A 56,982-nucleotide genomic window follows, 5' to 3' on the forward strand; every position below is an offset into this window, starting at 1 on the left:
TATCCCGTACTATAGCCTGTATTCGGATTAACAGCGCAGGACGTTGCCTTGAGCACAACTGAACCCTCACCGTCGACCCCGTCTGAACCTCAGGGGCAGGTGGATACTCCAAAGCAGTCACCCCGTCTGGTTCGTTCCGGGCTGGTGGTCAGCGCGATGACCCTTATTTCACGGGTCCTCGGCTTGGTACGGGATATTGTGATTGCCGCTCTGATAGGGGCTGGTCAGGCGGCGGACGTATTTTTCTTTGCCAATAAAATTCCCAATTTTTTGCGCCGTCTGTTCGCCGAAGGCGCCTTCGCACAGGCGTTTGTACCGGTATTAACGGAATATCACCGCGGAAGGTCGCTGGATGAAACGCGGCTGCTGATCGCCCGGGTCGCAGGCACCCTGGGCACCATTATTACTGTGGTGACCATACTGGCGGTGATCGGCTCGCCAGTGGTGGCTGCGATGTTTGGCTTCGGCTGGTTTCTTGATTACTGGCAGGGCGGGCCGCACGCTGAAAAGTTTGAGCTTGCCAGCCTGTTGTTAAAAATTACCTTTCCTTATTTGTGGTTTATTACTTTCACCGCGTTAGCCGGTGCGATTCTGAATACCATAGGTAAGTTTGCGGTGGCGGCCTTTACCCCGGTTTTTCTCAACGTGGCTATTATTGCCGCGGCCTGGTGGCTGGCTCCGAACCTGGCACAGCCGGAGATTGGGTTAGCCATTGGCGTCTTTGCTGGTGGTCTGGTGCAGTTTTTGTTTCAACTGCCGTTCTTAAAGCGCGCCGGTTTTCTGGTCCGCCCACGCTGGGGCTGGAACGACCCTGGGGTCAAACGTATCCGGCTGTTGATGCTACCCGCAATTTTTGGGGTGTCAGTCAGTCAGATAAACTTACTCTTTGATACTCTGATTGCCTCCTTCCTGATGACCGGCTCGATCAGCTGGCTCTATTATGCCGACCGTTTACTTGAGTTCCCGCTCGGGCTGTTCGGCATCGCCATCGCCACGGTTATTTTACCGGCACTATCAGCGCGGCACGTAGACCAGTCACTGGCGCATTTTCGCGAAACTCTGGACTGGGGAGTGCGCGCGGTCAGTATGCTGGGTTTACCGGCGATGGCAGGACTCATTGTGCTGGCTCAACCGATGCTGATGGTGCTTTTTATGCGCGGTGAATTTAGCGTCGATGATTCGCGGATGGCATCCTATAGTCTGATGGCATACGGTGCAGGTTTGCTGAGCTTTATGCTGGTTAAAGTACTGGCAACCGGGTTCTTTTCGCGCCAGGACACCAAACGGCCGGTGAAGTACGGCATTATCGCGATGGCAGCGAACATGGTATTCAACGTGATTTTTGCGATTCCTTTTGGTTATGTTGGCTTGGCCATCGCCACTGCGTTGTCTGGAACCGTAAATGCCTTGTTGCTGGCGGGCGTGTTGTACCGCGAAGGAGTGCTGGCGTTACCAAGGGCCACCTTAGTGTTTTTTGCCCGAATTATCGCTGCGACACTGGCCATGGTGGCCGTGATCCTAATCTTGTCGCCGCCAATCACAAGCTGGCTGGAGCAGGGTAATCTGCTCCGCAGCCTCTGGCTTGGGGGCCTGATCGGCGCTGGTGGCCTGGTCTACGGCGCCAGCTTCCTGCTCCTCGGCGGCCGCCTGCGCCACCTGCGCACGCCTCACTAAGCATTCAATAAACGAGTTGAATTGTGGGTGAAACCTAGGCGGGGTTTGGGGTATAATCGAGCGCTTATGGAACTTATTCGCGGTTTACACACAATTACTCCGTCCCATCGCCACTGTGTTCTCACCATTGGTAATTTTGACGGCGTTCACCTCGGGCATCAGGCGGTGCTGCAGCGGGTGCGAGCCCGTGCGGCTGAATTACAGCTACCGGCGGTAGTGATGACCTTTGAGCCGCAGCCGCTTGAATTCTTTCGCCCGGAAATTGCTCCGGCACGGCTGACCACCTGGCGCGAGAAGTATCAGTTACTGAAAAGTCAGGGTATCCAGCGCATGCTGTGTACTCCGTTCAATCAAAAATTTGCCAGCCAGGCTGCAGAAACCTTTGTAAAAACCACGCTGGTCGATAAACTCGGCGTTAAGCTGGTTGTGGTGGGTGATGATTTTCGTTTTGGTAAAGACCGCGCTGGTGATTTCGCGCTGTTGCAAGCAATGGGTGAGCAGTATAACTTTGCGGTGGTTGACACCCAAAGCTATCGCCATGATACCCAACGTGTTTCCTCGACGTTAATCCGAGAAGCACTGGAGCAGGGCCATTTTGCCGATGCCGAGGAGATGCTTGGCCGACCTTTTACTCTGCGCGGCAAAGTAAGCCATGGCGCAAAGAAAGGGCGAACCATTGGTTTTCCGACCGCGAATGTTCCACTGAAGCGATTGCGTTCACCCTTGCAGGGGGTGTTTGTGGTTCAGGTCGAAGTAGCAGGCAAACGCTACAACGGGGTTGCCAATATTGGCCGGCGGCCTACGGTCAATGGCCAGGGTGTCCAGCTTGAGGCGCACCTGTTTAACTTCGCCGGCGACCTGTATGGTGAAGAGATGGTCGTCACCCCTTTGCACAAAATTCGCGACGAAGTGAAGTTTGCTTCGTTGGAAGAGCTAAAACAACAAATTCACCTGGATGTAATGCAGGCTCAGGCCTACGCAAACCGCTAGGTCAGTCATGAATTCAAGATTCAAGCGCGGGGCTTGAATCTTGAATTCGGGTAATAATTCATAAAGCGACGGAAATTAGAAAGGCATGAGCGACTATAAGCACACGTTAAACTTACCTGAAACGCCGTTTCCTATGCGCGGCAACCTGGCGCAACGCGAACCGAAAATGCTTGAGCAATGGTACGCCGCCGATCTGTATGGCGAGATCCGCAATGCGCGTGCAGGTCGCGACAAGTTTATTCTGCACGACGGCCCTCCGTACGCTAACGGTCAGATCCACATTGGCCATGCGGTCAATAAAATCCTTAAAGATGTAGTGGTGAAGTCGAAGACCTTAAGTGGTTTTGACGCCCCTTACGTTCCAGGCTGGGACTGCCATGGTTTACCGATTGAACTGGTGGTTGAGAAAAAGCATGGCAAGCCGGGCGTTAAATTAACCGATGCAGAGTTCCGTGAAAAATGCCGTGAATTTGCCCTCAGCCAGATCCAGGGGCAGCGTGAAGACTTTAAACGTCTGGGTGTTCTTGGTCAGTGGGACCAGCCCTATATGACGATGGCTTTCGAACAGGAAGCCAATACTGTTCGCGCGCTGGGTAAAGTGATCGAGCGTGGCCATCTGCAACAAGGCTTTAAGCCGGTGCACTGGTGTACCGATTGTGGTTCGGCGCTGGCGGAAGCTGAGGTTGAGTATAAAGACAAAACGTCTCCGGCGATTGACGTTAAATACCCGGCCCAGAACGAAGCTGAACTGGTGGCGGCTTTTGAACACCCGGAAGGGCACGAAGGCAGCGGCCCGGTTAGCGTGGTCATCTGGACCACGACCCCGTGGACAATTCCGGCCTCGCAGGCGATCACCTTAGCCGGTGATCTGGAGTATGCCCTGGTCCAGGTTGAAGCAGGGAATGGTGATAAACCAGTCGAACGTCTGATCATGGCGTCTGATCTGGTAACCGATGCGATGGCTCGGTATGGTATCGATAAATATCATAAGCTTGGCTTCTGCAAGGGCGCGGCGCTGGAAAAAATGACAGTGAATCACCCGCTGTTTGAGCGTGATATTCTGCTGATTCTGGGCGACCACGTTACCACCGAATCAGGAACCGGTTGTGTACATACAGCCCCCGGGCACGGTGTTGATGACTACCTGGTTGGTAAGCAGTACGGCCTTGAGGTGTATAATCCGGTTAATGACCGTGGTGTGTATAAAGATGACACCCCGATGTTTGCCGGTCAGCACGTATTTAAAGCCAACGATGTCATTACCGAAGCAATTAAAGATGCAGGCAACCTGGCGCACCACGAAGCCTATCCGCACAGCTACCCGCATTGCTGGCGGCATAAAACTCCAATTATTTTCCGTGCTACACCGCAATGGTTTATCAGCATGGAAAAAGAAAACTTGCGCCGCGATGCGCTGGAACAGATCAAAGAGGTTCGCTGGGTCCCTGAGTGGGGCGAAAACCGCATCGCCAGCATGGTAGAAGGGCGTCCTGACTGGTGTATTTCGCGTCAGCGCACCTGGGGCACGCCGCTTACTTTATTTGTTCATCGCGAAACCGACGAACTGCATCCGCGCACGCTTGAGTTGCTGGAACAGGTCGCAGGTAAAATTGAACAGGCCGGTATTCAGGCGTGGTTTGATTTGGATACCGCAGAACTCCTGGGCGATGAAGCAGAACAGTATCGCAAACTGACCGACACCATGGATGTCTGGTTTGATTCCGGGGTCACTCATTATTGTGTGCTTGATCAGCAGGAACAGCTGGCTTGGCCGGCGGATCTGTATCTGGAAGGCTCGGATCAACACCGCGGCTGGTTCCAGTCCTCGCTGATGACTGGCGTTGCGACCAAAGGGAAGGCCCCGTACCGCCATGTACTGACCCACGGGTTTACCGTTGATCAGGATGGACGCAAGATGTCCAAGTCGCTTGGCAACGTGGTTTCACCGCAGGAAGTAATGAACAAACTGGGTGGTGACATTCTGCGTTTGTGGGTTGCTTCAACGGACTATACCGCTGAAATGACAGTGTCAGACGAAATCCTTAAACGCTCAGCCGATGCCTATCGCCGTATTCGTAACACCGCGCGTTTTCTGCTTTCTAACCTGAATGGCTTCGTCCCGGCAGAGCATGCGGTAGCGACTGAAGATATGGTTGAGCTGGATCGCTGGATTGTCGGCCGGGCGCGGACACTGCAAAGTGAAATTATCGATGCCTACGACAACTATCAGTTCCTTAGTGTGACCCAAAAACTGATGCACTTCTGCTCGATTGAACTTGGTAGTTTCTATCTGGATATTATTAAAGACCGCCAGTACACGGCGAAACAAGACAGTGTTGCACAACGCTCGTGCCAGACCGCGCTGTGGCATATTGTCGAAGCGCTGGTGCGCTGGATGGCGCCTATTACCAGTTTTACCGCACAGGAAATCTGGGAACTGATGCCTGAAGTTGAGGAGCGTCAGACTTATGTGTTTACGGCGGAGTGGTATCAGGCATGGCCACAGCTGGATGTTGAGAGTCAGCTGAGTGACAGCGATTGGCAACAACTGTTGGTGGTGCGCGGTGAAGTCAACCGGGCACTTGAGCAGGCACGCCGTGACGACCGTATTGGTGGCTCGCTGCAAGCCAACGTTATGCTCTATGTCAGTGACGAGCTGGAAGCGCTGTTGGCTAAACTTAAAGACGAGCTACGTTTTGTGTTGCTGACGTCGCACGCTGACACAGCGCCGTTGAGTCAGATCCCAGATGATGCCATTGCCACCGACGTTGAGGGGCTTAAAGTGGTGGTCCTGAAATCACCGCATACCAAATGTGCTCGCTGCTGGCATCACCGTGAAGAGGTTGGCACTATCAAAGAGCATCCTGAGCTATGTCAGCGCTGTGTCACCAACGTGGATGGCGACGGTGAGCAACGGAGTTTCGCCTGATGAAAACACAACGGCCAGCGCGTTGGCAGGACAGTGGCTGGCGCCTGATGTGGGTGCCATTGCTGATTATTGTTCTTGATCAGCTTACCAAGCAGGCAATTCTGGCGACCTTGAGTCTGTATGAACGAATCAACGTGCTGCCGTTTTTTGACATTGTGCATGCACAAAATTACGGTGCCGCATTTAGCTTTTTAAGTGATGCCGGTGGCTGGCAGCGTTGGTTTTTTACCCTGCTGGCGGTGGTTATATCGGCGGTGTTGGCTTTCTGGATGCGTCGTCAGTCGCGTCAGGAATGGCGTTTAAACTGGGCATTCGCGCTGGTTATTGGTGGCGCGCTGGGTAACGTTCTGGATCGGTTGCAGCATGGGTACGTGGTAGATTTTCTAGATCTCTATATTCGTCTGGGCGACAGTAGCCATCACTGGCCTGCATTTAACGTAGCTGACAGCGCGATTGTCATTGGCGCTGCCCTGATGATTTGGGACGGCTTTCGAAATCGATAATCGCAAACGTGAATTCAATGATCAAGCGCGGGGCTTGATCATTGAATTGGTCCCCATAGAGCGGGCCGATTCAACATTCAAGCCCCGCGCTCGATGGTTGAAAACGAAGAGGTAGATATGAGTGAGTTAGCGGTCATCGGTGAGAATAGCCGGGTAGTGATGCATTTTTCGATTAAGCTGGAAGACGGCAGTGCGGCGGATAGTTCGAAAGTGCACGGAAAGCCCGCGCGCTTCCGGGTCGGCGACGGAAACCTGACCCCCAATTTTGAGAAACACCTGTTGGGGTTAAAAGCTGGTGACGAGCGCGAATTCACTTTAGAACCTGAAGAAGCCTTCGGCGTGCCGATCGATGAGAACATTTACCATCTTGATAAGTCTAAGTTCAGTGATGATGCGCCGGCGGAAGTGGGCTCTATTATTGCCTTTAACCAGCCTGACGGGCGAGAAGTCCCCGGCATAGTGCGTAACGTCGAAGGTAATACCGTGACCATCGATTTTAACCATCCACTGGCCGGTCAGCGTATTATCTTTGCGGTTGAAATTTTGAGTGTGGAGGACGCATGAACGTAATCCTGGCTAACCCGCGCGGCTTTTGTGCCGGTGTTGACCGTGCGATCACCATTGTCGAGCAGGCGTTGGCGATGTTCTCGCCGCCTATTTATGTGCGCCATGAAGTGGTCCACAACAAATATGTGGTGGATGGATTGCGGGACCGTGGAGCAGTGTTTGTTGAAGAGCTGGATCAGGTGCCAGACGATAGTATCGTTATCTTTTCTGCGCACGGGGTTTCAAAAGCTGTCCGTCAGGCGGCTCAGAACCGGGGTTTGAAAGTCTTTGATGCAACCTGCCCGCTGGTCACCAAAGTGCATATGGAAGTCACCCGCGCCAGTCGCAGAGGTCATGAGTGTGTGCTGATTGGGCACGCCGGACACCCCGAAGTAGAAGGGACCATGGGCCAGTATCTTAACGACGAAGGCGGTATTTACCTGGTTGAATCGGTCGCCGACGTTGCCGAACTTGACGTCAAGGACCCGGAAAATCTGCACTACATGAGCCAGACTACACTGTCGGTGGATGATACTGCAGATGTGATTGATGCCTTGCGCGCTCGTTTTCCATCGATTAACGGGCCACGTAAAGACGACATCTGCTATGCCACCCAGAATCGGCAGGACGCGGTTCGCGAGATGGCTGACGAAGTGGATGTGATGCTGGTGGTCGGTGCGCGCAACAGTTCCAACTCGAATCGTTTGCGCGAACTGGCTGAGAAAATGGGCACCCCGGCGTATCTGATTGATGACGAAAATAGCATGCAGCAAGACTGGTTTACCAATGTGCGCAATGTGGGTGTCACCGCAGGCGCATCTGCACCGGATATTCTGGTTCATAACGTGGTGAAACGTTTGCAGCTGTGGGGTGGTGGAGAAGTCGAGGAACGCAGCGGTCGCGAAGAGAATGTGACCTTCTCAATTCCACCCGAATTAAGGGTTACCCAGGTTTCCTGATTTCAGTATGTATTTAAAAAAGCCCGCCTGGTGTTGCGTCCACGGCGGGCTTTTTTGTGCGTGATTGCGCAACTGACAGGCAAATGGACAGCCTGGGTTCATACTCTCGGTATGGCACGCGGGGGAATGACTATGGATATGCGCAGCAAACAACGTGGATTCAGCTTACTCGAACTGATGCTGGTGGTTTCGTTGATCAGTCTTTTGGGGGCGGTGACGGTTCCGCAGATACAGCAAAGCTTTAATATCCTGATGCTGCGACGACTGCATGGAATTCTGCTCATGCAGATAAGTGAAACCCGCGAGCAGGCCATTGCGCAGCAACGCACCAGTCATATTCACTTTGAAAATGACCAATGGTGTGCCTGGTTTGAGGGTGATAACAAAAGCGACTGTGCATTGGCAAAAGGAACACTGCGCCAGGGATTTAATTTCAGAGCGAGCAAACACAACCCGCGCATCTTTAGTTTTAGCGCAGGACGCGGATTTAGCAGCGTAAACGGGGGCACGCTGAGACTTCGTGCGGGCAGGCAGGATCAGGAAATATCGATAGTAGTAAGTGCGCTGGGCCGGATACGAGGTTGCTCGTCGCCGGCCATGAGCGGAATACCCGCCTGTGTTTAAGCAGCGCAGACAGCAACGGGGAGCGAGTTTACTCGAACTCAGCCTGGTGATGCTGATTAGCGCCGTCTTTATGTTGGTCTGGGTGCCGGTGTTCAGCCGACCCCTGATCGAACTCGACCAGCGACTCACCCATGCCCGACGGGTTCAGCATTTTTATCAGTTGGCCGGATGGCTGGATGGCGAGTTGCGACGCACCGTTGATGCAGGACAAATAAACTGGCAATGGAGTGCTGCCACACAGTGCCTTCTTCTGGGGGATGAGCTTGGCCTTCGTTTACGTGACGGGCATCTGCAATGGCGGGGTGGAGACAGAAGTTGCAGCGATGGCTACTGGTCCAATTTAAATGAATCCGCTCATGCTTATATTGAGTCCTTTGTTTTTACGCTGAATACCGCGGAGCCAACTCCCCAGGCATTTGTATCAGTCGCGGGTCGGGTCGGTGATGACTTACTTAACTGGCAGGTGCGAATAGATGGTCAGCTATCGGTTTCCTACTGAGCGCGGTGTTGCACTCCTACTGTTTGTGCTCGCGCTATTGAGTTTTTCGTTGGCTGCTCTGGCGTTGAGCAGTCAGCAAATGATGGGGCAGTTTATGCACCTTCATCTGCAGCAGGCTGGGATCGCGCGTCAGCACGAGGTTGAAGCCTTATTCAATCAGTTTGCACAGCAGCTAAATGAGGGGCAGGGCGGTTCGTCGCTTGGCAGTTTTGAAACTGACAGTTATAAAAATAATGAACTGGACGGGACGGTTATGCCTGGCGAGTGTCCCCACCCTTACCCAACCACAACCCAATGTTGGTCCGTTCGGGTAACGGACCGACGGAATAACGTAGCACGTGAGCGCTTACTATTGAGGCCGGCGCAGAGCTGCAGCCAACCCTACTGGTATGCGAGTGCTTCAAGTCTGGCGCTGGACAGTACTATCCCGCCGCCGAATGAGGAGTTACCTGATGATCCTGTATTTCCCCGGACGCGCCCAGGCCTGCGCTAGAGCAGAGAACGGCACCAGCCTAATCGAGGTGCTCATTGCAAGCAGTATCGCAGGCGTCGGAACTTTGGCAGTTTTTACATTATTTTTGCATTGGTACCCACAGCTGGATGATCTGACCGATCGCTATCAGACGCTCAATCAACGTCAGTTAGATCAACCTTTGCCTTATTACACAAGGCGCGTAGAGCTATTTCAATGTGAAAAGGACGTCCCTGATCAAGCTGGCCTGATAATTGAATAGTAGTTAGATAGGATGGGGGACGTTGACACTTTCTTGACACTTCCTGAAGTTTCAACTTGTTGACTGAGCTGCTCAGTCATGCAGTTTTGAGGTTGCTAATCGAATGCAGCAGTTTGGTGCGCTGAAAAGCTTTTATCAGAATAATTCACAGCACGTTAAAGGAATAGGCACACCGCTCTTTGTCCTCGCCGTTCTGGCGATGGTCATTTTGCCAATGCACCCTTTTCTGCTGGATACTCTGTTTTCGTTCAATATCACATTGTCGATGATCGTACTGCTGGTCGCAGTTTACACCAAGCGCCCGCTCGACTTTGCTATGTTTCCAACGATTCTGCTGATTGCAACGCTGTTGCGACTGGCATTGAACATCGCCTCGACCCGGGTCGTGCTGCTCAATGGTCATGAAGGCGCGGATGCCGCCGGTAACGTGATTGAAGCCTTTGGTAGCGTGGTAATTGGTGGTAACTACACGGTTGGTTTAGTGGTCTTCGCGATCCTTATCATCATCAACTTTGTTGTTATTACTAAGGGTGCCGGGCGTATTTCCGAAGTGACCGCTCGCTTTACCCTGGATGCAATGCCCGGTAAACAGATGGCGATCGACGCCGATCTTAACTCGGGGTTAATCACCCAGGAAGACGCCAAGCAGCGCCGTCAGGATGTCACCCGCGAGGCCGATTTCTACGGTTCGATGGACGGTGCCAGTAAATTTGTTAAAGGTGATGCGGTTGCCGGTATTTTGATCCTGATGATCAACCTGATCGGCGGCTTTATCATTGGTATGGCACAGCATGGTTTAAGTTTCGGCGATGCGGTAGAAGTCTACACCCTGTTAAGTATCGGTGATGGCCTGGTGGCTCAGATACCAGCGTTGTTGCTGTCCGTGGCCACGGCGATCGTAATCACCCGGGAAAATGATTCCAAAGATATGAGCGAGCAGGTGAGCCTGCAGCTTATTTCAAACCCGCGGATCCTGATTATTTCTGCTGGCATTCTCTTTGTTATGGGCGTGGTGCCTGGAATGCCGCATATCGCGTTCTTAAGCATGGCATTAATCCTCGCTGCGATGGCCTATTTCCGTATTCGTACGGTGAAAGAAGAAGCATCTGGCGAGCTGGTCGCTCAACAGAAACAGATCAGCGACGCGACTCCACACGAACAGAAGGAAATTGGCTGGGACGACGTGCATCAGGTTGACACCATTGGTCTGGAAGTGGGTTATCGACTGATCCCTATGGTCGACAAAAGCCAGGGTGGTGAGCTTTTAGCGCGGATTAAAGGGGTGCGTAAAAAGCTCTCGCAGGAACTCGGTTTTCTGGTGCCAGCAGTGCATATTCGCGACAACCTCGATCTGGGTCCGAACCAATACCGGATTACTTTAATGGGGGTCACTTTTGGTGAAGCTGAGATCCGCCCTGAATGGGAAATGGCAATCAACCCAGGCCAGGTCTTTGGTGAAGTAAAAGGTGAGAAGACTATTGACCCGGCGTTTGGTCTGGAAGCGATTTGGATCCGACGGGAAGATCGTGAGCACGCGCAGACACTGGGCTACACCGTAGTCGATTCGGCAACCGTGATTGCAACCCATTTGAGCCAGATCCTGACCAATAACGCATCGCAGTTGCTTGGCCATGAAGAAGGGCAACAGCTGCTGGATATGCTGGGTAAACAGACACCGAAGCTGTCTGAAGCCCTGGTGCCGGATACGCTGAACCTGGCTGCGGTGGTTAAAGTGCTGCAGAACCTGTTAAGCGAGGGGGTCCCGGTACGGGATTTCCGAACCATTGCTCAGACCATGGTTGAGTACGGTGCCAAGAGTCAGGATACCGATGTATTGACCGCGGCGGTGCGCATAGCGCTACGTCGCTTGATTGTGCAGGAAGCGGCTGGTGGTATTGAAGAACTGCCTGTCATTACCCTGGCGCCTGAGCTGGAACAGATGTTGCATCAGTCCATGCAGGCCGCCGGCAACGAAGGTGCCGGTATCGAGCCGGGGATGGCAGAGAAGATTCAGCAGTCATTGCAAGAGGCGCATCAGCGTCAGGAAATGAACGGCCAGCCGTCGGTGTTATTAACATCCGGCGTGTTGCGAAACACGTTGTCGCGTTTTGTGCGCAACACCATCCCGGGCATGCATGTGTTGTCGTACCAGGAAGTCCCGGACGACAAGCAAATTCGCATCATGAGCTCGATCGGCCAGTAGTGGATTGGGGGTAGTTAAGTGAAGATTAAACGTTTTTTTGGCAAGGATATGCGTTCAGCGCTGGCAGAGGTGAAAGAAACCTTAGGGCCGGATGCTGTCATCATGTCGAACAAACGCGTCAATGGTGGCGTTGAAATTATGGCGGCCTTTGACCAGGAACCTGATCCCAAGGGCAAAAACGGCAACGCGACAAAAGGCAAAGCGATCAGAGGCGGCGAGGAAAAGAAAGAGGCGATTGCCAATTCACTCGAAGCATTGCTGGCGCGGCAGGAAGAAGGCACGAAGGCGGCTGGCGGAGAAACGAATGACGAGGCGCAGCGTGCCGAGCCGTCAGCAGCAAATGGTCAGCAGCGCACCAATGGAAGCAGTTCAGGCAAACATGCTGAGGCCTCGACAGATTTCAAAATGAGGCCGTTGGAAGACCACGATGCCACCATTAGTGCGATGAAATCGGACATGTCGGCAATCCGGCAAATGCTTGAACAGCAGGTCTCTGGCCTGATGTGGCAGGAAATTGAGCGCAACGAACCAACCCGCGCCATGCTGATCAAAAAGCTGATGCGACTTGGGTTTACGGAACAGGTTGCAGACCAGATTAGCTGTTTTATTCCTGAGGGACTGAATGATGAGCAAGCCTGGGAGCAAACGCTGGATCTGATTGAAGGACAGATAGGCACCACCAAAAATGACATTTTAAGTCAGGGTGGTGTGGTTGCCCTGGTAGGCCCTACAGGGGTCGGCAAAACAACCACCATTGCCAAGCTGGCGGCACGCTATGCGCAGATGCACAGTCCCGACGACGTGGCGCTGGTTACCACGGATACCTTCCGTATAGCAGCCAGTGAGCAGCTACAGACGTACGCGCGGATCATTGGTTGCCCGATTAAAGTAGCCAAAGATGCAGAAGAATTAAATGCGGTTTTGTTGCAGTTCCGGCAACGCAAGTTAGTGCTGATTGATACCGCCGGCATGGGCCAGCGAGACTTGCGCCTGAGTGAGCAGCTGGCGACATTGATGGACAATACGCGGCTTAAAATCCGGCCTTACCTGGTGCTGTCATCGACTGCGCAGGCCCCGGTACAAAACGAGATTGTGCGCCAGTTCAAGAAGATCCCGCTATGCGGATGTATCTTTACCAAGCTTGATGAATCACTGAGCCTGGGCGAGGTACTTAGTACAGCGATTAACAACGGCTTACCAATTAGCTACCTGACCGATGGTCAACAAGTGCCTGAGGATATTCACATTGCAGACGCGAAAACGCTGGTGCGTAAGGCTGCAGAGAATATGACCACTAACGCCGAAGCAGCGCCTTTTGTCCCCCAGGCCAACGCGTCGCAGCAGCTATAAGAGAAGAATGTGATGGATCAAGCAAGCGGTTTACGCAAAATGATGAAACAGAGCATGGTCAAAGTGATTGCTGTGACAGGTGGCAAGGGCGGTGTGGGTAAAACCAATGTGTCACTGAATATGGCGGTAGCGATGGCTGAACAGGGTCAGCGCGTGCTGGTGCTGGATGCCGACTTAGGCCTTGCGAATGTGGACGTCATGCTTGGCCTGCGGGTGCGGAAAAATATTTCTCACGTACTCGCCGGTGAATGTGACCTGGAAGATATTCTGGTCGAGGGCCCTGCTGGAATTAAAATTGTGCCGGCAACCTCGGGGTCGCGAAACATGGTGGAACTGTCTGCCGCTGAACATGCCGGGCTGATCCGCGCATTCAGCACCTTGCAGGATGACTTCGATGTATTGATTGTGGATACTGCAGCGGGTATCTCAGAGATGGTTCTCAGCTTTTCCCGCGCTGCGCAGGATGTGGTACTGGTGGTTTGTGACGAGCCGACCTCCATTACCGATGCCTATGCGCTGGTCAAGGTTCTTAGCCGCGAGCACAATGTATTCCGCTTTAAGGTGATTGCAAATATGGTTCGCACCATGCGCGAAGGGCAGGTGCTGTTTAACAAACTGACCAAGGTGACTGATCGTTTTCTTGATGTAGCGTTGGAGCTGGCGGCCATTGTGCCGTACGATGAGAATCTGCGTAAATGTGTACGCCGCCAACAGTTAATCGTCCAGGCCGCGCCGAAGTCACCGTCTTCATTAGCATTTAAAGCGCTGGCACACCGAGCCGCGCGATGGCCGGTGCAGGCTCAGGCGAGCGGCCATTTAGAATTTTTCATTGAACAACTGGTTCAGAAACCCAGCATGTACAAAGGGGTGGCCAATGAATAAAGCGACAGGCTACGCTACAACCGTCGATAACCGCACACAAATCGTTGAGCAGCATAGCAATCTGGTGAAGCGCATTGCTCACCATATGGTGGCGCGGTTACCAGCCAGCGTGCAAGTAGATGACTTGATCCAGGCCGGCATGATAGGGCTGTTGGAAGCGGCGGGTAATTTCGATCACGGCAAAGGCGCTAGTTTTGAAACCTTTGCTGGTATCCGTATACGCGGTGCCATGCTGGATGAAATTCGGCGTGGCGACTGGGCCCCGCGCTCGGTTCACCGCAACGGACGTCTGATTGCCGATGCGATCCGCGACGTAGAGTCTGAAACCGGCCGCGACGCGCGCGATGTAGATGTGGCGAAAAGGCTGGATATGGGGCTCGAAGAGTACCATTCAATTTTGAATGATGTCCGCTCTGGTCGTATGATTGGCATCGAAGATCTGGGGGTCACCGACGACGTGCTGTTGTCAGATAAACAGGACGCTTCGTTTGACGGACCTTTCAATGATATTGAGCAAGACGCATTCCAAAATGCGCTGTCCTCGACAATTCGGACTTTGCCTGAACGCGAAGCACTGGTATTGTCACTGTATTATGACGAAGAACTGAACCTAAAAGAAATTGGTGAAGTACTGAGTGTCAGTGAGTCCCGGGTCAGCCAGATCCATAGTCAGGCAATGATGCGGCTGAAGTCACGGATGCAGGATTGGACGTCGTAAGGCTGCCACGCAACCTTGCAAACGATTCAAATAAAGGTGCGGGTGTGTCATGATGACGTATCCGAAAAATAACATTAATTACAAATGCCTCAGTGGAGGGTACTTTGGATAAAGGTATGAAGATCTTGGTCGTGGACGATTTCTCCACGATGCGTCGCATTATAAAAAACCTGTTGCGTGACCTTGGGTTCACCAACATTGAAGAGGCTGACGACGGTACCACCGCGTTGCCGATGCTTCAGTCCGGTGACTTCGATTTCGTGGTGACTGACTGGAACATGCCGGGCATGCAGGGTATTGATCTGTTACGCGCGATTCGCGCCGATGACGGATTGAAAGAAATCCCGGTGCTGATGGTAACGGCAGAAGCTAAACGTGAACAAATCATTGAGGCAGCTCAAGCCGGCGTCAATGGATATATAGTAAAACCTTTTACTGCAGCGACACTGAAAGAAAAGCTGGATAAAGTTTTCGAGCGGTTGGGTTAAGCGGCGATGGGGGATACAACGCAGGCTCAAACTCCAGCAATCACACTCGAACAGGCGCAGGAGCTGGTCACTTTACTTGAAAGTGGTCAGCAAGCGCAGGCCGACCAGATGTTCATGCGCTTGAAAGACAAGTCAAGTGAAGGACTTTTCAATTCGGTTGGTAAGCTGACGCGTCAATTGCATGACTCCTTGTCAGACTTTCAACTTGATCCACGTATCGAACAGATGACTGCTGATGATCTTCCTGATGCTAAGAACCGTTTACATTACGTGATGCAGCGCACTGAAGATGCTGCAAACCGAACTATGGATGCGGTCGAAGCCAGTTTACCGTTAGCGGATAAGCTGGCCACGGAGACAGCATCGATTGAACCGGCCTGGGATAAACTGATGGGCCGTGATATCGAGCTAAGCGAATTTAAAGCTCTCTGTCATCAGGTCGATAAGTTTATTAAGCAAGCCAGAGGCGACTCTGCACATCTGCAAGGCCTGTTAACTGAAGTGCTAATGGCTCAGGATTTTCAGGACTTGACCGGGCAGGTTATCCGCCGGGTTATCGAGTTGGTGCATGAAGTAGAAGTCAGTCTGATAGAGCTGTTACGAGTGTTTGGCGATCAGGAACGCGCCAGAGCAGAGCGAAGCAACACAGACAATAAGAAAAAAGCTGATCCTATCGGAGCTGAAGGCCCGGTGATAAACCCTGATGAACGCCAGGATGTGGTGCAAGGGCAGGATGAAGTTGATGATTTGTTGTCCAGTTTAGGATTCTAGGAGCACCGAGCGCATGAGCTTTGATGTAGATGAAGATATTCTACAGGACTTTTTGATTGAAGCGGGGGAGATCCTTGAGCTGTTGTCCGAACAATTGGTGCAGCTTGAAAACGACCCTGAAAATCGCGATCTGCTGAATGCAATTTTCCGCGGATTCCATACTGTTAAAGGCGGTGCCGGATTTTTGTCGCTAACTGAGTTAGTTGACACCTGCCACGGTGCCGAGAATGTCTTTGATACCCTACGCAATGGTCAGCGCTCTGTTTCTGCAGAACTTATGGATGTTATTCTGCAGTCACTTGACACCATCAATGCCCAATTTGCTCAGGTCCAGGCACGTGAAGAACCGATCCCTGCGACGCCGGAATTACTGCAGACGTTAACTGCCCTGAGTCGTCCGGAAAGCGAAGATGAGGCACCAATAGCGGCGCCAGCAGCAGCTGAAAAAAGCACGAAAGTCGAAGGTGACGGCGGTGTTGACGAAATAACCGAAGACGAATTTGAATCGCTACTTGACGAACTGCACGGCAATAAAAAAGCCACTGCAGCGCCAGCACCGAAGCCGGCTGCGTCGGATGATGATATTACCGACGATGAATTTGAAGCACTGCTGGATGAAATCCACGGTGGTGGCAAAGCTCCGCAAAAGGCTCAGCAAGAAACGCCCAAGGCACCTGCTAAGCCAGCTGCATCCGGCAATGACAAGGCTAAAGGCGATGAAATCAGCGATGATGAATTCGAATCCTTGCTCGATGATTTGCACGGCAAAGGTAAGTTTGAAGCCAAACAGCCAGCACCGGCAGCAGAGCAAACCGCTGCTGCAAAAGCACCAGCGCCTGCCGCGAGCAGTGCTGGAAAAGCCCCGGCGAAGCCGACTGCACCAGCTGCCGAGACCACGGTGCGGGTGGATACCAAGCGCTTAGACGACATCATGAATATGGTCGGCGAGCTGGTATTGGTGCGTAACCGCCTGCTGAGTCTGGATAGTAAGCAGGATATTGACGATGAAGAGCTGAGCAAAACCATCGCCAACCTGGATGTAGTGACTGGTGATCTGCAAGGTGCAGTGATGAAGACCCGTATGCAGCCGGTGAAGAAAGTTTTCGGCCGCTTCCCGCGCGTGGTTCGTGACCTTGCACGTACATTGAAAAAAGAAATCAGCCTCGAACTTGAAGGCGAAGAAACGGATCTGGACAAAAACCTGGTTGAAGCACTGGCGGACCCCTTGGTGCATTTGGTTCGCAATGCGGTCGACCATGGTATTGAAACCCCTGATGTGCGGGAGAAAAACGGTAAGCCACGGGTAGGTAACGTTAAGCTTGCTGCCTCACAGGAAGGTGATCATATTCTGCTTACCATCACCGATGACGGTGCTGGTATGGATGCAGAAAAGCTCAAGAGCATAGCGATTAGCAAAGGCATCCTGGATGAAGACTCGGCCGCTCGAATGAGCGATGAAGAGGCTTACAATCTTATCTTTGCAGCCGGGTTCTCGACCAAGGTAGAGATCTCCGACGTCTCCGGCCGTGGTGTGGGCATGGATGTGGTGAAAACCAAAATAAACCAGCTCAACGGCTCGGTTAAGATTGACTCTGAATTAGGCCGCGGCACCATATTGCAGATTAAACTGCCATTGACCCTGGCCATTCTGCCAACCCTGATGGTACTGGTAGCGAAGCAAACCTTCGCGCTGCCACTGGCTCAGGTTAGCGAAATTATCGGCCTTGATCAGGAACTGATTAATACCGTCGATGGCCAGCGTACGATGATAGTGCGTGAGAAAGCGATTCCATTGTTCTACCTCGAGCACTGGTTAAGACGCGGAGCTGACCGCAAACAGCGGCCTACGGTAGGGCATGTGGTCGTAGTTCAGTTAGGCACCCAACAGGTAGGTTTTGTTGTCGATGGCCTGATTGGTCAGGAAGAAGTGGTGATCAAGCCGCTTGACCGCCTGCTACAAGGTACACCAGGCATGGCCGGTGCGACTATTACCAGCGATGGGGGTATTGCCTTGATTCTGGATACACCAAATCTGCTGAAACATTACGCAAGACGGTAAGGCAGCGCATGACGGTTCGTGTTTTAGTTGTAGACGACTCCAGCTTTTTTCGTCGCCGGGTCAGTGAAATTCTCAATGCAGATGACAATATTGAAGTCATAGGTACCGCCGCAGATGGCGCCGCAGCAGTGCGCGAAGCCAGGTCGTTGAAACCCGACGTGATTACCATGGATATCGAAATGCCGGTACTCGATGGTATTAGTGCTGTGCGTCAAATCATGGCCGAGTCACCGACCGCGATACTGATGTTCAGCTCGCTGACCCACGAAGGCGCCAAGGCGACCCTGGATGCACTTGAGGCTGGTGCGGTTGATTTCTTACCGAAAAAATTCGAAGACATAGCACGTAACCGTGATGATGCGGTTGCTGTGTTGCAGCAGCGGGTACGTGAGATTGCACGCAAACCAGGGATGCGCCGGTCAGCAAGCACGCCTGTACGACGGCCAGAAAAACCGGCGACGTCGTTGCGTGAGCGAAGCAGTACAGTCACTGTACCACCGGTCACTCGTCCTCAGCGTGCTGTTGTAAGCCCTGCCGCCAAGCCCTCAACAGGCAGTGCAGATGAGGGCTTGCCTGGAAATCAGCTGCAAGCAAACTCACGATACAAATTGTTTGCCATTGGCACCTCGACCGGGGGGCCTGTGGCGCTGCAAAAAATTCTGACCAGCATTCCAGCGAACTTCCCGTATCCGATAGTGCTCGTTCAGCATATGCCCGCCTCGTTTACTAAAGCCTTCGCGCAACGTTTAGACGGTCTGTGCAAGATTACCGTGAAAGAGGCTGAGGACGGCGATGTGTTGCGTCCTGGCACCGCGTACCTGGCGCCCGGCGGCATGCAAATGCTGGCCGATGGTCGCGCCGGTCAGGCGCGGCTGCGTATTCGTGCTGATGACAGCGAGCGGATCACCTATCGACCCAGCGTGGACTTGACCTTTGCCTCGTTGAGCAAGGTGTTCGGTGGTGACGTATTTGGCGTGATCCTGACCGGGATGGGCGCTGATGGACGCGAGGGATGCCGGATGCTGAAAGACCAAGGTGCGACTATCTGGGCACAGGATCAGGAATCCTGTGTCGTCTATGGTATGCCGCAAGCAGTGACCGCGGCCGGTATTGCTACACAAAGTTATTCACTGGACCAGATGGCCGGTAAGATTCTGCGTGAAGTCGGATATGCATAGGAGCGTCACTTGATAGTATGGGCAATAGCAAACCAGAAAGGCGGTGTGGGTAAAACCACCACCACGGTCAGTTTAGGCGGCATGCTGGCAGAAAAAGGTAAGCGAGTGCTACTTATCGACACCGACCCGCATGCGTCACTAACCTATTATTTCGATATAGACGGCGAGGATGGCAGTGCCACCCTCTATGACCTGTTCATGCACGGTAAAGAAGTGGATAAAGAACAGGTCACCAAGGTTATACAGTCGACCCGGTTTGAAAATTTATCGGTCATGCCAGCGAGTATGGCACTGGCTACTTTAGACCGTAAGCTGGGCCCGCAAAGCGGAATGGGTTTGTTATTGCGCCGCGTGCGTAAATTACTTGAAGATGATTTCGACTTTATTTTAATCGACGTCCCGCCGGTACTGGGCGTCCTTATGATCAACGCACTGGCGGCTGCAAACCGGGTTATTGTACCAGTGCAGACCGAGTTCCTGGCGCTGAAAGGCCTTGACCGAATGATGGGTACGCTGGACATGGTGCAGGATTCAAAGGGCCTGACCCACGATATCACCATAGTACCGACCATGTATGACCGACGTACCAAGGCGTCTTTGGAAGCCTATCAGGAACTGCGACGCAAGCATGGCAAGTTAGTGTGGAATGGCATGATCCCGATCGACACCAAGTTCCGTGACGCTAGTACCGCACAGACCCCGATTTCGATGTATGCAAAAGGCAGTCGGGGGGCGTTTGCGTATAAAGGGTTGTTGCAGGTCTTGCTAAGTCAGGAGGTCTCCGCATGAGCCGCGACCAAAAGTTAGCAATGCATGAATACCTTGACGCTTTGCTGTTTGATGAAAAAACGCCTGCCAGTCAGCCCGAGTCGGCCCCAGTAGCAGAGAAGAACACAGCTGAGCTCGAACGGCTGCTGGCTCAGGCCACCTTGCGTGACCAAGAACAAGAGCAGGTCCAGGCGAAAGCCCAAGCTGAACAGGCCGCAGCTGCGAAAAAGCAGGCCGAACAGCAGCGACTGCTTGAACTGGAACGTCAGCAAGAGGCCGAAATGGCAGCGCAGCTTGAGAAGCAGGCTGAGCAAACGCAGGGCGAAGCATTAATAGATGTGCCGCCGCCCCCGGTTAGCAACATGGAAAACTATAAACAGGGCGATTTTCAGGCGCTGTTTTTTAGTGTCGCCGGGCTCAAGCTGGCAGTACCACTGAAAAGTCTGGGTGGTATTCACCAGTGGAAAGAAGCGAATACAATTTTTGGCAAGCCGGACTGGTACCTTGGTATCATGACCAACCGCGACGAAAAGCTCAATGTAGTCGATACCGCGCGTTGGGTCATGCCAGAGAAATACACAGCAGAGTTGGCAGAATCAATTAATTATCAGTACCTTATTATGCTTGGCGAAAGCCAGTGGGGGCTAGCATGTGAAACCCTGGTGACGACAGAGTCGTTGTCACCAGAAGACGTTCAGTGGCGCAAAGGCGAAGGCTCTAAGCGCCCCTGGCTGGCGGGCGTGGTGCGCGAAAAAATGTGCGCCATTCTCGACGTCGATGCTATGGTAGACATGCTGGAAAAAGGTTTAAACAGTCAGGACTAAGCGCCTGACTCAATGGAGTAACGGTGAGCACTATGAGCGACAAATACGATAATCGCAGTCTTAAGAACCAGACCGCCAAAGAAGGCGACGACCAGATCCTGCAATGGGTGACCTTCCGTTTAGAAGAGGAAACCTACGGCATTAATGTAATGCAGGTCCAGGAAGTGCTTCGCTACAGCGAAATTGCGCCAGTTCCTGGAGCACCTGACTACGTGCTGGGAATCATTAATCTGCGTGGTAACGTGGTAACCGTCATCGACACCCGCACCCGTTTCGGCCTGCCAACTCACGAAGTGACCGAAAATAGCCGTGTGGTTATTATCGAAGCAGAGCAACAGGTTATTGGCATCCTTGTCGATAGCGTTGCCGAAGTAGTGTACCTGCGCACCTCAGAGATCGACAGTGCGCCAAATGTCGGCACCGAAGAAAGCGCTAAGTTTATTCAGGGCGTAAGTAATCGCGATGGCGAACTATTAATTCTGGTCGACCTCAATAAGCTACTTACTGACGAAGAGTGGGATGAGATCTCGCGTATTTAATCGCGATCCCGTAAGCACAGGACATCATGCACTTGTTATTTGCTAATTGGTTGAGTATGAGCATTGCGCTGGCCGCGTTGGCCGGCGTTATTGTTGTCGTAATAGCGCTGGTTAGACAGCGCCATGATATGGTGCGGACCGCCCAGGCGATTACCGATGCTGCCCAGGTATCGGCGAAAGCCGTTGCCGAAACAGCCGCCGAGAAAGCGGCCAAAGCCGCAGCCAGAAAAGAAACACAAACCGCTACAGAGCCCGTCATTGCAACCCAGCAAAAACTGGATGAGCAGTTTAGTGCGCTGGAGAAAACTCAGCAGGCATTAGAACAAAGCTTCGCTGAGTTACGCCAACAACAGGAAGCACTGCAAGCGCAACAAAAGTCGCTGCAGGATATGCAAAACTCACTGGAAGAACGCCAGGCTGACGTCGAAGAACAAACCCCCGAAAGCCGTTTCTACCAACGCGCCGCGAAATTGGTCGAAAAAGGCGCCAGTGTCGAAGACCTGATGAAAGACTGCGAAATCCCCCGCAACGAAGCCGAACTACTCATCTCCCTCCACCGCCGGGACTAACCCCGCACGCGGGTCCGCACGGCACAGTGACATTTGGCTGTGCGGGGGAGAAGGTGAGTGTTTCCCGGGACGCCGTAAACCCATCCCTGGGGGCTTGACGGCCGCATCCCTGCGGCCGACACCCGGCAAAGCACATCTCCTTCTCCCCCGCGCCAAATGTCACTGTGCCTTAGCGCCTAGCGGGTTTTCCCTGCAATCCTCGAATATAAAGTGCTCTAGGGTTACCTGGATGCGAGTATGAATGGGCGTGGCCAGGTTGGCGCGGAGTATCAGACGATGTGCTTTGCTGGGCGTCTCGCGCAGGGATGCGCGAGCCGAGCCCCCAGGGACGGGTTTACGGCGTCCCAGCAAACACATGTCTGATGCTCCGCAAAGCCAACTTGGCCAGGCCCATTCCTCCCCCGCACAGCCAAATGTCCCGGAGCCCTTAAGCATGAGCCCGGCGGGTCAGGCTTTGAGGTCGAGCCAGGTGGCGAAGGCGATGAGTTCGGCGATGATGACGTAGAGTTCACGCGGGATTTCGTCGCCGACGTCGAGGCGGGAGAGGAAGTTGGCGAGTTCGGGATCTTCGTGGACAAGGACGTTGTGCTCTTTGGCGAGGCGGATGATCTCGTCGGCGAGTTCGTTGAAGCCTTTGGCGATGACGGTTGGGGCGGCGCTGGGGTCATGGTTGGCAGGTCCTTTGTTGCCAGAGTAGTAGAGGCCTATGGCGCGCTTTTCTGGTTTATCTGCCATCTTAGCCTCCCACTTTTACGAGTTCGTGGGGTTGAGGGGCGAGGGTTTGTGGTACCCGGCCGACGTGGACTTCGCTGTCGAGATGCTGAATGCCGGCTGCCTTGAGTTTGCTGTCGAGGCGTTTGAGGTGTTGCTGTACGGTCTCTCGTTGTGCTTCGCTTTGGGTGTATAGGCGGAGCTGGGCACTTGGTGCCTGTTCGTCGTTTTGTTGCTGCTGGTAACGGCCTTTGGCGAGAATAGGGCCGGCATTGCTGGTTTCAAAGCGCATGCTGAACAGCCAGTAGGTTTGCTGTTGCTGGTTGTGTTGGCGCGAGCGTTTACGCAGCAGGAGTTCGAGATGTCTGGGGTGTTGCTGTAACTGGTAGGGTAGCACCAGGTAGTAGTCGGGTTGTTGGTTTGCGCTGCTGTCGGCAAGCAGAACCTGACTGAGGCGTATGTCATTGAGGCTGCCCTGCAGTTGATTGCTTAAGCCACTATTGGTTAGCAGGTTTAGGAGCGGGCTTTGGACTGGGGTAGCGCCTGCTTGGGCGGAATTCGCAGGAGTGGGTTGTTGCCCGAATAGCTGGCTCAGCAACTGGCGTACGGGGCCGTCGGGCAGACGTTGTAACAATGTCAGGAGTAACATGGGTGAAAGGCTTTGCAGCCAACTGGCGGAGCTGGCGACGGGGGCGCTACTTAACGCCTGCGCCGGGTTGGTTGAGAACCATTGGCTAACCAGTGTTTTTATCGCCTCGGGCGTTAATGACTGTGGGTTAGTTGCGAGCTGACTGGCAAATACCTGAACCAGGCGCATGGCGGCGCTGTCGCCACTGGTGGTTGAGGCTACTGCGCTGTTCTGGATAGTTGGCAGCAGGTTGTGTACCTGCTGATGCTGAGCAAATAACTGACGCAGGGTCGGTGGCAAGGTGATGCGGGTTTGATTGGCAGCCGCAGCGTCGCTACGCGCGGTGCCCGGCATCGCGGTTAAGGCACTGAGTCTGGCTGCCTGTTTTGCCGCGGTGACGTTCTCGGCGCTGTTACCCTGGGCATTGCGCAGCAGGTGTTGCAGCAGGCTTTGCTTTAGGTTGCTAAGGGATGTGTCCATGGTTTGCTCCTTTCATTGCATAGTGCCGCGATCAACGACCCCTGTAAAGTCGCGAAATTGTCTGTAGTTATGGTAAAATGCCGGCCATTTAGCGATGGCAAATGGGACAACAGCCGTATGGCGCAAAGTGCTGCGTTACTCGAAGCTCGACAAGTTACCTCGGTACGCGGTGAGCGGACTCTGTTCGAGGATTTGAACCTTGCCGTGCATCCCGGGCATTTGTATCAGATTGAAGGGCCCAATGGCGCAGGCAAATCGAGTCTGCTGCGGATCATTGCCGGCCTTTTGCAGCCTCTGTCAGGGGACATCCTGTACAAAGGTGAGCTACGTCAACATGTGCGTCGCGAGTTTCTGCAAGACTTGCTGTTTATCGGCCATAAAGCGGCGGTTAAGCCGGAGCTGACCGCGCTGGAAAATCTTCAGTTTTTTGCTGCCACGCAGGGCCAGCCCTGCGCAGAACCCCCCTTTGAGTTGCTTGCTCAACTGGGCCTGGTCGGGCTGGAAGATGTCCCGGCGGCAAATTTATCCGCCGGTCAGCAACGTCGTATTGCACTGGCGCGGCTGTGGGTGTCCAGTGCGGCGCTGTGGATTCTGGATGAACCTTTTACGTCTCTGGATGTGGCGGGGATCGCCTTATTGCACCAGCGTTTTGATGCGCATCTGCAAGCAGGTGGAGCGATTATTCTGACTTCACATCAGCCACTGGACTGGGCCGGGCGTTCGTTGGTTCGTTTGCAACTGGAGTACAGTTGGTGATGGCACGAGTTTCAAATACAACGCTATTGCTGCAGCTTATTCGTCGCGACCTGAGGGTGGCGCTGCGCCAGCGCAGTGAGTTTTTGAATCCCATTATATTTTTGCTGGTGGTGATAACTTTATTTCCGTTGGCGGTTGGCCCAGCTGCTGATACGTTAGCGCGCATTGCACCGGGGGTTATTTGGGTCAGCGCATTGCTGTCTGCGATGCTCGGTCTGGAACGCATGTTTCGCGATGATTTTCGTGATGGCGCCCTGGAGCACATGTTGTTACTACCCTGTCCGGTTGAGTTGGCCGTGTTGGGTAAAGTCATCGTGCACTGGCTGCTGACAGCACTGCCGCTGCTGCTCATTTCGCCGCTGCTGGCGTTGTTGCTAAGTCTGCCAATGCAGGCATTGCCGATATTGATAGTGACCCTGTTGCTGGGCACGCCCGTATTAAGTGCTGTCGGAGCCATTGGCGTGGCACTCACGGTGAGCCTGAATCGCGGTGGTGCTTTGTTGAGTTTATTACTGTTGCCGCTGTTAATTCCGCTGCTGATTTTTGCAACGGCAGCTCTGGAAGCGGCGACATACAACCTGTCAGCCGCTGGCCCTTTAGCAATGATGGCGGCGTTTCTGGTGCTGGCGTTGGGTTTATCGCCGCTGGCAGTGAAAGCGGCCTTACAAGTGAGTGTGAATTAATATGTGGCGTTGGTTACACCCCTATGCAAAACCTGAGGCGACCTATCGTCTGAACAAAAAACTGCTGCCGTGGTTTGCCTGGCCGGGCGTTGTTCTGCTCGCGGTGGGGCTGGTCTGGGGGCTGGTATTCGCGCCTGCTGACTATCAGCAGGGCGACAGTTACCGGATTATTTTTATTCACGTGCCGAGCGCGATGTGGGCCATGGGCTTTTATGTTGGTATGGCGGTGGCGGCTTTAATTGCTGTGGTATGGCAGATCCGCACCGCCGAATGGGCACTGATGGCGATTGCCCCGGTGGGCGCGGTGCTGACCTTTATATCCTTGTTCACTGGCGCTATCTGGGGCCACCCGATGTGGGGGACCTGGTGGATTTGGGATGCGCGACTGACCTCACAGCTGATTCTGCTGTTTTTGTATCTCGGAGTGATGGCGTTGTACGTGGCATTCGAAGATCAGCGCACCGGCGCCAAGGCGGCCGGTATTCTTGCGATGGTTGGGGTGATTAATATTCCCATCATTCATTACTCCGTATACTGGTGGAATACGCTGCATCAGGGGTCGACGATTACCCAGATGGTGACCCGGCTGGAAGCGCCTACTATGCCAGCGGAGATGCTGTGGCCGCTGTTGGTAAACCTGTTTGGTTTCCTCGGTGTCTGTGCGGCACTGGTTATCATGCGCCTGAATAATGAGATTTTGCGCCGCGAAGTACGTCGGCCATGGGCTATCGCTATTCTCAAAGGAGGTCAGTAAATGGGACACTTTGACAGCTTCGCCGAGTTTATGGCTATGGGCGGTTACGCCGCGTATGTGTGGAGTGCCTTCGCTGCAACTTTTTTCTGTCTCGGCATACTAACCTGGCACACCCTCTATGTACGTAAAGCATTGCGTCGCGAAGCACTGAAACAACTGGCACGCATTGAACGAATTGAGAAAGCCCGGGCGGCAAAAGCTGCCCGCGCTACCCGTAACGATTAAATTTAGCCACTGAAGATGTAGCATTATGAACCCAAGACGTAAACGCCGCCTGACTATGGTCAGTATCATTCTGGTGACACTGGCCGCAGCAACCGGGCTGGTGCTCTATGCACTGTCACAGAATATCGATTTATTTTATACCCCGACCGAACTGGTGGAAGGCAAAGGTGCGGCTCAGGTCAAACCTGAGGTTGGCCAGCGGCTGCGCGTTGGAGGACTGGTGGTGCCGGGCAGTGTAGAACGGATTGATGACGGTTTGACCATTGCCTTTGACCTGATTGACGAAGGGCCGGCACAGATTACGGTGGAATACACCGGTATTCTGCCGGACCTGTTTCGCGAGGGGCAGGGGATTGTTGCGCAGGGCGAGTTGATTTCAGCAACCCGGATCCGTGCCAGCGAGGTGTTAGCCAAGCACGATGAGGAGTATATGCCGCCGGAGCTTGCTAAAGCACTGAAAGGTATTGAGCATGTGCCGCCAGCAAATCGACAGCAGGAAGAGAGCGACAATGGCTCAGGGGGATACCAATGATCGCTGAAATTGGACACTTTTCACTGGTCATTGCCTGTGCGTTCTCGCTCTTGCTGACTGTGGTGCCTTTGCTCGGGGTTGCCCGCCGTCACGGCGGGCAAATGGCGATGGCGCGGCCACTTACCTATGGCATGTTTTTCTTTACTCTGATTTCGTTTATCGCCCTGTGCTGGGGCTTTCTGGTCAGCGATTTCAGTATTCTTAATGTGGCACAAAACTCCAATACCCAGCTACCTGCGATTTACAAACTAACCGCAGTGTGGGGCTCTCATGAAGGGTCGTTCCTGCTGTGGATGTTGATTCAGGCTGGGTGGGCGGCTGCACTGGCATTGTTCTCCAAGCGTTTGCCGCTGGTTTTTGCCGCCCGGGTACTGGCGGTAATGGGGATGATAGGGGTCGGCTTCTATTTCTTTATGCTGCTGACCTCGAATCCGTTTGACCGCACCATTCCACTGATCCCGGTGGATGGCCACGACCTTAATCCGTTGTTGCAGGATCCCGGCATGATCATTCATCCGCCGTTACTGTACATGGGTTATGTCGGATTCTCCGTGGCCTTCGCTTTTGCTATCGCCGCTCTGTTAGGCGGGCGACTGGATGCGTCCTGGGCGCGCTGGTCGCGGCCGTGGACCATTGCGGCCTGGATATTTCTGACCGTGGGTATCGCCCTGGGTAGTTGGTGGGCGTATTACGAACTCGGCTGGGGTGGCTGGTGGTTCTGGGACCCGGTAGAAAACGCCTCCTTCATGCCGTGGCTGGCGGGTACTGCATTGATGCATTCGCTGGCGGTTTCGGAAAAACGCGGTAGCTTTAAATCCTGGACCGTGTTGCTGGCGATTGCTGCGTTCAGTTTAAGTTTACTCGGCACCTTCCTGGTTCGCTCCGGAGTTCTGGTGTCGGTGCATGCCTTTGCCACTGATCCGGCCCGTGGGACCTTTTTGCTCGGGTTCCTTGGTGTGGTCATTGGCGGCTCGTTGCTGCTGTATGCGTTACGCGCCTCGAAGGTGGTCAGCTACTCGCGCTACGAATTATTTTCCCGCGAGGTGATGCTACTGGGGAACAATGTGCTGCTCGTGGTAGCGACTATGGTGGTCCTGCTCGGAACCTTATTACCTTTGGTGCATCAGGAACTTGGTTTGGGTTCAATATCAATCGGCGAACCCTTCTTTGACCAGGTCTTTCTGTGGCTGACGATACCCTTCGCACTTATGGTCGGCCTTGGGCCGCTGGTGCGCTGGCGGCGACAAAAGTGGGCTGATATTCAAAAATCGGTGTTGCTGGCATTTGCGCTCGCGGTACTGTTGGGATGGGCACTGCCGGCTATCTTTGCAGAACGGGTCAGCGGACTGGCGGTATTAGGTCTGTTGCTGGCATTGTGGATTGTGTTTGCCTCTGTCGCTGAAATCAAAATGCGCCTCGCGCAGCGGGATAACATTCTTAGCAGCCTGGTTAAACTGGGTCCGAGTCACTGGGGTATGGTGCTTGGCCATTTGGGCTTCGCGGTGACGCTGATCGGTATAACCATGGTGCAAAACTATGAAGTGGAGCGCGACGTGCGTCTGTCCCCGGGGCAAAGTTATAGCGAACATGGCTATACCTTCCACTTCGAAGAGTTACGAGCCATCGAAGGGCCGAATTATCACAGCGATAAAGCGGTTATCCACATTACCCGTAATGAACGTGACGTTGAAACCCTGTTTACCGAGAAACGCTTTTACAATGTGCGCCGCCAGGTAATGACACAAACCGGGCTCCAGGTTGGCTTTTTCCGCGACCTCTACATTGCCCTCGGCGACGAGCTTGGCGATGGTAGCTATGCGTTTCGTATTCACTATAAACCCTTTGTACGTTGGATCTGGGCGGGTGCTTTAATTATGGCGCTCGGTGGTGCCTTGTCGATTTCTGATAAGCGCTATCGACTAAAAAGGCAGTCGGCACGGGTTATGGGACAAACATCGAAAGGGACGTCGGTATGAACCAGAAACTTAAAACGCTGATTTTTCTATTACCGCTGCTGGCGTTTATTGGCCTGGCGGGCTTCTTGTACAGTGGTCTGTTTTCGGATCCGAGCAAGCTGGAGTCGGTATTAGTCGGGCGCGAAGTGCCGCCATTTGAATTGCCGGATTTGTATAATCCGGACCAGACTCATGACCAGAGTATTCTGGGGGGTGAGCCCATGCTGCTAAACGTGTGGGCGACCTGGTGCCCGACCTGCTATGCCGAACATACATTTTTGAATACGTTGCGCGAAGAGGGCGTCTATATTATCGGTCTGAATTATAAAGACGACTCCCGTGCCGCCGCGGTTAACTGGTTACAGGAACTGGATGATCCTTATCAAATCAATCTGTTTGACCAAACCGGCATGCTGGCGTTGGATCTTGGCGTCTATGGTGCGCCGGAAACCTATGTGATTGACGCCGATGGCATTATTTTACACCGTCATGTGGGTGATATGAACCAGCGGGTCTGGCAGCAAACGGTGGCGCCAATCTTTTACCGGGCGCGTTTACAGGCGGGTCTAAGCGTGCCTGACGCGTACCGTCATTTAGCTCGCGACAGTGAGCAGGGAGGCGGTGATGAATAAAGTACTACCATGGTTGAGCCTGCTTGCGTTACTAAGTTGGACCTTGATCGCGGTACCCGTGGCAAGCGCCAGTGGTGAAACCTATACCTTCGAAACCGACGCCCAGGAGCGTCAGTATCGCCAGCTCATCAACGAACTACGCTGCCCTAAATGTCAGAATCAGACCATTGCCGATTCCGATGCGCCGCTGGCTCAGGACCTTCGCGAACGGGTTTATCAGATGACCATGGAAGGGCAGAGCCGCGGCGAGATTATCGAGTTTATGCGCGTGCGCTACGGTGATTTTGTGCATTATAAGCCGCCGCTTAATGCCAGTACGCTGGTGCTTTGGCTTGGTCCGGCGACGGTGTTGATTATCGGGGTGCTGACCATTGTGGTGATGGCGAAGCGGCAAAAGAAAGCACTGAACCTGTCGGTGCAGGAACAGCAGCGGTTGGATGCCTTGCTGAAAGAAGAGCAAAGCGACGAGCAATCTGAGGAGCAACGCCGATGATGTGGTATGCAGTATTAGCGGCGCTATTAGTAGTCGCCGTTTTGATCCTGGTGTGGGTGCGACGTCAGCAGAGCGCCGCCTATAGTATTCAGGCGTCAAATCGAACCCTATACGAAGCCCGTCGACGTGAACTCGAGGGCGAGCGTAATGAAGGGACTCTGAGCGAGAGCGATTATGATCATGCGTTGCTCGAGTTGCAGAAGAGCTTTATTGCTGAAAACGACGATGACGAGAAGCCAGTACGGGAAGAAGCCGCCAATATGTGGTTGCCAGCAGGTTTGCTGGTGGCGCTGGTGCTGGTGTTGTATTTCGTGGTTGGCGACAGCTGGAAACTTCAGCGCCAGGCGGACGACGCTATGCTGGCGTTACCCGAACTAAGCGAGCGTATTCTCGGTAATGGCAGTGAACAGCCGAGTATGGAAGAAGTGGAAACCTTCGCCTTGGGACTGCGTCAACGGCTTGACCAACAGCCGGACGCAGGAGCCTGGCTGTTATATGGGCGGGTGATGATGCAGATGCGGGAAATTGAGCAGGCTATCGAAGCCTATGAGCGCTCGTTACGGCTGGATCCCAATCGCACTGCAACTCTTATTACCCATGCGCAAGCCCTGATTATGATGGGCAGTGACAATGACCTGGCGCGTGCGGCTGGCAATATCCGTCAGGTACTTGATGCGGACGCGATGAATGCAGAAGCGCTGGGTTTATTAGGTGTGGTCGCCTTTGAGCGCGGTGATTACGCCCAGGCCAAGCAGGCTTGGGAGATTACCCTGCAGTTGCTGGATAGTAATGATCCACGCTATGCCGCCATTGAGACCTCACTGGCTCAGGTAGAAACACGACTATCCGGCGATTTGGTATATCTGACCGTTACCGTTGATATTAGTGAAACCTTGCGCAATGAAATGCCACCCCAGGCCAATCTGTTTGTGTTTGTTCGCGACCCGGACGGTAGCAGGGCCCCGGCAGCGGTTATTCGGCAGCCAGTTAGTGACTTTCCGGTCACTTTGACATTAACTGAAAATGACGCCATGGTAGACGGCCACACACTGGCAACCATCGAAAGTTGGCTGGTTAGTGCGCGTCTGACGACAGCGGAAACCATCGAAATTGGCCCTGGCGTTATGGAAGCACGCCCACGTTTATTGGAAACTGAGTCAGGTCAGCAAGTTAACCTGACGATTACTGAGATGCATTAATGAAACACAAGACGTTCTGGTCTTTTTGGCTGGTACCTGCACTGGTTCTGACCCTGTCTGCCTGCTCCAGCACTCCCGCTGAGGACGCTGCTGATAGCGCAATAACTGCCGACAGCGCTGAAGAGGATACCCCGCAACCAGAGGATGCTGGTGAACCCGAGTTTGACTTCAGCGATGATCGCGACCCCTGGGAAGAGTTCAACCGTAGGATGTGGAGTTTCAATCGCAATATTCTTGATCCATTTTTTGTGACTCCAGCGGCAACAGGTTGGTCTTATATTCCTAAGCCGGTGCGCAGCGGTCTGTATAACATGACTGAAAACCTGACAGAACCTGCCTCAGTGGTGAATAACGTACTGCAGGGTAAAGGCAAGTCATCGGCAGTCAGTGTAGGACGTTTCGTTCTTAATAGCACCATTGGCCTGCTTGGTTTCTTTGATGTTGCCACCCCGATGGGACTTGTGCAGGATAAAGAAAGCTTTGGCGAAACCCTGGCCGTTTGGGGTAGCCCGGATGGGCCCTATATTATGTTACCCGGCATAGGGCCTACCGTGGTGGTTGACCGTGGTGGTGACTTTGTCGATGACCTGTACTCGCCAACCAACTATTTTAACTTCTACGTCAGCCTGGCACGTTATGCTATTCGCGGCCTCGAGCAGCGCCTGGAAGTCAGAGAGCTGGAACCCATGCTGGAAAGCTCACTGGATGAATACGCGTTTGTACGTGACGTTTATTTTTCCTACTGGCGGGACAAAGTCTATGATGGCGAGCCGCCGCGTGAAGACCGCTGGGATCAGGACCTGGACGACTGGGATAACTGGGACGACTATAGCTGGGTAGAGGATTCTGCCAGCGATGCCAGCTGGTCAGATCGGGAAGATGAGCAGGCCTGGCAGACAATTAAGCGCGCAAACTGAGAACAGGTGCAAATAGTTGTATTGACGAATAGGCAATGCTGAATAATCATTAACCCTAAAGTATGAGCAAAGCGGAGGCGTAGATGCTCAATACACGGGTACTTTTGATTGAAGATGATCTGGTTTTTCAGCAGCTCGTCGAGCGTTTTCTTGAACAGCGCGGATATCAGGTCACCTGTGCAGATGACGGTGAGCAGGGCTGGAACTTAGTACAACAAGGCGAGTTCGATATTGTGCTGTGCGATCTGAATCTGCCGGGGCTTAGTGGGCTTGAGGTTCTTGAGCGCCTGTTACATAGCTATGCTCAGTTGCCAGTGATTGTAATATCAGCATCGGAACGGATGTCGGACATCCGCGAGGCTGTGCGCCTGGGCGCCTGGGATTATCTGGTTAAGCCGGTTGAACACTTGGAAACTCTCGATGTAGCGATTCAGAACTGCCTGCATCGTAACTCGCTGGAAGCGAGCTGGGAGCATGAGCGCTGGGAACTTGATGACCATATCGATGTGCTCTTTGACAGCGATAAAATGTCGCAGCAATTGTCTGACGATCTGACACCGCACGAACCTTTGCAAATCGGACCGTTCGAAATTACTCATCATTTGGATGATCAGGATAGCGATGCATTCTGGGTCGATTACCATCGTTTACCCGATAACAAAGCAATTGCGGTGATGGCCAACGCGCAGGCACTGGCAGGTCAAAGTCTGTTATCGTTACTGGTACTTAAAACGATCTTTAACCCCATAGTCCGTGCCGCGACGACCAATCACCCAGAGATGCTGGCCAACCCCCATAAAATTCTAGAGCGGCTCAATGCTGAGCTGTGTCATTCGAAAATGAAATCTGCTTTCGACATGGTTCTGCTTTGGCTTGATGGCGACAGTGGGGCCATTCACTGGGGCCATGCCGGTGACAGTCTGCGCATCAGCATGGATAGTAAGCCAGACTTGGCATTAGGGATCTGGGCTCACGCGAGTTTTAAAGCCCATCATGGGCAGGTTGCCGATGAGGGCAAGCTAAGCATCGGCAATGACCGCACCATGCTATCGATTATGCGCCCGGCGGCGGTGTCGGCGGCTTAGTATCCTCCTCCTCTCCAGTCGCTGCGGCTTGCTGCTGAAACTGCTCTGCTGCATCCTTCAGGTAAGGGCGTGCCAGGTTCAGTGTTAACGGGTGTAGCAACAGCGGATAGAACAAGCCGGCGGCGAGTAAGGCGACAATGCGCAGCCCCCAGCCTTCTAATGTGACCAGCTGCCAGAATAGTGCAGCCAGTACCAGTAGCTTCAGAAAGTTCGTCAGATAGCGTCGAGGTAGTGGCATAGTGTGTGCCGCTAACTGAATAATCTGCGCACGCTCGGTAGCCCGAAACGGCGCCAGCTCTGGGATTTTGCGGGCACTCCAGTACAATTTCATAATGACCTTGGGGTTGGCTAAGTTTGGCCTGATCATATCATTTTCGTCGCTGACAATGGTAAACTCTGACGCAGTGTATTATGACATTAAGGACAACGACGCATGACGAAGACGTCAACCAATAAAGGCCAGAAAGTCAGTAAGGTCATCATCCCGGTAGCCGGACTCGGCACTCGCATGCTACCCGCGACCAAAGCGATCCCAAAAGAAATGTTACCGCTGGTTGATAAGCCTCTTATTCAGTACATTGTTAACGAATGCGCGGCGGCTGGTTTGACCGAAATTATCCTGGTCACCCATTCCAGTAAAAACTCAATTGAAAACCACTTTGATACCAGCTTTGAGCTGGAAGCGACTCTGGAAAGCCGGGTCAAGCGCCAGTTACTCGATGAAGTCCAGAGCATTTGCCCGCCGGGCGTGACCATTATGCATGTCCGTCAGGGTGTAGCAAAAGGCCTTGGTCATGCGATTCTGACTGCTCGTCCTCTGGTTGGGGATGAACCCTTTGCGGTGGTCCTGCCGGACGTGCTGTTAGATGAGTCGACGGCTGATCTTAGTAAAGACAACATGGCCGAAATGGTACAGAGCTTTGCTAAGCAGGGTGTAAGTCAGGTGATGGTGGAAAAAGTTCCGGCAGAACTGGTCAGCAACTATGGGGTTGCTGATATTGGTGGCGCGACGCTGCAGGCGGGTGAACAGGCGCCGATCAGTCAATTGGTAGAAAAGCCGCCGGTTGAGTCTGCGCCGTCGGATCTGGCTGTAGTCGGGCGGTATGTATTCACCCGCGAGCTATGGCCGTTATTGGCCGTGACGCCAGTCGGGGCGGGTGACGAAATTCAGTTAACGGATGCGATTGCGATGCTGTTAAACAAGCAGCAGGTCAATGCATATTACATGAAGGGCAAAAGCCATGACTGTGGTAACAAGTTAGGCTACGCCATGGCATTTGTTGAATATGCCAAGCGCCATTCTGAACTCGGTGCCGAGTTTAATGCATGGTTGCAAGGGTAACCCTCAGACCTCAATCTGAGACCAGGTAAACGTAAGAAGGGCAGGTTATTAACCTGCCCTTCTTACGTTCTGAGGCCGGGAAACTAGTCTACGACAGTGACCCGGCCAGCACTTCAGGGGATAGATTCGAACTGCGGCTTTCGAGGAGTTTATCTGCTAACAGCTTGGCGCAGGGGCCGGTTTTCTCGCCTTTTGGCAGAACCAGATAAAGCAATCCACTGCGATGTGAACTGCCGTCGATAGTGAGTCGGGTTAACTCGCCACGAGTGACCGATTCCTCAGACATGTAGGTTGGCAACCAGCAAAAGCCCAAACCACTTTTAATCAAACGTAACGCCTCGTCAAAATGACTGACTGTCCAGCGCTGTTCCGCTTTTAGCCACCCTGAGGTTTCACTTGGTTTGCTGGCGGTGTCGCGAATGACAACCTGCAAATGATTGAGCAAATCGGACTGTTTAATTGGCTGAGGTAATTTGGCCAGTTCGTGTTGTGGGTGACATACCAGCTCCATGCGAAACTCAGCAAAGGGTTCGCCGAGTACACCTTTGGGAAGGTGGTGGGTAATCACCACATCCGCGCTCTGCTCGACAATTTGTTCCAGCGTACCGGTCAGCACTGTATCATCAATGATCAGGCGGCTGCCGCGGCTTTCACGGTTAAAGTCAGCGAAAATAGGGAGTAATGGTGAGCGGTTACAGACCATTTCGACGGCCAGGCGAACCTCGGGTTCCCAGCCAAAATGAAGATTGTCGGCAAGCTGTTCCAGCTCAGTGACGGTTTGGGTAAGCTGGCGCGAACGGCGCAGCATCACTTCCCCAATATCGGTAAGGTAGGCCTTTCGACCCCGCACTTCGAGTAGTTGAACTCCAAGTACCTGCTGTAGTTTAGCCACCGCATGATTTAATGATGACTGGCTTTTATTCAGCTGTTCCGCTGCATGAGCATAGCCGCCAAAATCGACAACGGCTTGCAATATGCGCCACTGCTCTACTGTGGTTTTGGGTCTGTAAATGCTCACTATAAAATCCTTACACATCCTGAATCGGAGGCTTTAACACAGCCCACAGAGATGGAATTTAGATTCTGCGAGCTGTAATGACCGCACGCAATGGTGCGGGGTAACCTTCAATAGTCTTAGAACGGTCATTTGGATCAAGAAAATCGCAAAGAGATTGGTTTTCCATCCACTCCGTTGGCCGTTGTTCCTCGGTTGTTGTGGTGTTTAAATCGACCACTTCGATGTCCTTAAAGCCGCTCCGACGCAACCATAAACAAAGGGCGTCAGTGCTTGGCAGAAACCAGACATTGCGCATTTGTGCGTAGCGGTTTTCAGGCATCAGGACGGTGTATTTATCACCTTCTACAACCAGGGTTTCCAGTACTAGCTGACCTCCCGGGCGTAGTTGTTGCCAACATTGCTTAAGGAAATCGACAGGAGAGCGACGATGGTACAAGACGCCCATAGTAAAAACTGTATCAAAAACTTGTAATGTTGGCAGCTCATCCACCCCTAAAGGTAGCAGTTCCACGTCATTTGCGAGATTAATTGGCGCATATTTTTGGATTGCTTTGAATTGCATCAGAAAAAGTTGACTCGGATCGATCCCGATTGCCATTTTCGCACCCGCCTGTTTCATGCGCCACAGGTGGTATCCGCTGCCGCAACCGATATCCAGCACGTAGCGTCCCGCTAAATCGTCAAGGTGAGGAAGTACTCGCTGCCACTTGAGGTCAGAGCGCCATTCGGTATCTATATTTAATCCGAATAAATCGAAAGGACCTTTGCGCCAGGGTTTAAATTGCTTCAGTAATGCTTCCAGTTTGGCGCGTTGTCCGCTGCTCAGATCGTCGGGTTCGCCAAAACGCACGACAGCGTCGAGGGAAACACTGGACGCTGTGGCATCAGGCAGGGTATTCAGGGTTTTAAGCCATTTAGCGAAGTCACCATGCAATTGCTCTGTTTGCCAACGATGAACCTCAGCCGGTAGCGTACGCAACCATGGAGCCAGAGGACTGGTCGCGAGACGTGCGTAAAACGGGCCGTAATCAATCATGAGTGTCCTTGGTTGAGTCAGGCTTGATAGCAAAGATCGAGCAGAAATTGTAGCAACGATACCATGCCTGAGCGTGACTAAAGCCCACGCGCTGCAAACGGTCGAGATGTTCAGACAGGCTATTCAACTGCATAACATTCTCGATAGCGGCGCGTTTTTGGCTTATTTCAAGTTCACTGTAACCATTGTCGCGTTTGAACTCATGATGGAGGTCAATCAGCAGATCGTTGCAACGGCTGTCTTCGTCGCGCACTTTTTCGGACAGTATTAACACGCCGCCTGGGGTCAGTGCCTGATATAGACGGCTGAGTAATGCTTCGCGTAGCGCAGGTTCAATAAACTGGAGGGTGAAGTTCAGTACCACCACCGAGCAAGGCTGATAGTCCTGATTAAGGATATCGCCCAGCCGTATTTCGACGGGGGTCTCACCACGAAACGCATTAACGTGCTTGCGACAGCGCTCGACCATGGCCGTGGAGCTGTCGATGCCAACAATCAAACTATTTGCGGCAGGATTGTTTTGCTTCATCGCCAGCGTCGCAGCACCAAGTGAGCAGCCTAAGTCGTAGAGCAGGGTGTCTGGCTGGGCAAAGCGTGCCGTAAGTCGGCCGATACCATGAACGATGGTCGCATAGCCGGGAACTGACCGGTTGATCATATCGGGAAATACGTCCGCTACGCGTTCGTCAAAGCTGAAATCCTGGATCTCAGCATGGGGCTGGGCATAGATAGCGTCGTGATTTGTTACTTTTTTGTTTGCAGTATCAGTCATAGTGGTGAGAAAATAAGCCTCATTGAATGAGCTGAATTGTAACTGATGCGGCGCTTGGCAACCAGTTGAGAAGAACGTTAATGAGAAAACAAGTGCGTCGGGGATTGATTTGGCTAATGCTAGCGCTGCTCCTTCAGACGGGGGCGGCCCATGCTGCACCCACTGAAACCACCATACGAATTGCGGTCGAAGCAGGCAAACCTCCTTATACCCAGTTACTCAGGGATATTACCCTGGTTGGCGCAGAGCAGTCTGCCCTTGAGGTAGAACTTTACGTGTTGCCGGGTGCGGACTTCCGTCACGCGTTGACAGCCCCTGGTGATACTCAGATCGACTGGTTCGCCGGGGTACGGCAAAGCGAGATTGAGCAACATGGATTCGTCGCTGGACCGGTATTGCTGGAAGAAGCGATTTATATTTTCAGTCGTCGCAGCATGCCCCATGTTGCTGATCTCGGTCATGCGTCCGGGTATGTATTGGGGGTTGTTGCTAACAGTAGTGCTGCGCGCTGGGTCAGCGCGCATCATACAGAACAGACCACACGCCGTTTTGCCGATGCAGAGTCGATGCTGGCGGCAGCACTGGCGGGCGAACTGCACGTCTTCCTGGCCAGCCATTTTGACCTGAGTGAACAGGGGCAGTTAAGCGAGCTACTGACGCAGTTTCCGCTCGATCGTCGAGTTCAGCTTTTTAGTGAACCGCGCTATTTAGCCGCGCGCCATGCTGATACGCGTCTCGCTATGATCCAGTCGGCCTTGGAATTCTCCAGTACCGAGCAATTACGCTTGCTCCACGTTCGGGCTAATAGTGGCCTGACGGGGTTAGTCTCGGTGCAACTGGATGAACTGATTTGGCTCGATCAGCGGGAGAGCATCCGGGTAGGTGTGCCGGATGACTCTACGCCCGTACTTTATTTTAATCGGCATGGGGAAGCTGTGGGTCTGGATGCTGACTTTCTTGGCCTGATTGAGTCGCGAACACCACTCAGTTTTAACTACGTGGGCTGTGGTACCTGGGAACAGTGCATTGAGGCGCTGGCCCGCCGTGAGATTGATGTGCTGAGTTTTCTAAGCGATACCGCGGAACGTCGTGACTTCGCCGTATTTACCTCCGTTTATTGGCAGACCCCCTGGGCCCTGGCCTCCAGCGACGCCAACCCGGTCGATGCCAATGACCTCGATGAACTGCAGGGTAAGACCCTGGCCTTAACCCGGGGGTATGTGAACAATGCCGAGATAGCGCAAACCGAGGGGATTAAGGTGGTCTTAGTTGATGCGCCGGGCCAGGGGTTGCAGGCAGTGCTTGAGGGGAAAGCTGATGCCTATATGGACAGCCTGCCGCTACTGGTTGAGCGAATGCGGGAACAGCATACCGGAACCTTGCATTTGTCTATTCTGCGCGACTACCCCGGAGATCAGGTCAACTTTGCGGTGCGCAACGACTGGCCAGTGCTGCGCGATGTGATGCAACGGGCGGTTGATACTCTGACTTATGATGATCGCGCAGCGATTACCGAGCGCTGGTTTGATGTGCAGTATGAGGAAGGGCTGAGCTTTGAGCGTATGCGCCGCTGGTTGATTTGGGGAGCGTTGATTTTTGTTGCCGTGGTCGCTGCCTTTTGGTTCTGGAACAGTCAGCTCCGTCGTGAAGTGCGACGTCGCATGCGCGCCGAGCGACGAATGCGTTATCTCGCCCGCCACGACGAACTGACTGGGTTACCGAATCGCCATTTATTGCGTGACAGCCTGCAGCAGACGCTCGCCAGTCATGAGCGCTACCGACGACAGTTTGCCTTGTTATTTCTTGATTTGGATGGCTTTAAGGCAATCAATGACGAACTTGGTCACGACATAGGTGACGAATTACTAAAACAAGTGGCGTCGCGTTTGCGTAAAAATTTACGCAAACAGGATATTTTGTGTCGTTTTGGTGGCGACGAATTTGTTGTGGTGCTGACTGAGCAACAGTCGGCGCAACAAAGCACGCAGGTGGCTGAAAAACTGGTCAAGCTGATAGTCGAACCTTACCAGTTAAAAGACAGTCGCGGCCATGGGGGAACAGCTGAGGTGAGCGTGAGTATAGGCGTTGCTATGTATCCGCAGCATGGAGACGATGCAGCCACGTTAATGCGCCGCGCAGATAAAGCGATGTATGAGGTAAAAAGCCAGGGTAAAAATGGGGTGATGCTGGTGACAGGGAATGGCGATGCGCGGCCCGCGAAGGATGACATTTAGGCGCAGTCCGATATACTATGCGCCTACTTTGAAACCCTTATCGCAGCTTGCGATACATCGCCATATAAAAGACAGGAACTATCAGCATGCGCAGCCATTATTGTGGACAAGTCAATGAAACCCTGAGCGGACAAAATGTCACTTTAGCCGGATGGGTTAACCGCCGTCGTGATCTCGGTGGTGTTATCTTCATTGATATGCGTGATCGTGAAGGCATTGTGCAGGTGGTATTTGACCCGCAGCAGGCAGCTGCGATTGAGCATGCCGACAGTCTGCGCCAGGAATTCTGCATCCAGATCCAGGGTAACGTGAAAGAGCGCCCTGCCAGCCAGGTCAACGACAGCATGAAAACCGGCAAGGTCGAAGTAATTGCCACTGAACTGACCATTTTAAGCCGGTCCGAGCCGCTGCCCATCGACTTTAACAGTGAAGTCAGCGAAGAGCAGCGTCTGCGCTATCGCTACATCGACTTACGTCGCCCGTTGATGAACGAACGTCTGCAGTTTCGTGCCCGTGTAGCCAGCTCAGTGCGTCGCTTCCTCGATGACAATCAGTTTTTAGACATTGAAACGCCCATGCTGACCCGGGCGACCCCAGAAGGCGCGCGCGACTATCTGGTGCCGAGCCGCACTCACAAGGGCAAATTCTTTGCCTTGCCACAGTCGCCGCAGCTGTTTAAGCAGTTGCTGATGATGTCCGGTTTTGATCGTTACTATCAGATCGTTAAGTGCTTCCGTGACGAAGACTTACGCGCCGACCGTCAGCCAGAATTCACCCAAATCGATATCGAAACCTCGTTCATGAGCGCAGAACAGGTGCGTGAGGTGACCGAACAACTGGTGCGTAAGCTGTTCAACGACATGCTTGAGGTAGAGCTTGGTGACTTCCCGAGCATGCCATACAGCGAAGCCATGCGCCGCTTTGGTTCAGATAAACCTGACCTGCGTAACCCATTAGAACTGGTTGATGTGGCAGACATATTAAAAGATGTCGAGTTCAAAGTATTTGCCGGGCCGGCAAGCGACCCGAAAGGGCGTGTCGCGGTGATTAAGGTTCCAGGCGCTGCGACTAAGTTAAGCCGCAAAAACATTGATGAATATGGCAAGTTTGTTGAAATCTACGGTGCTAAAGGCCTTGCCTGGCTGAAAGTGAACGACGTGGCAGCTGGCCGTGAAGGGCTGCAGTCACCGATCCTGAAATTTCTACCGGATGATGCGGTTGAAGCACTGCTGACGCGGGTCGATGCGCAAAACGACGATATTCTGTTTTTCGGTGCCGACAATGGCGTTGTAGTGTCTGAAGCGTTAGGTGCATTGCGTCTTAAGCTGGGTGAAGACTTAGGCCTGGTTGAAGATGGCTGGCGCCCGCTATGGGTGGTCGACTTCCCCATGTTTGAAGCCACTGACGAGGGCTTGTTTGCGCTGCATCACCCGTTCACTGCCCCAGTCGGGGTGAGTGCCGAAGAGCTTGAAGCAAACCCGGAAGGCACCCTGTCCAATGCCTATGACATGGTGCTGAACGGTGTCGAGGTCGGCGGTGGTTCAGTGCGTATTCATGAGCAACACATGCAGGCTGCGGTGTTCCGTATTCTTGGCATCAGCGATGAAGAAGCACGTGAAAAATTTGGCTTCTTATTAGACGCACTGAAATATGGCACGCCACCCCACGCGGGGCTCGCTTTCGGTTTAGACCGTCTGGTGATGCTAATGGTCGGCGCCACGTCTATTCGCGACGTCATTGCCTTCCCCAAAACCACCACCGCAGCGTGCCCGTTGACCGATGCCCCAGGCTTCGCCAACCCGGATGCGCTTGCTGAGCTGGGTGTGCAACTGAAGAAAGATTAGGGCTGAGGCCGAGGCTGAGCCGCTGGCTTTTGTGGGGGGAGGCATATACCTTGATGGGGACGCCGTGAATACGTCCCTGTAGGCTGAGTTTTGTCAACTAACCGAACGAGGACGTTGCGAGGCCGAGCACGCAGCTGGCGGGTGGCGGATGATATGGTGCTTTGCCGGGGCGTCGGCTGCAGGGATGCAGCCGTCGAGCCTACAGGGACGTATTTACGGCGTCCCTGGCAAAGTACCTGTCAACCGCCATCCAAAGCCAGCCGAAGCCGAAACTCTTAACGTAACAACGAGGAGGTACGCATGGCGGGTCACTCGAAATGGGCCAATATTAAACATCGCAAGGCGGCGCAGGATGCTAAGCGTGGCAAGATTTTTACCAAACTCATCCGTGAGTTGACGGTGGCCGCCCGTGAGGGCGGTGCTGATCCTGAGACCAATCCTCGCTTGCGCGCCGCTATCGACAAATCACTGTCGAACAATATGAAGCGCGACACCATTGATAACGCGGTCAAACGCGGTGCCGGTGAACTCGACGGCGATGCAGTTGAAGAACTCACGTACGAGGGCTACAGCCCAGGTGGTGCCGCTATTATGGTGTTCTGCATGACCGACAACCGCAACCGTACAGTGTCTGATGTGCGCCATGCGTTTACCAAGCTGGGCGGTAATTTAGGGACTGATGGGTCAGTTGCGTATTTGTTCAGTAAGCGTGGCGTGATCAGTTTTGCGCCCGGCTCTTCGGAAGAGAAGGTTATGGAAGCGGCTCTGGAAGGCGGCGCCGACGACGTGCAAACCTATGATGACGGTTCACTTGATGTGTTTTGTGAACCCGAGCTGTTTGGTGCAGTAAAAGATGCCTTAGATGCGGCTGGCCTTACCGCCGACAATGCGGAAGTGACGCAGGTGCCTTCGACCAAAGCGGAACTGAACGACGAGGATGGCGTGCGTTGCGCGAAACTGATTGATGCGCTGGAAGATCTCGACGATGTGCAGGATGTTTACCACAACGCTGAATTACCTGAGAGCGCCTGGGACTAATGGCGATTGTACTGGGGATTGACCCGGGTTCACGCTTAACAGGCTATGGTTTAGTCCAGCAGCAGGGGCGTACGTTGACGTATCTGGGGAGTGGCTGCATCCGGGTGGTGCGGGCAGGGTCCGCAGACGAAGAACGAACGCTGGCAGAACGGTTACGCATCATTCATGATGGGGTTAGCGAATTGATTACGCAGTTTCAGCCGGATGAATTTGCTATCGAGCAAGTGTTTATGGCGCGCAATCCCGACTCCGCACTTAAGCTTGGGCAGGCGCGAGGCGCTGCAATCGTCGCTGCGGCACGGCATGATCTGGTCGTGGCCGAGTATTCAGCACGACAGATAAAACAATCGGTGGTGGGTAGTGGCGCCGCAGATAAAACCCAGGTCCAGCATATGGTGATGCAAATGCTGAAATTGCCGAAACGACCACAAGCCGATGCGGCGGACGCGCTGGCGGTGGCGATTTGCCATTGCCATACCCGGCAAAGCCTGGTTTCAATGGCGGGGGCGGCGCGGAAAACGGTTCGAGGCAGGTTGCGTTAAGTGTCGTTTCGCTGCCAAGCGGCGTTGCCAATAATTCGTACATACATTATGACCGAGAGAACAGGATAAATTATGATAGGCCGTATTCAGGGCACTATTGTCTACAAGCAGGCTCCCGACCTACTGGTCGATGTGCAAGGAGTGGGCTACGAAATTCAGTTGCCGATGACCTGTTTCTTTGAGTTACCAGCGGTCGGCAGCGAGGTCAGTTTGTGGACCCATTTTGTGGTGCGCGAGGATGCACAGCTGTTGTATGGTTTTAACAGCATGAACGAGCGGGCGTTGTTCCGGCAACTGATAAAAGCGCAGGGTGTGGGGCCGAAAATGGCACTGGCGATTATGTCCGGAATGTCAGCCAATCAGTTCGTGGCCAGCGTACAGCAGGGTGATGTCTCGACATTGGTAAAAATTCCCGGTGTCGGCAAAAAGACCGCTGAGCGTTTGGTGGTGGAAATGCGTGACCGGCTAAAAGACTTCGCTGGCACCAGTCCGCTGGAAAACGGCGGGCAGAGCCCGGAACCGGCAATGATGGTGGCGATGGATAATCCACTGGACGATGCGTTAAGCGCCTTGCTGGCGCTCGGCTATAAGCCTGCTCATGCAGAAAAAGCTGTGAAAAAAGTGGCCACCGCCGATATGGATTCAGAAGCCATCATCCGCCAGGCGCTAAAATCGATGGTATAACCATACCTCCCATGATTAAGCGCACATTCAATGATCGAGCGCGGGGCTTGATCATTGAATTGGTCTCTTGCAAGTGATGCCAATTCAACATTCAAGCCCCGCGCTTGAATGTTGAATGGCAGCGCAACAGGACATTCAGATGATTGAAGCAGATCGCATGATACAGGCGTCGGCAACCAACGAAGATGAGTTGATTGACCGCGCTATCCGACCCAAGATGCTGGCGGACTATACTGGCCAGAAGCATGTGGTCGAGCAGATGAGTATCTATATCGAGGCGGCTCGCAAACGCTCAGATGCGTTGGATCATGTGTTGATTTTTGGTCCGCCGGGCCTCGGTAAGACGACGCTGGCCAATATCATTGCCAACGAAATGGATGTTGCGATTAAGCAGACGTCCGGGCCGGTGCTGGAAAAGGCGGGCGATTTAGCGGCTCTGTTGACCAACCTTGAAGAGAACGATGTTCTTTTCATTGATGAAATCCACCGTTTAAGCCCTGTGGTGGAAGAAATTCTTTATCCGGCGATGGAAGATTATCAGCTCGATATAATGATTGGTGAAGGCCCCGCGGCCCGCTCAATTAAGCTTGATCTGCCGCCGTTTACGTTGGTTGGCGCAACTACCCGTGCCGGTGCATTAACCTCGCCGCTGCGTGACCGCTTTGGCATTGTGCAGCGACTGGAGTTTTATTCGGTAGAGGAACTGACCACCATTGTGCGCCGCTCCGCAGACTTTCTCAATTTGAATATGGATCAGCAGGGGGCCCATGAGGTAGCAGCACGGTCACGGGGTACGCCGCGAATTGCCAATCGCTTGCTACGCCGGGTGCGCGATTACGCTGAAGTACGTGCGGACGGTATTATCAACGTTGAGGTGGCGTCGGCAGCGCTGGATATGGTCGATGTCGACAAAGCTGGCTTTGACTACATGGACCGCAAGCTGATTCTGGCTATTATTGAGAAATTTATGGGTGGACCGGTCGGGCTGGATAACCTCGCTGCCGCTATAGGTGAAGAGAAAGACACCATAGAAGATGTGCTGGAACCGTTTTTGATTCAGCAGGGTTTTGTGCAGCGCACACCGCGCGGACGCATTGCAACCAATCATGCGTACCGCCACTTCGGCCTGACAAAATCATAAAATTCAATAAAGGCGAGCGCGGGGCTTGAACGTTGAATTTGCCCTCTGCGGTTAGCCGGATTCAATGTTCAAGCCCCGCGCTGGAATGTTGAATGGAGGAATGGTAAACAAAAAAAAGCCCGCTCAATGAGCGGGCAAAAACAACAACAAGGAGGAATAAATCCAGGGAACTACGTAAGAGATGCGACAACAATCTCTTAAAAACAGGTGTTTTGGCTTGTTTCCAGTGTTAACCCCCAAAACATGTGCGTATTATAACCGTGGGCAGACCAGTTTCAAACGAGAATTAACCCACCTTCGGATTACTTAAATTAATCTGTTAGTGGCTTGTTGAGATTGTTTATTAACCAATTAAACGTCGATAATTTTGTTAATTCATTGTTTTTTAAGAATTAGTTTATAACTGACTAAAAATAAAACGATAAATAAAAGTCTGGAAAGCACAAAGCGTTAACAATCGATGGCAGAAAACCGTATGAAAGCCGTATTTACGTAGTTTTTACGCCGTTACCGAGCTTTGAAGGTGCCTTTAAATTGGTCTCCTGGCCAGGTTATAGTAAATTAACGCAAATTAACGTTAGGGGGCTCGGTGTGAGCGAATTTAGCTGGCCTGTTCGGGTTTATTATGAAGACACAGATGCGGGCGGCATTGTGTACTACGCCAATTATCTGAAGTTTTGCGAGCGGGCGCGTACTGAATGGCTGCGTGAGCTGGGTGTTGAACAGGATGGTTGGCTGGGCGAAGGGACTGCCTTTGTGGTGCGCCACGTGGATATGGACTTGAAGGCGCCGGCGCGGTTTAACGATTTGCTCAGTGTGCGTACCCTGGTGACGGATGTAAAACGAGCCAGCGTGCGTTTTGAACAGCAAATTTTTAATCAGCATGAGCAACTATTATGTAGCGCTCACGTCAAAGCGGCGTGTGTGAATATTCATCTTATGAAGCCGGTGGCTATTCCGGCAGCGATAGCAGAGGTAATTAAGCGTGGAACATGAATTGTCAATTTGGGATCTGCTGTTAGAGGCAAGCTTACTAGTACAGGCAGTGATGGTGCTGCTGGTGCTGATGTCAGTTGTTTCTTGGGCAATTATTTTCCAGCGCCGCAAACTGATTAACAGTACCGCGACGGAAACGGTTAAGTTTGAAGACCGTTTCTGGTCGGGGGTGGATCTGGCCCGTTTGTATAAAGAGCTTTCTGCTAAGGGTGCTAATCTGCTTGGTCTGGAACGGATTTTCCACGGTGGGTTTCGTGAATTCGCGCGCTTGCGCGGGAACCCTAATGCTGACGCGCTAACAGTTCTGGCTGGGGCCCAACGTTCCATGCGAGTGGCCCACTCGCGGGAAATCGAGAAACTGGAAACTCACCTGACCTGGCTTGCTACCATAGGTTCTATTAGCCCCTATGTTGGCTTGTTCGGTACCGTGTGGGGGATCATGAACGCCTTTACCTCGCTCGGAAGTGTGCAGCAGGCAACCCTGGCAATGGTTGCACCGGACATTGCAGAAGCCCTGATTGCCACGGCGCTTGGTCTGTTTGCCGCGATTCCTGCGGTGGTCGCTTACAACCGGTTTAGTTACCGGGTTGAACTGCTCGACTCAGCCTACATCAACTTTATGGAAGAATTTTCCGGCATTCTCCAGCGTCAGACCCTGAATAATAGTAATGGTGGGGCTGGTAGTACGGCGGCAACGGCAACCTCAGCAAGTTCGGCGACAGCCAGTCAAGACGGAGCCTGATATGCAGCAAGTCTTTCCTAGCCGGCGCAAGCGCCGTGCGGTAGCGGAAATTAACGTGGTACCCTACATCGATGTTATGTTGGTGTTGTTAATCATTTTTATGATCACGGCGCCGTTACTGAGCCAGGGGGTTGACGTAGATTTGCCGCAGGCAGAAGCGCAGGCGATTGATTCAGACGATATGCAGCCACTGGTGGCGTCGGTCGACGCTGAAGGCCGCTATTACCTGAACATCGGTGATAGTTCCGAGGAACCTATGTCGGCGGTTGACCTGGCAACGCTGGTCGCTGCTCACTTGCAGCTGGAACCGGAAACACCAGTCGTGGTGCGCGGTGATGGCGCAGTTCCATATGCGGACGTGGTTCAGTTAATGGTAGTGCTGCAACGCGCGGGTGCCGGTTCAGTGGGTTTAATGACGCGATCTCCGGAGAAATAAGTGGCGAAACAGGCAGAAGCGGTGAAAACAGGCATGAAGACCGCATTGGTTAAGGCGCTCGCTGTGCATGTTGGGTTGCTTTTGATCTTTGTGGTCGGTGCTAACTTTGAGTTTTGGCAAAGTGATCGTCAGCCACAAATGGCAACACCGGAAGTAGAGATTGTTCAGGCAACAGCGGTGGACCAGGCTCAGGTTGATGCCCAGGCCCAGCGCATTCGCGAGCAACGTGAAGCGGCACAACGCGCTGAAGAACAGCGAGTGGCGGAAATAGAGCGCCGCGCGCAGGAAGCCGAACGACGCCGCCAGCAGGAAGAAGCGCAGGCGCAGCGCGCTCGCGAGCAGGCACAACGTGAACGGGCAGAAGCGGAGGCTGAAGCTCAGCGTTTGCGTGAACAGGCGGAAGCCGAAGAGCGCCGTGCTGAAGAAGCAGCAGAGCGACGAGCGCAAGAGGAAGCGGCTGCAGAAGAACGTCGTCGTGCTGAAGAAGCCGAGCGTCAGCGTCAGGAAGAAGAACGTCAGCGGCGGGAAGCGGAAGAGCAACAGCGGGCGGAACGTGAACGGCAACTGCAGGAAGAACTGGCAGAAGAGCGGGCCCGACGCGAATCGGCCCGTCAGCAACGGGTGTTGAGTGAAGTTGAGCGTTACCAGGCGTTGATACGTGAGACTATTCAACGCAATTTGCTGGTTGATTCGTCGATGCGGGGACAGTCCTGTGTGTTGGTTATTAGTCTTGCACGCAGCGGTTTTGTGACCAATGTGCAGATCGATGAAGGCGACCGCGCGGTATGTGAAGCGGGCCGGGCTGCGGCCTTACGAGCTGGTACCCTGCCAGTTTCAGAAGACGCCGAAGTGTATCAAGAAATGAGTGAAATCCGCCTGCGGATTGAGCCTGAATTTAACTAAGAGGTGTGAAAGCACAAATGAAACACATACGCGTATACACCTTTTTGGTGTTGACCACCTTGCTGACCGGCCTCGGGCTGCAAAGCCCGTCTGCTCATGCAGCCTTAGAGATTGTAATTACAGAAGGTATCGACAGCGCACGCCCGGTGGCGGTGGTTCCGTTTGAGTGGCGTGGCAATGGTGAAGCCCCCTATGATTTTACCGAGGTAATAGCGGCAGATTTGCGCCGCAGCGGCCGATTTAATCCGATTGCGGTTGATGATATGCCGGGCCAGCCGACCAGTGATGGAGATGTGGATTACTCCGCCTGGGCACGTTCTGGGGTTGAAGCGATTCTGGTCGGCCATGTTGAGTCGCAGGGTATTGGTCGCTACCGGGTAAGTTACGAGCTTATTGATGTATTGCGTGGACAAATTACCGGTGGCGGGTCGCAAAGCCTGCAAAATGGCGAATTAGTCCATAGTCAGGATCATATTATCGAATCACGCTCGTCGGTGGTGAATGACGGCCAGTTCCGCCAGTACGCGCATCGTATCTCTGATGTGGTGTATGAAGCACTGACTGGCGAGCGTGGAGCCTTTATGACGCGCATCGCCTATGTCATCGTGGAACCTGATTCGGATTTGCCTTATCAACTGGTAGTGGCAGATTACGACGGTCATAATGAGCGCACTTTGCTGCGTTCACCGCAGCCGCTGATGTCGCCGTCATGGTCGCCGGATGGCAGCAAGCTTGCCTATGTTAGTTTCGAGAATCGCCGTTCAGAAATTTATATTCAGGATATTTATAGCACCGAGCGCCGCCAGGTCACGTCGTTCCCGGCGATTAACGGAAATCCTGTTTTTTCGCCAGATGGCAAGCGTCTTGCAATGGTCTTGTCGAAAGACGGTCAGCCTGATATTTATGTACTTGATTTGGAAACAGATCGCCTGACCAGAGTGACCGAGCACTGGCGAATTGATACCGAACCAAGCTGGGTACCTGATGGCTCGGGGCTGGTTTTCACCTCTGAGCGGGGTGGACGGGCACAGGTATATCACGTCGATGTACGTAGCCGTAACGTGCGCCGCCTGACCTTTGAGGGTGAATCAAACCTGGGCGCGTCGGTGACACCGGATGGTCGCCATTTAATTATGGTAAACCGTACTAACGGTCGTTATCATATTGCAAAGCAGGATTTTCCGTCTGGGCGGAATTTTCAGGTTCTAACGGAAACGCAGTTGGACGAGTCGCCGAGTTTGGCGCCGAACGGAAGTATGATTATATATAGTACAAAGTATCGTAATCGACAGGTACTTGCGTTAGTGTCAACTGATGGCCGTTTCCGAGCTCGAATTCCTTCGCGAGAAGGGGAAGTAAAGGCACCGGCCTGGTCGCCATTTATATAAACAGGCTATTTCGATGGCAATGTTTGCGTCGGTTCGTTGACGGTCAAGCTGAGCCTATGGTTAAAAACTTAAGGATATAACAATGCAAATCAATAAACTCGTTAAAGCCCTTGTTTTTGCGCTACCGGTTCTCGCTTTGGCCGCTTGTAGCTCAACTGAAGATACTACTGCAGACAGCGAAGCAGAGCGTCGTGCAACTCAGGAACGTACTCAGCAAGAAGAGCAACGTGGAGTTGAGACAGGTTCTGCAGACCGTCAAATGACTCCTGAAGAAGAGCGTCGTGAGCGTATGGACGAGCTGCGTCAGGAAAACACCATCCACTTTGAGTTCGATGACTCAAACATTTCCAGCGAATATGCTGAAGTGCTGGATGCTCACGCTGAGTACCTGCTTAACAACCCGAACGTAAACGTCGTGGTTGAAGGCCATACTGATGAGCGTGGGACACCTGAGTACAACATCGCGTTGGGCGAGCGTCGTGCGAATGCAGTGGTAAACCACCTGCAAAACCAGGGTGTTCTGTCGTCGCAGTTGTCGACTGTGTCTTATGGTGAAGAGAAGCCTGTGGTTCGTCGTAGCAACGAAGAAGCATGGGCTCAGAACCGTCGCGCTGTATTAGTATACTAATCGCGTTGATGTGATCTGATGACACCTGCCGACAATTTGGTCGGCAGGTGTTAAGCGGAAAAGGCAGGGAATTATGAGAATGACCAGTTTGTTGCTGGCGTTAACCGTCAGCGGCGTTGCTTTAGCGCAAAGTCCGGCACCGGTGATTAGTGTTGCCAATGCGCAGGATTCGCTGGAAGGGCGGGTTGACCGCATGGAGCGGATGCTGGAGGCTCGCGGCGAGCAGCAAGCTCGCATGGGGCAGCAGCTAAGCAACCTGCAGCGGGAAGTGAGTGAGCTCAGAGGCATTACCGAAGAGCATTCACATCAGCTGGAGCAAGTTCTGGAGCGGCAACGCGATCTCTATCAGGAAATTGAACGCCGGGTTAGCGAAGTTCGCAATGGTGCCGGCGCTTCGGCCTCTGGGACTAGCAGCAGTGTGGCAGTGCCTACACGCGACGACATGGCGGCGGTGAACTACTCAGATGATCTGAGTGAGAATGAAGCCTATGACCGTGCTATCGCGATGGTGCTCGAAGAGCGACGTTACGATGATGCCATTCCAGAATTCCGTGCCTTTATCGAAAATTACCCAAATTCCAGTTATTTGGGGAATGCCCATTATTGGCTGGGACAATTGCTTTACTCACGCAATGAGTACAGCGATGCGCAACAGCATTTCAGTGAGGTGGTTGATAACTATCCGAATTCAAATAAGCGCGCGGATTGCATGTTGAAACTGGGCATTATTGCGCAGAATCAGGATGATAATTCGACCGCGGAACGACGCTATCAGCAGGTCGTTAATGAGTACCCGGATAGTACCGAAGCCGGTATGGCTCGTTCGCGCCTCAATAATCTGTAAGTCAGCGTTCAAGTTAGCAGTTTGTTAAGATAAGCGTCGAAAATAACCGATTCGACGCAATTTTGAGCGAAAGGCATTTTTTTTACTATTTTTGGTTGCATGCCGGCAGGATTTGAGTAATATATGCCGCCGTTGCACAGGAACAATGTGGGTCGTTAGCTCAGTTGGTAGAGCAGTTGACTTTTAATCAATTGGTCGCTGGTTCGAATCCAGCACGACCCACCAATTCCTCTAAATTCGCAACACCCCCGAGTGGGTCGTTAGCTCAGTTGGTAGAGCAGTTGACTTTTAATCAATTGGTCGCTGGTTCGAATCCAGCACGACCCACCATTTATACCGAAACCCGGCCTCGCGCCGGGTTTTTTGTATCCAGCTTGAATTGAACGGGTGATGCCCCCATCTGTCAAAAGATGACCAGTGAGTAAACTTTGCGTATACTCTGCGCGTATTGGTAAAGCTACACAGCATAGCTAGATGAAGGCAGTATGATTGAAATAGACACAGTGGATAACCTGGATTACGTATTCCCAGCGAAGCCCAAACCTCTGAGCGAAGAACAGAAAGCGCAACATCACGAGCGCATTAAGACGTTATTAAAGAAGAATAACGCGGTGCTGGTGGCACACTACTATACCGATCCCGAAATTCAGGCACTGGCAGAAGAAACCGGTGGTTGCGTGTCGGATTCGTTAGAAATGGCGCGCTTTGGTGCTGAACATAGCGCCGATACCCTGATTGTGGCCGGGGTTAAGTTCATGGGGGAGACCGCAAAAATACTGACCCCTGAGAAAACGGTACTGATGCCGACGCTGGAAGCAACCTGTTCGCTGGATTTAGGCTGCCCGGCAGATAAGTTCAGTGAGTTCTGTGACTCGCATCCGGAGCGCACGGTGGTTGTGTATGCCAATACCTCAGCGGCGGTAAAAGCGCGAGCTGATTATGTCGTTACTTCAAGCATGGCGCTTGAGCTGGTGGAGCATCTGGACGCACAGGGCAAGAAAATACTGTGGGGACCTGATCGTCACCTTGGTGGCTATATCGCCAAGCAAACCGGCGCTGATATGATTATGTGGCAAGGCGCTTGTGTGGTGCATGACGAGTTTAAGTCGCGTGCCCTTCAGCAGCTGAAAGAGGAATACCCGAACGCGGCGGTGCTGGTTCATCCTGAATCACCGGACAACGTGGTTGCACTTGCTGATGCGGTGGGGTCGACCTCGCAACTTATCAAAGCCAGCCAAACCATGGCCAATGACACTTTTATTGTGGCGACTGATAAGGGCATTTTTTATAAGATGCAACAACTGGCACCCGGCAAGACATTTATTGAAGCGCCGACGGGTGGTAATGGTGCAACCTGCCGCAGCTGCGCGCATTGTCCGTGGATGGCGATGAACGGGCTGGCCGCGATTGAGAATGCACTGACTACTGGCGGTAAAGCACATGAGATACAGGTTGACCCGGAACTGGGTAAGCAAGCGATGATCCCGCTCAACCGAATGCTCGATTTTGCTAAAACCCTGCGTTAAGCAGGTAGCTACTGAAAAAGGGGCCGTGGGCCCCTTTTTATTAAGTGGTCTGATAATATTGCTTAACGGGCTGACAACTCGACACGGCCTGACCTTGGATGTCTGGATTGAGGACTGATAGATGAAACAATGGGCACTATTAATGGGGGCGGGTGATCTGGCAAGCCGCTTAACGCCGTTGCTGAAAACGCAAGGGTATGAAGTTGTCGGCGCACGGCGCACGGCGAAGTCCGCTGCAGACTTTGAGTTGGTGCAGGCGGATGCCAGTAAAGTAGATGACTGGCTTAAGGTTCTGGCGCATAAACCTGCGGTGATAGTGATAACGCTGACACCGTCGGATTACAGTGATCAAGGTTACCTGACGGGCTACGTAAAACCGACTGAGGCGCTGACCCTGGCGTTATCGGAGTGTGACCCTGACTACCGGCCATTTATTGTCTTTGTGTCCAGTACCAGTGTATACGGGCATCGTGAGGGCGAATGGGTTGATGAAACCAGCGATACCAATCCGGTTGGCTTCGCGGGTAAGCGAATACTCGAGGCTGAACAGCATATATGCCAATCCGGATATCCGCATACCATTGTGCGTTTTTCCGGAATCTACGGACCGGGACGGGAAGGCATGATCGCTCGTTTAATCAGTGGTGAAGTAACCCTGACACCGGCCTGGACAAATCGGGTCCATGTGCGTGATTGCGTCGGCACTATCGCTCATTTGATTGCCCGCTATGACCAGGGTTTGGAAGTAGACGAAATCTATCTTAGCAGTGACAACCTACCAATCCGTCAGGCGGAGTTTGCGACTGGTTTGGCAACGTACCTGGGGCTGGACCCAACCACCCTTCCAGAAACTGACCAGATTGGGCCCAGGGGCAGTAAGCGTTGTAATAATAGGCGACTGCAGGAAACGGGGTATCGCTTCATTTTCCCAACTTGGAAGGAAGGCTATGAAGGACTTTAAATGGCCGCGACGATTTGTATTTCCGGTGCTGATGTCAATTTATATGTCGTTTTTAATGACTGGATTAATCACCTGGATCAATACCGGCGTGGAGGGTGACTTCTTTGCCCGCTGGTGGCGTGCGTTTTATCTTGCCTGGCCGATTGCCTTCTTGCTGGTCTTTTTCGGTGCAGCGCGGATTCGGGCACTTAGCGAACGAATTGTCGGCGGTCCTAGAATCTGACCAGTTAAGTTGACTTAACCGGCAAACTAGGGAATGGTAAAGTAGCTAATAAAGCAGTTATTTATAAAGGACTTATCAAACATGAAAAAAGTGGTTTTGGCTGCCAGTGCAGTCTTGTTAGCGTTTTCTGTTGCTGCCTGTAGCGGTAATAGCAGCCCGGAAGACCAGATGCTGCAGGAAATGGAAAGCTTCGTCGCCGACGTTGAGGCGCTGACAGAACGCGAATCCGTGTGCTTGTCGGAAATGGAAGCGGTGTTCACTGACGGTAGCGAAAAGTTCATGGCGTTAGCGCAGGAACTGGAGTTAAGTGACTCGGACGAATTATCTGAAGAGCAACAGGCGCGTTTAGAAGCGTTTGAGCAGCGGATGATGGAAGCGGGAATCGAATTGCAGCAAAAAGCGGACTATAACTGCTAAGCAAATTATCCTGCAATGCTCAGTAAATCATCGAAAAGGGCCGTTATGGCCCTTTTTACTTGATTACACGAGAGAAATTCCCTACCATACGCGGCTCTGGAGAGGTGGCCGAGCGGCTGAAGGCGCACGCCTGGAAAGTGTGTATACGGCAACGTATCGAGGGTTCGAATCCCTCTCTCTCCGCCAAATAGCAAAAAACCGCCCTTGTGGCGGTTTTTTTATAGCTGTAAGAGCAGTATGGTTCGGTTCTTAGTCAGCGTCCTCGCCGATATAGCGGTCAAAGAAAGCCAGCATCCGTTCCCAGCGCTCGACGTTATTGTCCGGGTTGAGGAAGCCGTGCCCTTCAGTGCGTTTCACCATCCATTCGACCGGATGATCACGCGCTTCTAATGCGGCTTTCAAATTATCCGCCTGAATCTGAGGAACCCGGAAGTCTTCCGCGCCGTGGATTAGAAATACCGGGGCTTTTAATTTGTCCAGATTACGAATCGGAGACTGAGCGTCACGTTCTTCGCCCTCAGGGGGGAGCACCTGAGCGAGATAACGAAGACCGGACTCACGCTCGGGAATATCACCTTCTTCAAGCATCAGGTCGAGGTCAAACACACCAACAAAGCCGACCGTACATTTATATAAATCAGGCTCGCGAATAGCACTCTGCAGCGCCGCATAGCCACCGTAGGAGCCCCCATAAGCACACACCCGTTGCTGGTCGACAATGCCTTCGTCGACCAGATGTTGAACTCCGTCCGTCATGTCATCGATCATGCTGGTGCCCCAGTTGCGATAACCAGCCTGTTCGAAGTCATCACCAAAGCCGCCTGAACCACGGAAATTTGGCTGTAACACTGCATAACCATGTGAGGCAAAGACCTTGGCGTCACGGTCGAAGGTCGTCAAACTATCGCGAACACCATGAGGACCACCGTGAGGAAGCATGATGAGTGGCAGGTTCTCCTCGTCAATGCCTGGTGGTACGGTGAGCAGCGCATGAATCTCCAGTCCGTCCCGTGCCTCATAAACGATACTGCGGGTTTGTGGGATCAGTGCATCGCTGAGCCAGGGAGCCGCGGCGGAAAGGTGAGCGAGATGATTGTCTTCACGATTGTACAGGTAAAAGGTGTCGTTCTGGTTTGCTGACCCTACGCGAATGACCAGGGTTTGATTGTCTGAGGTCGCTGAGGTGACAAGAAGTGTCTGGTTCGGAAATGCATTTTGTAACCCCATCGCAGTCTGCACAAAGGCCTCATCCCCGGAGCCGGAAAAAAATACGGTTTCCAGAGAGTTAAGCTCATAGGCGGCACCAATCACATCATGCGGCTTGCCGTCTTTCAGACCCATCAGCGGCATCAGATCGGTATCCGGGTGAGAGGCAAGGATCTCTTCCTCACCGGTTTGCAGATCCATTAACGAAATTGCCGTGGTGTTGGTTTGTGTCCGGCTCAGCCCGACAACCTTATTAGGGTCATTCGAAAAGGCAAGGGGAACAAAGCCAAAATCCAGATCATCCTGAGAACGCAGGCGCTCCCATTCATCATCTTCAGAAGCGCGGACCATGGTCAGACGTTTGCTGTTGTCGTCGGGATCGACGCCCACCACCACTCGTGGTACGCCCTGGTCGTCGCTAATGATCTGAACGCCACCTTCGCGCGAATAACGAAGCGGGATTCGGCCTGCGGGAATTTTCCGCCCCGAGTTAAGTAAAACGCGGGATACCTGTAGGAAAGGTTCAGCCCGGCGCAGTGAGAATTCATAGATCATGATGCCGTTAGGGTCGTCGGGTAACCAGTCAAACACTTCCGCCATTACATAATTCTGATCCGGCGAATTCGGCCCGGTCAATGCCTGGCGACGAGACCCGTCGGCGTTTATAGCGAATATTTCACCAGTCATGATCGGTGCTTCGAATGCACCGACTTCACGTACCAGACTGATCACAAGACGTTCGTTATTGGCCCAATTGAATGAGCCAATCGAATCCTCCCGATGTCCGGCTATGGATGACATAACCTCACGGGTTTCCATGTTGAGCACGACCAACCTGACGTTGCCATCGTCGCCTCGGGTGGAAGCTGCGAGGTAATCACCCTGGGGTGATATTTTGATGTTAATAAACTGCGCATGACGGGCGTAATCCTGCAATGACGGTGCAGAGCTCGGATCGGATGCGTAGGCTAAACTTTGCATCAGGAAGAGAAAACAACTGGTAAGCAGCGCAAGCCATCCCATCCCTGTTTTATGTGTTGAGGACATATAAACTCCTTTTTTGTTATAAAGTTGTTGCGGATATAGTAAAGCAAGCTAAAGAAAACGTCACCATCAATTTTGATATAGCGCAAGGATCTGTGTTGTCGTATTGTACTGCGCTGAAAATCTTGATCCCGGTCATACTGCGCGGTGCTGCAAAGCTCTAGGCTACTTCCATCGTGTATTAATTGAGAGGGAACAGGCATGAGTCTATGGCAGGAATTTTTCAGAGATCCGGTAATCTTCTTTTCGTTCACTGGTCTCGCGATAGTGATTGGTATGTGCGTTTTCTATGCCATTTATTTCTACGTGAAAATGGTAAAAGCCGAAAAACGCTCCCAGTAAACCAATTCAACGTTCAAGCGCGGGGCTTGATCATTGAATTGGTCTTACCATTCAACATTCAAGCCCCGCGCTTGAATGTTGAATATGGTTAAAGGTCGAGGTAGTCCATGATGCCGTTGGCGGCTTTGCGGCCCTGAGCGATGGCGGTAACCACCAGGTCAGCACCCAGCACCATGTCGCCGCCAGCGAATATTTTGGGATTGGAGGTTTGCATGGCGAACTCGCTGTTTTCCTGGGCATTGACCAGATCCCAGTCATTCAGCGCGACGTCCTCTTGCTTGAGCCATTGCGGTGGGTTGGCCTGGTAACCAAAGGCCAGTACCACCGCATCGCAGGCGAGTTCAAATTCAGAGCCTTCAACCGCTTGCGGGCGTCGGCGACCAGCATCATCCGCTGGTCCTAGTTGTGTTTTAACGCAGCGCACGGCGGTCACCTGGCCCTCGTCGTTGGCGACAATTTCCAGCGGCTGTACGTTGTACTGAAACTCGACCCCTTCTTCTTTGGCGTGCTCGACTTCTTTGCGTGAGCCGGGCATGTTAAGGGCGTCGCGTCGATAGGCACAAATAACATGCTCAGCCTGCTGCCGTATGGCGGTGCGCACACAGTCCATGGCGGTATCGCCGCCACCTAACACCACCACCCGCTGCTGCTGAAAATCAATTGCCGGGTAGTCAGGCATCTGGTAGTTGGCGATGCGGGCAGTATTGCCAATCAGGTAGCTCAGGGCAGGGTAGACCCCCTGGCTGTCGAGCCCGGGTAAGCCACCATCGACCCCTTTATAGGTACCAAGGCCAAGAAAGACGGCGTCGTAATTGTTC

60 protein-coding genes and 3 tRNA genes (1 of these 63 cut by a window edge) are annotated in these 56,982 nt (G+C 53.0%); 55 read left to right on the forward strand and 8 right to left on the reverse strand.

Annotation, left to right across the window (positions count from 1 at the left end; translation table 11 throughout):
• Positions 1–156: 156 nt before the first annotated feature.
• The 22 genes from murJ (at position 157) to CWE14_RS12810 (ending at position 21,807) form a co-directional block, all read left to right on the forward strand.
• Positions 157–1,674, forward strand: coding sequence for a murein biosynthesis integral membrane protein MurJ (murJ, locus tag CWE14_RS12705; RefSeq protein ID WP_126799898.1), 1,518 nt, complete (start codon positions 157–159; stop codon positions 1,672–1,674).
• A 66-nt stretch (positions 1,675–1,740) separates the two neighbouring features.
• Positions 1,741–2,664, forward strand: coding sequence for a bifunctional riboflavin kinase/FAD synthetase (gene ribF, locus CWE14_RS12710; RefSeq protein ID WP_126799721.1), 924 nt, complete (start codon positions 1,741–1,743; stop codon positions 2,662–2,664).
• An 85-nt stretch (positions 2,665–2,749) separates the two neighbouring features.
• Positions 2,750–5,593 carry an isoleucine--tRNA ligase gene (ileS, locus tag CWE14_RS12715; RefSeq protein WP_126799722.1) on the forward strand — a complete coding sequence of 948 codons (2,844 nt, stop codon included), beginning with the start codon at positions 2,750–2,752 and terminating at the stop codon, positions 5,591–5,593.
• Complete coding sequence (gene lspA / locus CWE14_RS12720; protein ID WP_126799723.1) at positions 5,593–6,096, forward strand: signal peptidase II; 504 nt, start codon at positions 5,593–5,595, stop codon at positions 6,094–6,096. Before ileS ends, lspA begins: the two co-directional genes overlap by 1 nt.
• Before the next feature lie 117 nt (positions 6,097–6,213).
• Positions 6,214–6,660 (forward strand): FKBP-type peptidyl-prolyl cis-trans isomerase, encoded by a 447-nt coding sequence (gene fkpB, locus CWE14_RS12725; RefSeq protein WP_126799724.1) that lies wholly within the window; start codon positions 6,214–6,216, stop codon positions 6,658–6,660.
• Positions 6,657–7,601 (forward strand): 4-hydroxy-3-methylbut-2-enyl diphosphate reductase, encoded by a 945-nt coding sequence (gene ispH / locus CWE14_RS12730; RefSeq protein ID WP_126799725.1) that lies wholly within the window; start codon positions 6,657–6,659, stop codon positions 7,599–7,601. Before fkpB ends, ispH begins: the two co-directional genes overlap by 4 nt.
• A 138-nt stretch (positions 7,602–7,739) precedes the next feature.
• Positions 7,740–8,225 (forward strand): GspH/FimT family pseudopilin, encoded by a 486-nt coding sequence (locus tag CWE14_RS12735; RefSeq protein WP_157981827.1) that lies wholly within the window; start codon positions 7,740–7,742, stop codon positions 8,223–8,225.
• Positions 8,218–8,724: a hypothetical protein gene (locus CWE14_RS12740; RefSeq protein ID WP_126799727.1), complete on the forward strand. Its 507-nt coding sequence runs from the start codon at positions 8,218–8,220 to the stop codon at positions 8,722–8,724. The genes CWE14_RS12735 and CWE14_RS12740 overlap by 8 nt, the downstream gene beginning before the upstream one ends.
• Complete coding sequence (locus CWE14_RS12745) at positions 8,699–9,217, forward strand: hypothetical protein (RefSeq protein WP_126799728.1); 519 nt, start codon at positions 8,699–8,701, stop codon at positions 9,215–9,217. The genes CWE14_RS12740 and CWE14_RS12745 overlap by 26 nt, the downstream gene beginning before the upstream one ends.
• On the forward strand, positions 9,177–9,458 hold the full coding sequence (locus CWE14_RS12750; RefSeq protein ID WP_126799729.1) for a type IV pilus modification PilV family protein: 282 nt from the start codon (positions 9,177–9,179) through the stop codon (positions 9,456–9,458). The genes CWE14_RS12745 and CWE14_RS12750 overlap by 41 nt, the downstream gene beginning before the upstream one ends.
• A gap of 103 nt (positions 9,459–9,561) precedes the next feature.
• Positions 9,562–11,661: a flagellar biosynthesis protein FlhA gene (flhA, locus tag CWE14_RS12755; RefSeq protein WP_126799730.1), complete on the forward strand. Its 2,100-nt coding sequence runs from the start codon at positions 9,562–9,564 to the stop codon at positions 11,659–11,661.
• A gap of 18 nt (positions 11,662–11,679) precedes the next feature.
• On the forward strand, positions 11,680–13,011 hold the full coding sequence (gene flhF / locus CWE14_RS12760; protein WP_126799731.1) for a flagellar biosynthesis GTPase FlhF: 1,332 nt from the start codon (positions 11,680–11,682) through the stop codon (positions 13,009–13,011).
• Between the two features lie 12 nt (positions 13,012–13,023).
• Positions 13,024–13,893 (forward strand): MinD/ParA family protein, encoded by an 870-nt coding sequence (locus CWE14_RS12765; protein WP_126789184.1) that lies wholly within the window; start codon positions 13,024–13,026, stop codon positions 13,891–13,893.
• On the forward strand, positions 13,886–14,611 hold the full coding sequence (locus tag CWE14_RS12770; protein WP_126799732.1) for an RNA polymerase sigma factor FliA: 726 nt from the start codon (positions 13,886–13,888) through the stop codon (positions 14,609–14,611). The genes CWE14_RS12765 and CWE14_RS12770 overlap by 8 nt, the downstream gene beginning before the upstream one ends.
• A gap of 104 nt (positions 14,612–14,715) precedes the next feature.
• Positions 14,716–15,099, forward strand: a complete 384-nt coding sequence (gene cheY / locus CWE14_RS12775) for a chemotaxis response regulator CheY (protein WP_126789186.1) — start codon at positions 14,716–14,718, stop codon at positions 15,097–15,099.
• A 6-nt stretch (positions 15,100–15,105) separates the two neighbouring features.
• Entirely contained in the window at positions 15,106–15,870 is a 765-nt protein-coding gene (locus tag CWE14_RS12780; RefSeq protein WP_126789187.1) for a protein phosphatase CheZ, read from the forward strand.
• Positions 15,871–15,883: 13 nt separating this feature from the next.
• On the forward strand, positions 15,884–17,929 hold the full coding sequence (locus CWE14_RS12785) for a chemotaxis protein CheA (protein WP_126799733.1): 2,046 nt from the start codon (positions 15,884–15,886) through the stop codon (positions 17,927–17,929).
• Positions 17,930–17,937: 8 nt separating this feature from the next.
• Entirely contained in the window at positions 17,938–19,107 is a 1,170-nt protein-coding gene (locus CWE14_RS12790) for a protein-glutamate methylesterase/protein-glutamine glutaminase (RefSeq protein WP_126799734.1), read from the forward strand.
• Between the two features lie 9 nt (positions 19,108–19,116).
• Complete coding sequence (locus tag CWE14_RS12795) at positions 19,117–19,896, forward strand: ParA family protein (RefSeq protein ID WP_126799735.1); 780 nt, start codon at positions 19,117–19,119, stop codon at positions 19,894–19,896.
• Entirely contained in the window at positions 19,893–20,699 is an 807-nt protein-coding gene (locus CWE14_RS12800) for a chemotaxis protein CheW (protein ID WP_241972407.1), read from the forward strand. The genes CWE14_RS12795 and CWE14_RS12800 overlap by 4 nt, the downstream gene beginning before the upstream one ends.
• 32 nt (positions 20,700–20,731) lie before the next feature.
• Entirely contained in the window at positions 20,732–21,238 is a 507-nt protein-coding gene (locus CWE14_RS12805; protein WP_126789191.1) for a chemotaxis protein CheW, read from the forward strand.
• Between the two features lie 26 nt (positions 21,239–21,264).
• Positions 21,265–21,807: a DUF2802 domain-containing protein gene (locus CWE14_RS12810; protein ID WP_241972408.1), complete on the forward strand. Its 543-nt coding sequence runs from the start codon at positions 21,265–21,267 to the stop codon at positions 21,805–21,807.
• Between the two features lie 447 nt (positions 21,808–22,254).
• Here the strand turns inward: CWE14_RS12810 and CWE14_RS12815 are convergent, their stop codons facing one another.
• Complete coding sequence (locus tag CWE14_RS12815) at positions 22,255–22,542, reverse strand: EscU/YscU/HrcU family type III secretion system export apparatus switch protein (protein WP_126799736.1); 288 nt, start codon at positions 22,540–22,542, stop codon at positions 22,255–22,257.
• Position 22,543: 1 nt separating this feature from the next.
• Positions 22,544–23,626, reverse strand: coding sequence for a hypothetical protein (locus CWE14_RS12820; protein WP_126799738.1), 1,083 nt, complete (start codon positions 23,624–23,626; stop codon positions 22,544–22,546).
• A 117-nt stretch (positions 23,627–23,743) separates the two neighbouring features.
• Here CWE14_RS12820 and ccmA point away from each other — a divergent pair, with 117 nt between their 5' ends.
• From ccmA to CWE14_RS12875, 11 genes are all read left to right on the forward strand, one after another.
• On the forward strand, positions 23,744–24,382 hold the full coding sequence (ccmA, locus tag CWE14_RS12825; RefSeq protein WP_126799901.1) for a cytochrome c biogenesis heme-transporting ATPase CcmA: 639 nt from the start codon (positions 23,744–23,746) through the stop codon (positions 24,380–24,382).
• Complete coding sequence (gene ccmB, locus CWE14_RS12830; protein WP_126799739.1) at positions 24,382–25,065, forward strand: heme exporter protein CcmB; 684 nt, start codon at positions 24,382–24,384, stop codon at positions 25,063–25,065. The genes ccmA and ccmB overlap by 1 nt, the downstream gene beginning before the upstream one ends.
• A gap of 1 nt (position 25,066) precedes the next feature.
• Positions 25,067–25,819, forward strand: a complete 753-nt coding sequence (locus CWE14_RS12835) for a heme ABC transporter permease (RefSeq protein WP_126789195.1) — start codon at positions 25,067–25,069, stop codon at positions 25,817–25,819.
• Positions 25,820–26,044, forward strand: a complete 225-nt coding sequence (gene ccmD, locus CWE14_RS12840; RefSeq protein WP_126799740.1) for a heme exporter protein CcmD — start codon at positions 25,820–25,822, stop codon at positions 26,042–26,044.
• Between the two features lie 25 nt (positions 26,045–26,069).
• Positions 26,070–26,576 (forward strand): cytochrome c maturation protein CcmE, encoded by a 507-nt coding sequence (ccmE, locus tag CWE14_RS12845; protein WP_126799742.1) that lies wholly within the window; start codon positions 26,070–26,072, stop codon positions 26,574–26,576.
• Complete coding sequence (locus CWE14_RS12850; RefSeq protein ID WP_126799743.1) at positions 26,573–28,552, forward strand: heme lyase CcmF/NrfE family subunit; 1,980 nt, start codon at positions 26,573–26,575, stop codon at positions 28,550–28,552. The genes ccmE and CWE14_RS12850 overlap by 4 nt, the downstream gene beginning before the upstream one ends.
• Positions 28,549–29,163, forward strand: coding sequence for a DsbE family thiol:disulfide interchange protein (locus CWE14_RS12855; protein WP_126799745.1), 615 nt, complete (start codon positions 28,549–28,551; stop codon positions 29,161–29,163). The genes CWE14_RS12850 and CWE14_RS12855 overlap by 4 nt, the downstream gene beginning before the upstream one ends.
• Entirely contained in the window at positions 29,156–29,656 is a 501-nt protein-coding gene (locus tag CWE14_RS12860) for a cytochrome c-type biogenesis protein (RefSeq protein ID WP_126799747.1), read from the forward strand. The genes CWE14_RS12855 and CWE14_RS12860 overlap by 8 nt, the downstream gene beginning before the upstream one ends.
• The gene (gene ccmI / locus CWE14_RS12865; RefSeq protein WP_126799748.1) at positions 29,653–30,855 is read left to right on the forward strand and encodes a c-type cytochrome biogenesis protein CcmI; all 1,203 of its coding nucleotides are present in this window, start codon (positions 29,653–29,655) and stop codon (positions 30,853–30,855) included. Before CWE14_RS12860 ends, ccmI begins: the two co-directional genes overlap by 4 nt.
• A complete protein-coding gene (locus CWE14_RS12870; protein WP_126799749.1) occupies positions 30,855–31,772 on the forward strand; it encodes an MlaA family lipoprotein in 918 nt (305 codons plus the stop codon). Before ccmI ends, CWE14_RS12870 begins: the two co-directional genes overlap by 1 nt.
• Positions 31,773–31,855: 83 nt before the next feature.
• Positions 31,856–32,857: a response regulator gene (locus tag CWE14_RS12875; RefSeq protein ID WP_126799751.1), complete on the forward strand. Its 1,002-nt coding sequence runs from the start codon at positions 31,856–31,858 to the stop codon at positions 32,855–32,857.
• On the opposite strand, the gene CWE14_RS12880 is transcribed toward CWE14_RS12875, so the two are convergent.
• Positions 32,826–33,188, reverse strand: a complete 363-nt coding sequence (locus tag CWE14_RS12880; RefSeq protein ID WP_126799752.1) for a DUF6170 family protein — start codon at positions 33,186–33,188, stop codon at positions 32,826–32,828. The genes CWE14_RS12875 and CWE14_RS12880 overlap by 32 nt on opposite strands.
• A gap of 102 nt (positions 33,189–33,290) precedes the next feature.
• On the opposite strand from CWE14_RS12880, the gene galU reads away from it, so the two are divergent.
• Positions 33,291–34,199: a UTP--glucose-1-phosphate uridylyltransferase GalU gene (gene galU / locus CWE14_RS12885; RefSeq protein ID WP_126799753.1), complete on the forward strand. Its 909-nt coding sequence runs from the start codon at positions 33,291–33,293 to the stop codon at positions 34,197–34,199.
• Between the two features lie 88 nt (positions 34,200–34,287).
• On the opposite strand, the gene CWE14_RS12890 is transcribed toward galU, so the two are convergent.
• The 3 genes from CWE14_RS12890 to cmoA form a co-directional block, all read right to left on the reverse strand.
• Complete coding sequence (locus CWE14_RS12890) at positions 34,288–35,211, reverse strand: LysR family transcriptional regulator (protein ID WP_420837105.1); 924 nt, start codon at positions 35,209–35,211, stop codon at positions 34,288–34,290.
• Positions 35,212–35,275: 64 nt separating this feature from the next.
• Entirely contained in the window at positions 35,276–36,253 is a 978-nt protein-coding gene (gene cmoB / locus CWE14_RS12895) for a tRNA 5-methoxyuridine(34)/uridine 5-oxyacetic acid(34) synthase CmoB (protein ID WP_126799757.1), read from the reverse strand.
• On the reverse strand, positions 36,246–37,025 hold the full coding sequence (gene cmoA / locus CWE14_RS12900) for a carboxy-S-adenosyl-L-methionine synthase CmoA (RefSeq protein WP_126799758.1): 780 nt from the start codon (positions 37,023–37,025) through the stop codon (positions 36,246–36,248). Before cmoA ends, cmoB begins: the two co-directional genes overlap by 8 nt.
• An 80-nt stretch (positions 37,026–37,105) precedes the next feature.
• Between cmoA and CWE14_RS12905 the strand changes: the two genes are divergently transcribed.
• From CWE14_RS12905 to CWE14_RS13000, 20 genes are all read left to right on the forward strand, one after another.
• A complete protein-coding gene (locus CWE14_RS12905) occupies positions 37,106–39,259 on the forward strand; it encodes a diguanylate cyclase domain-containing protein (protein ID WP_126799759.1) in 2,154 nt (717 codons plus the stop codon).
• Between the two features lie 86 nt (positions 39,260–39,345).
• Positions 39,346–41,103 (forward strand): aspartate--tRNA ligase, encoded by a 1,758-nt coding sequence (aspS, locus tag CWE14_RS12910; RefSeq protein ID WP_126799761.1) that lies wholly within the window; start codon positions 39,346–39,348, stop codon positions 41,101–41,103.
• Between the two features lie 300 nt (positions 41,104–41,403).
• Entirely contained in the window at positions 41,404–42,141 is a 738-nt protein-coding gene (locus CWE14_RS12915) for a YebC/PmpR family DNA-binding transcriptional regulator (RefSeq protein ID WP_126799762.1), read from the forward strand.
• Positions 42,141–42,683, forward strand: a complete 543-nt coding sequence (gene ruvC, locus CWE14_RS12920) for a crossover junction endodeoxyribonuclease RuvC (RefSeq protein ID WP_126799763.1) — start codon at positions 42,141–42,143, stop codon at positions 42,681–42,683. Before CWE14_RS12915 ends, ruvC begins: the two co-directional genes overlap by 1 nt.
• Positions 42,684–42,755: 72 nt before the next feature.
• A complete protein-coding gene (gene ruvA, locus CWE14_RS12925) occupies positions 42,756–43,367 on the forward strand; it encodes a Holliday junction branch migration protein RuvA (protein ID WP_126799765.1) in 612 nt (203 codons plus the stop codon).
• Between the two features lie 139 nt (positions 43,368–43,506).
• Positions 43,507–44,508, forward strand: a complete 1,002-nt coding sequence (gene ruvB / locus CWE14_RS12930; RefSeq protein WP_126789214.1) for a Holliday junction branch migration DNA helicase RuvB — start codon at positions 43,507–43,509, stop codon at positions 44,506–44,508.
• Between the two features lie 591 nt (positions 44,509–45,099).
• The gene (ybgC, locus tag CWE14_RS12935; protein ID WP_126789215.1) at positions 45,100–45,504 is read left to right on the forward strand and encodes a tol-pal system-associated acyl-CoA thioesterase; all 405 of its coding nucleotides are present in this window, start codon (positions 45,100–45,102) and stop codon (positions 45,502–45,504) included.
• Entirely contained in the window at positions 45,494–46,246 is a 753-nt protein-coding gene (gene tolQ, locus CWE14_RS12940; RefSeq protein WP_126789216.1) for a protein TolQ, read from the forward strand. The genes ybgC and tolQ overlap by 11 nt, the downstream gene beginning before the upstream one ends.
• Position 46,247: 1 nt before the next feature.
• A complete protein-coding gene (tolR, locus tag CWE14_RS12945; RefSeq protein WP_126799767.1) occupies positions 46,248–46,682 on the forward strand; it encodes a protein TolR in 435 nt (144 codons plus the stop codon).
• Positions 46,683–47,585: a cell envelope integrity protein TolA gene (tolA, locus tag CWE14_RS12950; protein WP_241972409.1), complete on the forward strand. Its 903-nt coding sequence runs from the start codon at positions 46,683–46,685 to the stop codon at positions 47,583–47,585.
• A 17-nt stretch (positions 47,586–47,602) separates the two neighbouring features.
• Positions 47,603–48,973, forward strand: a complete 1,371-nt coding sequence (gene tolB, locus CWE14_RS12955) for a Tol-Pal system beta propeller repeat protein TolB (RefSeq protein WP_126799768.1) — start codon at positions 47,603–47,605, stop codon at positions 48,971–48,973.
• Between the two features lie 82 nt (positions 48,974–49,055).
• Entirely contained in the window at positions 49,056–49,601 is a 546-nt protein-coding gene (pal, locus tag CWE14_RS12960) for a peptidoglycan-associated lipoprotein Pal (protein ID WP_126799770.1), read from the forward strand.
• A 79-nt stretch (positions 49,602–49,680) separates the two neighbouring features.
• Positions 49,681–50,445, forward strand: coding sequence for a tol-pal system protein YbgF (ybgF, locus tag CWE14_RS12965; RefSeq protein WP_241972410.1), 765 nt, complete (start codon positions 49,681–49,683; stop codon positions 50,443–50,445).
• A gap of 149 nt (positions 50,446–50,594) precedes the next feature.
• A tRNA-Lys gene (locus CWE14_RS12970) sits at positions 50,595–50,670 on the forward strand.
• Positions 50,671–50,699: 29 nt separating this feature from the next.
• Positions 50,700–50,775 (forward strand) — tRNA-Lys (locus CWE14_RS12975).
• 155 nt (positions 50,776–50,930) lie between these two features.
• Positions 50,931–51,971: a quinolinate synthase NadA gene (gene nadA, locus CWE14_RS12980; protein WP_126799772.1), complete on the forward strand. Its 1,041-nt coding sequence runs from the start codon at positions 50,931–50,933 to the stop codon at positions 51,969–51,971.
• A gap of 121 nt (positions 51,972–52,092) precedes the next feature.
• The gene (locus tag CWE14_RS12985) at positions 52,093–52,932 is read left to right on the forward strand and encodes an NAD-dependent epimerase/dehydratase family protein (protein ID WP_126799773.1); all 840 of its coding nucleotides are present in this window, start codon (positions 52,093–52,095) and stop codon (positions 52,930–52,932) included.
• On the forward strand, positions 52,919–53,155 hold the full coding sequence (locus CWE14_RS12990; protein WP_126799774.1) for a DUF2798 domain-containing protein: 237 nt from the start codon (positions 52,919–52,921) through the stop codon (positions 53,153–53,155). The genes CWE14_RS12985 and CWE14_RS12990 overlap by 14 nt, the downstream gene beginning before the upstream one ends.
• A gap of 81 nt (positions 53,156–53,236) precedes the next feature.
• Positions 53,237–53,572: a peptidylprolyl isomerase gene (locus CWE14_RS12995; RefSeq protein ID WP_126799775.1), complete on the forward strand. Its 336-nt coding sequence runs from the start codon at positions 53,237–53,239 to the stop codon at positions 53,570–53,572.
• 98 nt (positions 53,573–53,670) lie between these two features.
• Positions 53,671–53,758, forward strand: a tRNA-Ser gene (locus CWE14_RS13000).
• Between the two features lie 63 nt (positions 53,759–53,821).
• Here CWE14_RS13000 and CWE14_RS13005 read toward each other — a convergent pair.
• Positions 53,822–55,825 carry an alpha/beta hydrolase family protein gene (locus tag CWE14_RS13005; RefSeq protein WP_241972411.1) on the reverse strand — a complete coding sequence of 668 codons (2,004 nt, stop codon included), beginning with the start codon at positions 55,823–55,825 and terminating at the stop codon, positions 53,822–53,824.
• A gap of 198 nt (positions 55,826–56,023) precedes the next feature.
• On the opposite strand from CWE14_RS13005, the gene CWE14_RS13010 reads away from it, so the two are divergent.
• Complete coding sequence (locus tag CWE14_RS13010) at positions 56,024–56,164, forward strand: DUF3149 domain-containing protein (protein ID WP_126799776.1); 141 nt, start codon at positions 56,024–56,026, stop codon at positions 56,162–56,164.
• A gap of 88 nt (positions 56,165–56,252) precedes the next feature.
• On the opposite strand, the gene CWE14_RS13015 is transcribed toward CWE14_RS13010, so the two are convergent.
• Positions 56,253–56,982, reverse strand: partial view of an FAD-dependent oxidoreductase gene (locus tag CWE14_RS13015; protein WP_126799777.1) — the 3' portion only. The gene runs 686 nt beyond the window's last position; the window shows 730 of its 1,416 coding nt (coding positions 687–1,416); the start codon falls outside the window, past its right edge; it ends in the stop codon at positions 56,253–56,255.

This window comes from Aliidiomarina soli (assembly GCF_003986975.1).
Classification (GTDB): Bacteria; Pseudomonadota; Gammaproteobacteria; order Enterobacterales; family Alteromonadaceae; genus Aliidiomarina; species Aliidiomarina soli.

Coding starts and splice junctions, on each gene's coding strand:
- murJ (WP_126799898.1), top strand. CDS start 157: ATGACCCTTATTTCACGGGTCCTCGGCTTGGTACGGGATATTGTGATT.
- ribF (WP_126799721.1), top strand. CDS start 1,741: ATGGAACTTATTCGCGGTTTACACACAATTACTCCGTCCCATCGCCAC.
- ileS (WP_126799722.1), top strand. CDS start 2,750: ATGAGCGACTATAAGCACACGTTAAACTTACCTGAAACGCCGTTTCCT.
- lspA (WP_126799723.1), top strand. CDS start 5,593: ATGAAAACACAACGGCCAGCGCGTTGGCAGGACAGTGGCTGGCGCCTG.
- fkpB (WP_126799724.1), top strand. CDS start 6,214: ATGAGTGAGTTAGCGGTCATCGGTGAGAATAGCCGGGTAGTGATGCAT.
- ispH (WP_126799725.1), top strand. CDS start 6,657: ATGAACGTAATCCTGGCTAACCCGCGCGGCTTTTGTGCCGGTGTTGAC.
- CWE14_RS12735 (WP_157981827.1), top strand. CDS start 7,740: ATGCGCAGCAAACAACGTGGATTCAGCTTACTCGAACTGATGCTGGTG.
- CWE14_RS12745 (WP_126799728.1), top strand. CDS start 8,699: ATGGTCAGCTATCGGTTTCCTACTGAGCGCGGTGTTGCACTCCTACTG.
- CWE14_RS12750 (WP_126799729.1), top strand. CDS start 9,177: ATGATCCTGTATTTCCCCGGACGCGCCCAGGCCTGCGCTAGAGCAGAG.
- flhA (WP_126799730.1), top strand. CDS start 9,562: ATGCAGCAGTTTGGTGCGCTGAAAAGCTTTTATCAGAATAATTCACAG.
- CWE14_RS12765 (WP_126789184.1), top strand. CDS start 13,024: ATGGATCAAGCAAGCGGTTTACGCAAAATGATGAAACAGAGCATGGTC.
- CWE14_RS12770 (WP_126799732.1), top strand. CDS start 13,886: ATGAATAAAGCGACAGGCTACGCTACAACCGTCGATAACCGCACACAA.
- CWE14_RS12780 (WP_126789187.1), top strand. CDS start 15,106: ATGGGGGATACAACGCAGGCTCAAACTCCAGCAATCACACTCGAACAG.
- CWE14_RS12785 (WP_126799733.1), top strand. CDS start 15,884: ATGAGCTTTGATGTAGATGAAGATATTCTACAGGACTTTTTGATTGAA.
- CWE14_RS12790 (WP_126799734.1), top strand. CDS start 17,938: ATGACGGTTCGTGTTTTAGTTGTAGACGACTCCAGCTTTTTTCGTCGC.
- CWE14_RS12800 (WP_241972407.1), top strand. CDS start 19,893: ATGAGCCGCGACCAAAAGTTAGCAATGCATGAATACCTTGACGCTTTG.
- CWE14_RS12805 (WP_126789191.1), top strand. CDS start 20,732: ATGAGCGACAAATACGATAATCGCAGTCTTAAGAACCAGACCGCCAAA.
- CWE14_RS12810 (WP_241972408.1), top strand. CDS start 21,265: ATGCACTTGTTATTTGCTAATTGGTTGAGTATGAGCATTGCGCTGGCC.
- CWE14_RS12815 (WP_126799736.1), bottom strand. CDS start 22,542: ATGGCAGATAAACCAGAAAAGCGCGCCATAGGCCTCTACTACTCTGGC.
- CWE14_RS12820 (WP_126799738.1), bottom strand. CDS start 23,626: ATGGACACATCCCTTAGCAACCTAAAGCAAAGCCTGCTGCAACACCTG.
- ccmA (WP_126799901.1), top strand. CDS start 23,744: ATGGCGCAAAGTGCTGCGTTACTCGAAGCTCGACAAGTTACCTCGGTA.
- ccmB (WP_126799739.1), top strand. CDS start 24,382: ATGGCACGAGTTTCAAATACAACGCTATTGCTGCAGCTTATTCGTCGC.
- CWE14_RS12835 (WP_126789195.1), top strand. CDS start 25,067: ATGTGGCGTTGGTTACACCCCTATGCAAAACCTGAGGCGACCTATCGT.
- ccmD (WP_126799740.1), top strand. CDS start 25,820: ATGGGACACTTTGACAGCTTCGCCGAGTTTATGGCTATGGGCGGTTAC.
- ccmE (WP_126799742.1), top strand. CDS start 26,070: ATGAACCCAAGACGTAAACGCCGCCTGACTATGGTCAGTATCATTCTG.
- CWE14_RS12850 (WP_126799743.1), top strand. CDS start 26,573: ATGATCGCTGAAATTGGACACTTTTCACTGGTCATTGCCTGTGCGTTC.
- CWE14_RS12855 (WP_126799745.1), top strand. CDS start 28,549: ATGAACCAGAAACTTAAAACGCTGATTTTTCTATTACCGCTGCTGGCG.
- CWE14_RS12860 (WP_126799747.1), top strand. CDS start 29,156: ATGAATAAAGTACTACCATGGTTGAGCCTGCTTGCGTTACTAAGTTGG.
- ccmI (WP_126799748.1), top strand. CDS start 29,653: ATGATGTGGTATGCAGTATTAGCGGCGCTATTAGTAGTCGCCGTTTTG.
- CWE14_RS12870 (WP_126799749.1), top strand. CDS start 30,855: ATGAAACACAAGACGTTCTGGTCTTTTTGGCTGGTACCTGCACTGGTT.
- CWE14_RS12875 (WP_126799751.1), top strand. CDS start 31,856: ATGCTCAATACACGGGTACTTTTGATTGAAGATGATCTGGTTTTTCAG.
- CWE14_RS12880 (WP_126799752.1), bottom strand. CDS start 33,188: ATGAAATTGTACTGGAGTGCCCGCAAAATCCCAGAGCTGGCGCCGTTT.
- galU (WP_126799753.1), top strand. CDS start 33,291: ATGACGAAGACGTCAACCAATAAAGGCCAGAAAGTCAGTAAGGTCATC.
- cmoB (WP_126799757.1), bottom strand. CDS start 36,253: ATGATTGATTACGGCCCGTTTTACGCACGTCTCGCGACCAGTCCTCTG.
- cmoA (WP_126799758.1), bottom strand. CDS start 37,025: ATGACTGATACTGCAAACAAAAAAGTAACAAATCACGACGCTATCTAT.
- CWE14_RS12905 (WP_126799759.1), top strand. CDS start 37,106: ATGAGAAAACAAGTGCGTCGGGGATTGATTTGGCTAATGCTAGCGCTG.
- aspS (WP_126799761.1), top strand. CDS start 39,346: ATGCGCAGCCATTATTGTGGACAAGTCAATGAAACCCTGAGCGGACAA.
- CWE14_RS12915 (WP_126799762.1), top strand. CDS start 41,404: ATGGCGGGTCACTCGAAATGGGCCAATATTAAACATCGCAAGGCGGCG.
- ruvC (WP_126799763.1), top strand. CDS start 42,141: ATGGCGATTGTACTGGGGATTGACCCGGGTTCACGCTTAACAGGCTAT.
- ruvA (WP_126799765.1), top strand. CDS start 42,756: ATGATAGGCCGTATTCAGGGCACTATTGTCTACAAGCAGGCTCCCGAC.
- ruvB (WP_126789214.1), top strand. CDS start 43,507: ATGATTGAAGCAGATCGCATGATACAGGCGTCGGCAACCAACGAAGAT.
- tolR (WP_126799767.1), top strand. CDS start 46,248: ATGCAGCAAGTCTTTCCTAGCCGGCGCAAGCGCCGTGCGGTAGCGGAA.
- tolB (WP_126799768.1), top strand. CDS start 47,603: ATGAAACACATACGCGTATACACCTTTTTGGTGTTGACCACCTTGCTG.
- pal (WP_126799770.1), top strand. CDS start 49,056: ATGCAAATCAATAAACTCGTTAAAGCCCTTGTTTTTGCGCTACCGGTT.
- ybgF (WP_241972410.1), top strand. CDS start 49,681: ATGACCAGTTTGTTGCTGGCGTTAACCGTCAGCGGCGTTGCTTTAGCG.
- nadA (WP_126799772.1), top strand. CDS start 50,931: ATGATTGAAATAGACACAGTGGATAACCTGGATTACGTATTCCCAGCG.
- CWE14_RS12985 (WP_126799773.1), top strand. CDS start 52,093: ATGAAACAATGGGCACTATTAATGGGGGCGGGTGATCTGGCAAGCCGC.
- CWE14_RS12990 (WP_126799774.1), top strand. CDS start 52,919: ATGAAGGACTTTAAATGGCCGCGACGATTTGTATTTCCGGTGCTGATG.
- CWE14_RS12995 (WP_126799775.1), top strand. CDS start 53,237: ATGAAAAAAGTGGTTTTGGCTGCCAGTGCAGTCTTGTTAGCGTTTTCT.
- CWE14_RS13005 (WP_241972411.1), bottom strand. CDS start 55,825: ATGTCCTCAACACATAAAACAGGGATGGGATGGCTTGCGCTGCTTACC.
- CWE14_RS13010 (WP_126799776.1), top strand. CDS start 56,024: ATGAGTCTATGGCAGGAATTTTTCAGAGATCCGGTAATCTTCTTTTCG.